Genomic DNA, 56,752 nt, shown 5'->3' on the forward strand with positions numbered 1-56,752 from the left:
CCGAGCAGGGTCACCGTCGGGTTGTGTTCCCAGGTGTGCGGGACCGGGAGGGCGAAGATCGGGCGGTCGACGTAGGGGCCGTCGTTTTCGGTGATCATCCGGCGCATGCGGGGCGACCAGTGGGCGTACTCGCCCAGGAGCAGGGCGCGGATGCCGTCGGTGTCCTCGATGGTCAGGCCGCTCGTGCTGATCCAGCCGACCGGGACGCGTTGGATGATGTAGACGCGGATGTGGTTTCCGCCGTTGCGCTGGGCGAACAGGCTGCGCTCGCCGTCGGCTGCGTGGGCGCTGCCCTGGCCGACCAGCTCGGCGATGTCCGGGTGCCGGTTCTCGACGTCTGAGAACCATGCTTCCAGGAAGCTCACCCCGGTGTACTCGGGGACGGCCCGGGACACGGCCGGGCGTACCCGGGAGGAGGCGCCGTCGGCGCCGATGACCAGATCGGTCTGGATGGTGGTGCCGTCGGTGAAGTGCAGTTGCCGCGGCCCGTCGTCGGGTCCGCTGATCGTGTCGAGGGCGCGGCCCCAGTGCACGGTTCCCGGTTGCAGGGAGTCGAGCAACAGGTTACGCAGCTGGCCACGGTCGATTTCCGGCTTGAAGAGTTCGTCGGCCGCCGGGACTTCATGGGACGTGATCGTGCCGGTCGGGTCCATCTGCCGCATTTCCTGCCCTTCGGGGCGGGCGAGCTTGAAGAACTCGTCGAGCAGACCGGCTGCGCGCAGGGCGATCTGGCCGTTGTCGGCGTGCAGGTCGAGGGTGCCGCCCTGGTTGCGCGCGTCGGGGCCCCGGTCGCGGTCGTAGACGGTGACCGCTATGCCGCGCTGCTGAAGGATGCGGGCGCAGGTCAGTCCGCCGGGGCCGGCACCGATGATGCTGATGCGCGCCCGGGCGGGTTCTGGGGAGTTCATGGTTGTCCCTTTCAGTCGGCGAAGAGGGGCGAGCAGGCGGGGCGTTGCCGACCTCGGCACTGGATGTGCCACGCAGAGGGGCCTCCCGGATGAACAGGTCGGCGCGGTGCAGACGATGACCAGGCCGACGAGGACGTGCCGCTCAGGTACTCGCAATACTCATAGAATCAGAGCGAGTAGAAAAGTGCAACGACTCTACTTAGCGACTGATTCGACTATCGGGTACGCTCTAGCCATGACCGTGCCCTCCGCCAGCCGCCGCGACCGCAAGAAGGCAGCCACCCGGCAGGCGATCGCCGACGCCGCACTGCAACTCTTCCTGGAGCGCGGCTACGATCAGGTGAGCATCCGTGACATCGCCGACGCCGCCGACGTGTCGACCGCTACGGTGTTCAAGCACTTCAGCGGCAAGGAAGCGCTGGTATTCGACCAGGACGAAGACCGAGAGTCACAACTGATCGCCGCGGTGCGGCAGCGACCGTCCGGTCAGAGCATCCCCGACGCCCTTCGACACCACATCCTGGACACCTGGCCGTCGATCGAGGCACATCCCCAGGCGGCCGAGTTCACCAACCTGGTGAACTCCACGCCGGTGCTGCGCGCCTACGCCGAACGCATGTGGACCCGGTACACCGACAGCCTCAGCGCAGTCATCGCCGACGAGTTCGGCGTGGACCACGACAACCTCGCATGCGTGGCTCTTGCCCGATTCGTACTCGAGATCCCGGTACTCGCTCGCGGCCGGCAGGACCGCCGGGCCGCCGTCGAGGCAATCTTCGACATCCTCACCCACGGCTGGGAGCCGCCAAGCAAGCCGCCCGCGCAGTAGCGCCTGGGCCGTTTCCTGGGCCCGACCTCGGCGGCATCGACTTGCCCCACTACGCGTTTCGGCAGCACCCGCCCCATGGCTGGCACCGAGAACTGACATCCCGTCATCCCGAAACGGCCCATGGCCTGCGCGAGGGCCCGCTGGGACATGCCGCGTACTTCCCGTCGGCGTGCCAGCTCGGCCGCGAAGTCCTCGGCCGCCTGCACGACCGTGATCTCCTCGTCCTGCGCGCCCATCGAAGCGCCGCCCCGCGTCATCGTCAGTGAGCATGAATGAACCATGAGTGATCACAGTTCATCATCCCGTCACGGCTCACGTCACCGGTTTCCTTCCCTCACCGACCCGGACCGACCCGTCCGGGCAGATGAGGGAGGCGACGCTCCATGCGCGTGCTGTACCTGCTGAACATCTCCAACCCCGACCGTCTGTCGGCGGATTCGGGGTGGATCTTCGCGGACCTGCTCGCTCCGGCGATGGCGGACTTGAGGGCGGAGGTGACCGTGGCTGCTCCGGCTCCGGCGGGGGACGACCGCTGCGGCTTTCACCAGACCCGGGTGCCGGGGACGAAGTACCGTGCCCGGTTCTCGGCGGCAATCGACGAGCTGGTGGCGCTGATCCGGAGCGAGCGACCGGATGTGGTGGTGGCCAACCAGATCGAGGAGGCCCCGGCCATCCGCACCGCCCTGCTGGAGGCCAGGTCCGATGCTCTGCTCGCCGGGTACTGCCACTATCTGCCGTTCGCCTTGAATGGTGGCGGTCAGCTGTTGCCGGATCCGTCCCTGAATGACGAGGGGCTGGGCCGACCGGTGCTGCTGGCGTTCGCCGCCGGCCTGGCCGCCTACGGCCGGGAGGGGGCTGACCTGGGGTTTCTATGTGAAATGTGCGTTGACCTGGGGAAACTCGTCTCGGGAGTTCTCGCGGGTCAACGCCGTTTCCCAGGCTCATGTGCCCTGGACGTGCCCCGCGCTCGCACGTGCCGTGAGTTTGCCGACGATGTGTCAGCTGTCTCGCGCGGCCGTGGTGAGGTCGGCGGCGGAGCGGTAAGCGGTTGGCGCGGTCGTCAGGGCTCGGGCCAGCGCGAGTGCTCGCCGCTCGGCTGCGGCGCGGTGGGCGGAGTCGGTGATGGTGGTGAAATCGGCGGGGCGGGCGAAACCGACGACGCGGCGGATGATCTCGGCGCCGCAGAATCCGAGGGTCTCGGTGAACAACTCATCGAGGTAGCGCTGTCGTTCGGCCTCCAACGCGGTGGTGGCGACCCCTGTGAAGAGGGCGGGCGGGTAGCCGTCACCGTCGGCGTGGTTGTGCCACAGCTCGGTGAAGTTTGTTCGGAAGTCATCCCAGACCTGTTCGACGGCGGACAGCAACCAGTCCTGCTGGGCGGCCCGGTCCGGTCCGCGCGCGCCGGCGGCGAAGTAGGCGATGAGCAGGTGGGCCAGGAGGGTTCCCAGGTCGAAGCCCATGGGGCCGTAGCAGGCGAATTCCTGGTCGATCACGCTGAGGGAATCCTCGGAGACCATGATCGAGCCGGTGTGCAGGTCTCCGTGCAGGAGCGCGTCGCGGGAGGTGAGATAACGCTGCTTCAGCCGGGACACGGCGAGTTTCAGCTCGGTGTCCTGCTGGAGACGCTGTACGTCCTCGTCGAGTTCCGGGCTTGTCCACCGGTTGCGCGGGTGGGGCAGGAAGATCTCGGTGAAGACCATGTCCTCCATGATCTGGCACATGGCTGTGTTGGTCTCGAAAAGTGACGCCAGTTCCCGTTTGCGCCCAGCGGGCAGGGCGAGGTCCGAGGTGAAGAAGAGGGTGTGCGCGAGATAGCGGGCGACCTGTGCGGCGAAGCGCGGGTAGCGGGCGCCGGCCGTCAGGTCGCCGCGCATGACCCTTTGCCCTTCGAGGTACTCCACGGTGAGCAGATGCTCCTCCGGGTCCACGTGCAGGGGCTCTGGCACGTACGGGCCGGCGTGACGCCGGTGCTCGACCAGGGCGCGGTGTTCGAACAGGACCCGCTCGGGTGTCAGGGGCCAGCTCGGTCCGGCCGCACGCACGTACGGCGGAGCCTGTTTGACGCACACGGCTCCAGCCGGGCCATGGACGGCGAAGACGAGGTTGACGTTGCCGTCGCCGATCTCCCGGGCGGACCACTGGTCCCGGGCCCCGCCCAGCCGGCGCGCGAGCGCGGGCTGCCGGGCGAGATGGTCGAGCAGCTTCGTGATGTCGGGTTCGACGACGGAGATTGACGCGGTCATGCTTCTTCCTCCTGGGCTGAGGACCTGAGCGGTGCTGAGGGCGGTGGGTGAGGCGCGGGGCTCACGAAGACCAGGGCGGCCGGGGCAGAGCAAGGTGCTCCCGCAGGACCTGTTCGGCGCAGCCGAGAGTGCCGGGTATCGAACCGGGGTCCAAGGTCCAGCAGTCGCTGACGACGTGCAGGGATCCTCCGGGCGCGGGGGCACGCATGCGGGCCGCGACCTCCTTTGTGGCGTGGCCGGTCCGCCATATGTGCCAGGCTGCCGAGTACGGCTGGCGCCCCCAGTCCTGCCAGCAGGCTGCCACCGGTGGGCGCGCCCGCACCCGGTGCATGCGGCACAGCAGCCCGTGGGCGTGGGCCACGGCCGCAGCCGGGGCCGGCGGGCCCGCGCCGAACGTGTCCGCGCTGCCGGGCACGTGATACGACGGGCCCGCGCTGAAGCGATCCCAGAACGCCGCGGACGGGCCGCTGGGATAGGCGGCCAACAGCAGCCGGGAAGCCCCTCCGGGCGCGTACCACAGCTGTCGCAGGGGAAGATCGGTGGTGCTGCGCCCGGTCTCCACGCCGCACGCGCGCCACCACGGCTCGTCGTAGGCCAGGAACAGCTTCGCGGCACGCACCGGCTCGACCGCTTCCAGGTCGTCCTGCCAGAAGGGGCCGAAGACTCCGGGTTCGGCTTGGATACGGCGCAGGGCGCCCTGGGGCAGCGCCAGGACCACTGTCTTGGCCTGTATGCGCTCCCGACGCCCGGTGTCTCGGCCCGTACGGTCCTCGAAAGCGAACGTCAGCTCGTAGGGCCCGCCGGCCCTGTCGGCGAAGGCGATCCGGCACAGCCGACGGCCCCAGCACGTTCGGCCGCCGGCCTCCTCGAACGCGCTGTGCAAGGCCCTGGGCAACGACTGCATCCCGCTGGAGAGCGTGACGTACTCGGTCTGTGGCGGGGTATGGAAGAGGACGTCGATCCACTCGGCCGCACCGCCCGCGTGTACGTCGTATCCACCGGTGTCCGCGACGAGCCGTAACGCTTCCCGATCCAGCGCCGCCGCGAGGACCTGCGGCCAGGAGACCTTCTCCAGCGGCTCACCCTGTACAACTGCCGTTCCCCGCGCTGTCCGGTACCGGGCCTGCACTGACGCGGCCTCGGCGGGCCGCCGCTCCCGCACCGCCCGGTGGTACTTCTCGCGGAGCCGTCCAAATCCCGGCACCGCCGACTCCATCGCCTCAAGCGTCAACCCGTCCGCATCCGTCTCGTGAATTCGCTTTCTCACCGCGTACGGAATGCGAACCGTGTTGGCGAAATCCCGCTGACGTAACAGATCTCCCCGCGCCAGTACGAAATTCTCCGGCCTGCCGAAATGGAACGGCGTCAGTGAGTCAGTCAGGCCCAGATGATGCAGCAGCGTCATCACCGGCACAGCTTCCCTGTTCAGTCGCATGGCACCCAGTTCCGCCCACCCTCCGCCGCGCACCGGCACGGACCAGATTCTGCCCCCGACCCGATATCCACTCTCGTACAGCGTCACGTTCTGCGAGCCCGTCACCAGCCGGAAAGCGGCATAACAGCCTCCCGCACCCGCGCCGATCACTACTACACCGACCATGCGTCACCCCACCCGGTTCGAGCCAATCCAACTTGTCACTCTTTACCGCTCTGCACAGGACATGGAACATCGGGTGAACAACCAAGCGGCCGCCGTGACAACGGGAGACGACGTGATCTTCAGGACCGGCGTACTCGCCCAAGCACCCTCCGCCTACGACGCGTTGTCCGAATACTTCAGGGACATCCGCGCCTTCTACGAGGTGATCAGCGTCCGCTTCGCAATCCCCGAATACGGTGTTCGCCTCACCCCCGTGGCCGGAAACGAACTGCACTCCAACGCCAACAGCTACCTGCTGTCCGACAACAGTTCCTACCCCTTCTACCTCTGGCTGCCCACCTGGCTCGGCCGCTTCTACATCGACCCCGAGCTCGTCCCCCCGGACTGTTCGGTGGATGACTGTCCCACCGACAAGGCCGGCCTCATCGCCTTCATCTGGCCCTGGCTGGGCTTCAACGACGCCTACGTCAAGGACGCCGACGGACCTGAGTGCTGGTTCGGCGTGGCCGACCCGCGTCCGGACGACCCGCACGAGACGGTCCGCACCACGGCCACCAGCCTGTTCAACTACTTCCGCGTCGAGCGCACCCGGGACGACGAGAAGGACGGCTGGGCAACCGGCACCTTCGCCGGCCGCGAGATCGGCTGCAATCTGACCGGCCGTTGGCACCTGCGCTGTGCCCCCATGACCGCGCTGACCAGCTACTACGAGGTCGAACGCAACATCATCAGGCCACTCGGGGAGAAGTTCGCCGCCCTGGCCACCGACGCGCACACCTGATGGCCGGACCCGCCGTCCCGAGCCGTGACGACACCGAGGTGCTCACCGAGACAACCCGCGTTGCCGACGAACTGCTGCGCCCCCGTGCCGACGAGACCGCACGCAAGGGCGTGCCGCGCGGCCATCTGGACGCACTCGCCGCAGCCGGCGCTCTCGGACTGGCGACCCGCGCCCCAGCCCTGCTCCGGCAGGCGACGGAGATCATCTCGGCAGCCGACGGCGCCACCTGGTTCGTCTACGCCCAACACCACCAGCCCGTACGGGCGGTCGCCGCCAGCGACAACCAGGCCCTGCGGGACCGGTGGCTCACCCCCCTGCTCACCGGCCGCACCCTCAGCGGCCACGCCATCTCCCACCTCGCCCGCCCCGGACCGCCCGCCATCACCGCCACACCCGGCACCGGAGGCGGCTGGGCGCTGAACGGCCGCATCGCCTGGCTCACCAGCTGGGGGCTGGCCGACGTCGTCCTGGTCGGCGCGATCGCGCCCGACGACCGTGTCCTGTTCGTCCTGCTCCCGGCCGAAGACCTCGACTCGCCCCAGGCCGTACACCGGCACGCCCTGTGGAGCATGCACGCCACCCACGCCGTCGCCATCGACCTGAACGACGTACCCGTCGGACGCGACCAGGTCGTGAGCATGCCCCAACACACCGACTGGCTGCGCACCTACCTGAACCACAACGCCAACACCCATCCGGCCGTCTTCGGATCCCTGCGGGCAACCACCCAGTTCCTCGGCCGGCACGAGACGTTCAAAGCCTGGGCCGACAGCGCAAAGCTCCGGGCCGACCAACTGCGTGCTCGCGCTTACACCTTGATCGATACACAACCACCCGGCGAAGCGGTCGACGAACGGCTCGCAACCCGCGCAGCCGCCGTCGACCTGGCCCTGCGCACCGCCGCCGCCTGTATCGCCGCAGCAGGTGCCCGTTCCATGTCCTCGGACACCACCGCGGCACGCTTGATGGCGGAAGCGTCGTTCCACCTGGTCCACGGCCAGACACCCCAGGCCAAGGACGCCTACGCGCAACTTGCGGGTGTGCGATGTCCGCTCACGCATTGCCCGCACACTCGCCCGGCCCCGACGTAGCCTGCTGGTCGCGTCGGAGCAACAACCGGAAGGGCGCTCACCCTACTGACGCCGACCGCGTCCCGCTCCACCCGGTCGCCGTACAACGGCGTAACCGGCGACGGCGATCACGCAAACGACGCCCACGATGAGCAGATCACGGGTGGACTGCTGGGTCAGCGCCACGGCCACACCCGCGACCACGACCAGCGGCGGCACCGGCCAGCCCCGAGCGGGGGAGCCTGGGTGACGGTGCACGGACGCATGGCGCAGCCGGCCTCGTGTAGCGGTCTCGCCGCTTACTGCACGTGGCGGCGCTGTGACCTGGGCTGTCTCACCACTGCACGTCTATTCGAGCCAGGGCCAGTCTCAGTGACGACTGCACTTCCTTGGAGAGCGACACCGAAACGGCACCCTGACCTCCGTGTCTCTCCAGAGGTCGATACGCACGTCGGCCTGAGGGCCCCTCTCCGCACATGACGAGGGCGGGGTCGTAAAACCCCGCCCGAAACCAGCGAAACCCCAGCTCAGGGCCACACCAGGCAGTACGGCTGATGCCCCGCCTCATGCAACCGATGGCTGAAGTCCTGCCACTCGTGCAGCGAATGGGAGTTACGGGGCACTGACCTGGGGTTTCTCCGTGAAACGTGCGTTGACCTGCGGAAACTCCTCTCGGTAGTTCTCACGGGTCAACGCCGTTTCCCGGGCTCATGTGCCCTGGATGTGCCCTGAAAGCGCTCCTGGTGGGGTTGTGCCCGAGCCGGAGCGGCCGAGGTTGCTTGCGCTGCCGAAGCGCCTACCCGACACCCGCTTTAGGAGTTTTCCCTGGGCAGGGCTGTGACCTGCGAAACATCGGGTAAAGGGCCTTGGCCTGGGGAAACAGCCCTCCGTAGCTCTCGCATGTTCACGAGGCTTCCCGGCTTCATGTGTGCTGCATCCGTTCTGCTCGGCGCCAGCTTTGTGCACGCTCAGTCGGCCGTGCGGTGGATCCACGCACTCTCGCGAGGTGAGGGTCTCAGCGTCCATGGCGCTGTTCCGCAATGTCGGCCTGATTCAGCCAATGGGCGATGTTGTCGGTGATGGTGGAGAGGATGGGATGAGCAGGGTCTACGAGGCGTCGTGTGCCGGTGAGCATCCGGATGAGGAGGTGGACTGCTTCCCTGGGGTGGCCCGCGCGTCCGCGCCACATGGCGAGCTTGTCGAGTACCGAGAGTGCGGCGAGGTGATCAGGGCCGAGGTGGCGCTCGATCTGGGTCAGCAGGACCTGGTAGGTGTCGCTTGCCGCCTGTGCGTCGCCCGTTGTGCCCTGCAGGCGGCCGAGGTCTTCTAAGGTCGCCAGGGCTTGGGGGTGGCCAGGGCCCAGGATGCGCTCCTGATCGGGGAGGAGCTCTTGGAGCTCGGCGATGGCTGCCTGGGGTGCTCCTGCAAAGCCACGCATGACGGCGAGGCTGTGACGGGTGCTGAGAGTGCCTGCGTCTTCCGGCGCGAGATGGTGTCGCTGGTCACGGAGGACGTCCTCCAGCGCTTGTACAGCTTTCTGTGGCTTTCCTGCCCAGCCCAGACACAAGGCATGGCACTGTCGAGAACTGAGTGTGTCGCGGTGGTGAGCGCCGAGGGCTCGGGTTCTGTCGGCAATGACGGCGGCGAGGTTTTCGGCCGCGGCGGCTGGATCGATTTTTGCCCGCAAATAGGCGAGGTTATGGCGGGATGTGAGCAGCTCGGGATGGTCTGGCCCCAGGACTTCATCCATGTCGGGGATCAGTGTTTGATACCCGGCGATGGCTTTGTCTGCGTCGCCCGCTGCGCCCTGCCAACGGGCAAGGCTTTGCCGGGTGATCAGGGTGCGCAGGTGCCGGGGCCCGAGCGCTCGTGTCTGGTCGGGTAGCAGCGCTTCGAGCAAGCTGATGGCCTTGGCGGGGTTGCCTGCCTCACCCAGCCACCGGGCCAGGTTGTGGCGGGCGGTCAGGGTGCCTTCGGCATCGGCACCGAACGCCTCTTCCATGACTGGAATCAGCTCGCGGTAAGCGGCAGCAGCTCCTGCAGCGTCACCCGCAACGCCCTTCCAGTAAGAAAGGTTGTGGAGGGTGGAGAGTATCGCCCCACGGTCCGCTCTGTTGCGTCGGCGCACGGCGAGAATCTCTGTGAGGGCGGCGATGGTGCCATGTGTGTCGCCCGTCTCACCCCGTTCGACTGCAAGGTTGTGACGAGTCACGAGTGTCTCGGGAGCCTCGTAGCCGAACAATCGGATGTGGTCTGCCTCAAGAATTTCCAGGGTCTGGACTGCTCTGGCATGATCTCCGGCTTGGCTTTGCCAACGGGACAACTCGCCTCGGGCGACAAGGGTGTGCGGGTGGTCGGCTCCAAGGTGCTGGTGGGCGAGGGAGCGGAGCGCGTCGAAATGGGCGCGTGCCCAGGAGATGTCGCCGGATTCACCTGCACTCGTGCCCAGCCGGAAGAGGAGGGTGTATGCGGTGTAGTCCTGCCACAGGGGGTGGCTCTCGCCGTCCTGATCGTGGGTGGCCAGCGAGCGGGCGCTGGCCCGCAGCCGCTGTGCGTGGTCCTGGTCGTGCGCAGTGTCGGGCCAGATGTCAAGCAAGGCGTGGGCAGCCGCCGGCAGGACGGTGTTCCTGCGCTGTCTCCGAATGTCGGGCGATGATCCAGGAGGTTGCTGCTCACGCACGGCACGCTGGATGAGCTGGTGCACGCGGACCAGCCATGCGTCGTCACCGCCCTCGCCCGGGGTGTGATCGATGAGGTGGAGTCGGTCCAGCGTTGCCAGGGTGTGCTCGGCCTCGAACTCGTCGACGGTTCGGTCTGCTCTGCTGCGCTCGGTCAGCCAATCACGGGCTGCGTCGCTGGTGAACAGAGGGGCGGGAATGCCGGTTGTCCCGTCGAGGACGGCGGCCAGTTCGAGCATTGGCCGGGCCAGCATGCCGGTGTGCTGGTCGGCCTGCTCGACAGAGATGTCCCACAGCGCTGCCAGTGAGCTTGTTGCAGCACTGCCGCGCACGGCAGGGATCAGTCGTTCGAGGGTGAGCCGACGGTCCGCGAGCAGGCGTCGGTAACGGGCGATGCTGCAAGAGGCGTTGTAGTCGAGATATGCGGCGGCCCGCGACAGCGCCAGGGGAAGATGGCCGAGATCGTCGGCGAGTCCCGCCAGCTCCGCGTCCGCACCGACGGACACGGCCCGTTGCAGTGTGTTGCGCAAGTGTGTGAGGGATTCCTCGCGGTTGAAGACGCCAACGGACAGGAAGGGATGGCCGCTTGCTGCGGCGAGGTCGCTTTCGCGGCTGCGGGTGGTGACGATGACCCTGCCGCGGCCGGCGGTGCGCCGAGGCGGCCATAGTCCCTCCAGCGCGCCGGGGGAGTGCACGTCGTCGAGGACGATGAGCCAGCTGCGATCGGTGATGCGGAGCCAGTTGAGGAACTGTTCTGCGGCAGATGCGCTGTTCTCGCTACTGGGTACCAGCTCAAGCTCGCGGGCTGCTTGGGCATAGGCACCGGTCACGGCTGGCGTGGTGTTCGCCGTCACCCATATCAGCACGTCCACTGCACCGCCTGCCCCGACGGCGGCACTGCGGCAGTAGTCGGCGGCCAGGCAGGTTTTGCCGACGCCCCCGGTTCCTGTGATCACGTGGCCCCTAACGGCTGCGCCGGCTGCGTCCCCGACGTCACTGTCCTCGAGGCTGTCCAGAGCGCGCGTCAGGGCCTCGCGATGTGCCCGCTCGACGAGCACATCGGCTGTGTCGGGGACCAGACCAATGCGCAGCGGCCGTGCGCTGCGGGGTTTATCGCCATGCTGCCTCTGCGTGCGGGGCCCGGTCGCCGCACTGTCGCGGCGAACTGTGGTCCTGCTTCGCTCGGCCGCTCGGCGCAGATTCTCCCACCGAGCACGGGATCGTGGCCCGGGCCTCGAACCGGCGCGGGTTTCGAGGAGTTCGGTCAGGAAGATGAATGGGTGTCCGGCCCGCGGAACACTCTGAGCGTTGAACCACGCGCTGAGAGTGCTCTTGGTCAGGGCGACGGGAGGCGACTGCCGCTTGCCCTGCTGGATGATCTGACCGAACGAGAGTCCGGATGCTTGCCGACTTGCCCTCAGTTCCTCCGCCAGGCGCGAGGCTTCCGCCGGGACGTCCACCATGCCGTTCCCCGTTCGTTCCGAACCTTCTACGAACCCTATTCCTTGCCTGTCCGACCAGCACATACCTGTAGTCCGGCATGAGTTGCTTCTCACCGAACCCCGATCCGAACAGGTCAGGTGGCGTCTGGCCGATCGCTTGGTTGGTCAAGTCCACGGATGGGACAGGTAATGCGCAATCTCTGTCGTAAGGCGCGGTACGTGTGGCGCACGCCAAGGCTTCGGCGGCGGATGGCCGCGCTCGTTGTGCGGTGGGTGGCCAGCGTCGTGCTGAGGGAACTGGTGGGTCTCTTGTGGCGGTGGTGGACCAGCCCGTGACACACCTCGGGGCCGGGTTGATCGTCGCCATCACAGACGGCACGGGAGGGGGTCTGATCCAGCCGTGGCTCCGGTGTCCGCCGAATCGCTGTGAAGAAAGCTGCCGGGTTACGTCCCGCGAAGTGGTGTAGCGACGCGGAGTGGGCGACTCCGCAGTTCCCTGCCCGCGCTGACCCCAGCGCGGGCAGGGCGCCGCTGCGAGCGACGACCTCATGGCGATCCGCAGTGATTCCGCCGCTCAGGTCGTGCGTTCCGGTCAATTCCCCAGACAAAGTGGTTGGTTGCTGAAGACCACCGGCGCTTGATCTCTGTTACGAGGGACTATCTATCGGTCACGGACGCGCGTAGCGCCGTGCTCCGCATCTACCTCGGGGGTCTTCCACGTGCTTGATGCAGCAGCCCTAGCCGTAGCCACCGGCGCCGCTGGCAACGTTCTGGCCTACCTGCTTCAGGGTCAGACCGACACCCTACGCACCCGGATCTCTGCGATCTTCCAGCGCGGGACTGCGAGGGAAGAGTCGATTGCGTTGCGCGCGCTTGAAGAGCACGCCGAGGCTCTGGAACAGCGGCGGGTTACCCAGGCCGAGGTCACTGCCCAGTGGAGCAGCCTGCTGGCCGCGTTCCTCACCGCCTACCCCGAAGCCCGAGCTGATATCGAGGCGCTGCGCTCGTCGGTGCCCTCCGGTATGAAGACGGTCCACATCGGATCTCAGCACAACCACGGGCGCGGCACCTTCATCGGTGGCGACAACCACGGCACCGTCCGTGTTGATGGGCAGGAGGAACGGTGACGGACATTGATCCGGAGCCGCAGCGGCATATCACCGAGCAGCACAATCACGGGGACGGTGCCTTCGTCGGTGGTGACAACCACGGCGAGATCCGCATCGAGGCGGTCGACGCGAAGACCAAAGCGGTGCTCAGGAAGATTTGCGAAGGTTCCCCCGCCCTGGCCCAGCTGCTTGAAGAGGCTTTGGATGATGGGGTCATTTCCCCCGATACCGCGAGGCTGCTCGCGCTGGCGGCGCGCAGCATCAACGAAGATGTCGCTCATACTCTCTGGCAGGCTGCCCAGCGCATCAATGAAGACGTCGCCGGGTTGCTCACGCGCGCGAGCTACAGCATCAACGAGGACGTCGCAGGCCAGGTGTCCCACGCGGCAGAGACCTTCGACAAGGCGTCCAAGCAGCTCGACCTCCACGAGTTCAACAGGATTGTCAGTCGTTTCGAGGAGACCGTCAGCTCGCGCAGCCACGAAGGCCTCAGCAGCTTGGTTATGCGTCTTGAGGGCAGTCTGAGTTCCCTGGACCAACTGGTCAGGGACATGGACAGATTACAAGACAGAGACAAGCCTATCGGTCGAATCGAGGAGATAGGGATCGCACTCAATGGCGTGGCTGAGCGGATCGAGGCCACGGTGACCCCACCTCCACCGGTGATCCTTCCTGACCACCGGGCGCGAGCTGTCGCTTTCTTCTGGGGCCTCGGTATCGGCGCAGCCTTCATCTTCTACCTGGTGAACCGTTGAGCTGTTCGCCTGCAGCCCGGAAGTGAACTCTGGGCACACCGTCTTTCGTGGTGAAGCACAGGGCGGGGCCCTTCTTTCGACGGTCGCATCACCTGCTCCCTACGTAAAGGCGAGTTCGCGGAAGGTGTTTCGGACATCGGCCAGCGGCTCGCGGTCGCGGGTGTAGTAGAGCTTGTTGGTCAGGAGCGCCGCCCAGCGGTCCTTGGTGGGGGAGATCCACATGCCTGTGCCGGTGAAGCCGTAGTGGACCCAGGCGTCCTCGTCGGCGGTGGTGCTAGGAGCGGGGTGCCAGAACAGGCCACGAGCGGGCTGGAGCTGTCCCGTCTGGATCGTCAGGGAGCGGGTGATCCACTCGCTCCCGAAACCAGCCCGGAACTGGGAAGCGGCAGGGGCGAGCATGTACCGGAGGAAGGCGGCGAGATCGTCGAGGACAGTGAAGGCGCCGGCGATGCCGCAGACACCGCCCAGGAGACGGGCCGAGAAGTCGTGGGCGACTCCCTTGAGGTGGGTGTCGGTGTCCTGGTCGAGTTCGGTGGGCGCGCAGCGGGCGGCGAGGTCGGCGGGCAGGGGGCCGAAGCGGGTGGAGGTCATGCCCAGTGGGAGCCATGTGCGGGCGGTGGCCAGTCGGTCCAACGGTTGGCCGGAGAGGTGTTCGGCGAGGTAGCCCAGGATGAGGGCAGCCCGGTCGGTGTACTCGACTGCCTCACCCGGAGGTCGGTGGAGCTGCTCGCGGAGGACGCCTCGGCGGATCTCCTCGGGGTTGGTGCTGTAGAGGTTCTTCAGTTGGGCTCGTAGCGGGACACCGGCAGTGTGGGTCAGCAATTGTTGGGTGGTGACGGTGCCGAGTGGGTGGTCGGCGACCTCGGGCCAGAACGTGCCGAGCGGCTGGTCGAGGTCGAGGGTTCCGTCCTCCCACAGGGCGCCGATGGAGGACCAGACGGCCAGGATTTTGGTGAGGCTGGCGGCGTCGAAGACGGTGTCGGCGCGCATCGGCACGTCCGGCTCGTCGGGGTCGAGGACGCCGGTGGCGCCCTGGGCGAGGATGCCGGTGGCGTCGCCGACGGCCCACACGGCGCCCGGGTACACCTTGTCGCGGACTCCCTCGTCGAGCAGGGCTTCGATGCGGTCGCGGTCGTACGTCATGGTCTCCCTCTTCGCCGGGGGTATCCCGTCGGTCAGCGTAGTGACGTTCACGGAGCGGTTCGGTTAGTGACGTGTCGGGTCGTCCGGCGGTCGGTTCAAGTGAGCTGTCGGCCGAGGTCGCTCAGAGATCGTGCGGTCGCCGAGAGGGGATAGCGCGCCGCATTGGCATAGCTCGCCTGGCGCAGGGCGGGCAGCAACCCGGAGGTCTTCCTCAGCCGGTCGAGGTCGCGTGTGAGTGCGGCGGAGTTGCTGAAGTCGGTGGCCATCCCGGAAGCGGCGAGCGCCTCGCTGAGACCAGGGACGGGCTGGTACAGGACGGGGAGCCCGCACGCTTGGGCTTCCAGTGCGACCAGTCCCATGGCTTCCAGGGTGGTGGACGGCACGACCAGTACGTCGTGGTCGGTGAAGGCTTTCCACAGCTGTGGGCGACGGAGCCAGCCGAGGTAGCGGACTCGTACGCCGACTCGTTGCAGCAGCGGGGCCAGTGCGTGGAACTGGGCTCTGGGCGCTGCGACGCTCAGCTCGACACCGGGCACGGGAGCCAGGCTTTTGATCAGGGCCTCGACACCCTTTTCTGCGGTCAGGCGTCCTGCGTACAGGAGCCGCAGGTGGCTGGTGGAGGTGCGTGCCGGCCGGGAGGGCGGGGCGGTGAGCAGGTGGTCGGGGATGCCCCAGGGGATATGGGTGATCTTGCGGCGTTCGGTCTGCGGGGTGAGCTTGAGGAGGCGGTCGGCCATTGCGGTGGTCGGGACCACGATGGCGTCGGTGGCCCTGGCTGTTTCGCGTAGCACCTGGAGCTGGTCTCGGTGGGTCTCGGCGAAGAGCAGGTCCGTGCCGTGGACGAGGGCGATCCGGGGATGCGAGGGCAGAGCCCGGATGAGGGCAGGAGTGGCGCCGAATGCGAGGTGCTGCAAGTGGAGGACGCCGATCTGTGTGGGATCGAGCGTGGCTGTAAGCGCTCTGCGCAGGGTGGCGACGTAGCGGCTGAAGGCCGTTCCTTCCAGGCATTTGCCTGCTACGGGGAGCACGTTGAGTCCGGCGGGTGGACGGGGAGCGTGACCAGGTGGTGCGAGCATGAAGGCGCGGGCCGGGATGAGGGGTTGTTGGCCGGTGTAGAGGTCGAGGAAGAGTTCGACGCTGCCGCCGGGGCTTCCGACGGGGAGATCCAGGAAGGTGGCGGCCATCGGGCCGGTGGTCGAGGCAGTGTTCACCGCACTCCTCCGCCGATCTCCTCGCAGAGGCGCGAGATGTCGATGCCTTCCGTGGACGCGTACTTGGCAGGCTGCTGCTGGTAGCTGGCCGGGGCGCCGAAGGTGGTGAGGAAGACGAGCTTGCCGAAGGTCATGCCCGGATACACGCGCACCGGTCGGGCGGCGCGGATCTCCAGCGTCCAACGGATCGCATGGCCCTGGTGTCCGAGCGGAGCCGACACGTGAACCCAGATGCCCAGGGAGCCGGTGGTGCGGTCGCCGTTCAGCAGCTGCGCGTACGTTTCCGAACCGGTCCGCTCCAGCGTGATGCCGAGGTAGAGCAGGTCAGGGCGCAGAACCATGCCAGTGTCAGGGATGGGCTGCTCGGTGAAGGCGGTGGGGGTTGCGGCGTCGAGGTTGCCGTCGCAGACGCGGATCGTGTCGGCGAGCCGCCAGTCGTAGGCGTTGGCAGAGACGCGGCTGGGCTCGTACGGGTCGATGGTGATCTCGCCGGCCTGGACGGCGGCGGCGATGGCGGGGCCGGTGAGGATCACGATGCCACCACCCGGAGTCGGGCGAGGTCTCGCCAGTAGGCGGAGGGCTGCGGTCCTGTGGCGGCCTGGTATTTGCCGCGGTAGAGGTCGACGGCGCCAGTGGAGACGAAGAACATGATCTGCCCGATCGCCATGCCGGCGTACACGCGCAGCGGTCGGATCGGGGTGAGCATGAGCGTCCACTGGCCATGGAAGCCGATGTCGCCGATGGGGGCGGTGATCTCGACGAACAGGCCGAGGCGGCCGACGGAGGAGCGGCCGAACAGCAGCGGCACGAAGGTGTCGGAGCCGACCTCTTCGAGGGTGTGGCCGAGGTAGAGCTCGCCTGGCTGGAGGACGTGCCCGTCCGGGCCGATGGCGGTTTCGCGCGTGGGGTTGGGCCGGTGGGCGTCCAGGACCGTGCTCGTGTACGTGATCAGGGTGGGGCCCAGACGCACGTTGTAGCTGTTGGGGTTGACCTGGCCGGCGGCGAATGGGGTGATGCGGAGGCGGCCGTCGTGAGCGGCAGCGGTGATCTCCGGGCCGGTGAGGATCATTGCCTGCCTCCTTCCGCGGTGTCGGGAGCGGTGAGGATGTGCTGGACGGCCTGGTCCAGACGCAGCCCGGCCTCGTGGGTGCGCTCGCCGACGTAGGTCTCGGCGAGGTAGTCGGTGGTCAGCACGGTAGTGATGGCGTCAGGCAAGGGATCGGGTGCGATGACGAGCGGGCCGGTCTGGGCGGTCAGATGTGACAGCCAGCCAGTGAGGTCCCTGCGTGCCGGCTCAGGTACGTGGGTGTGCACCAGCTGGTTGGCGAACGGCTCGATGGAGAGCAGGTCGCCCTGGGTGAGGGTATCGCCGAGTGGTACGGCGCGTAGTGCCGTCTCGTTGAGGATGACCGCGTCTGCGCCGAGTGCCGTATGCAGGCGGGCGGTGAGGTCCACGAGCAGGCTGCGCCGGTCGAGGGACTGGTGGCGGTAGGCCGGTTTGATCGGGCCGAGGACGCCGGCCAGCTGTTGCTTGACGTCCTCGATGCGTGAGCGCAGGTCCGCAAGCTCCGTGGGAACGACGCTCGGGGTCCGATCGGGGAAGGACGTGGTGCCCGCACCCCATCCCGTGCCCACGGGCGTGGCGATGGCATAGCCGTTGGCGAGTTCCCGGCCCTTGACGACCAGGGTGTCGTCGACCCGGACCGGCCCGTACTGATCGCTGTGGCAGTGCCCGGCGAAGACCACGTCGAGGAACGGACATGCTGCCGCGAGTTTCCGGTCCTCGTCGAAGCCGGAGTGGCTGAGCAGGACCCAGCTGTCCACCTCGTGGTGGTGAGCGAGCATCAGCTCGCGTAGGGCTTGGACGGGATCAGTGACGCAGTGTCCAGCTCGCTGGGCGGCCGGGATCGAGTGGAAGGCTTGCCGACCGATCACAGCGGTTACGCCGATGCGACGTCCAGCGATGTCCGCGATGTACAAGCGGCGGAAGAGTGCGTCGCCGGTGTTGGCGTCGACGGCGTTGGCGCAGACAGTGCGCCGGTGAAGGTCCGGCTCGAAGTGGTGACCCCAGCCGTGGTTGCCGGGGGCCAGCACGTCGTACAGCCTGAGCAGGATCCCCCTCTCGATGGTGCCGCGGGCAAGGCGGTAATAGCCGCTGCCTTCGAAGAAGTCGCCGCAGTCCACGATGAGCGAGGTCGGGCGCAGCGCGTGGAGGTGGGTCAGGAACGGCGCGGCGTTGTCGAAGGCGGAGTGGACGTCCGTCGTGGCAACGATCTGGCGCAGGTTCCGGCCGTCGGTGGTCATGGGGTGACCTCGCAGATGTCGGCGCCCAGGGTGCGCAGCTTGCCGGACAGGTCGGCGTGGCCGCGGCGCAGCTGGTCGAGGCCGCCGATAGTGGTGACGCCTCGGGCGGTGAGGCCGGTGATCATGAGGGCGGACCCGGTGCGGATGTCAGTGGCTTCGACGCCCGCGCCCGTCAGCTGCTGGGGCCCGGTCAGGCGGCATTCGGTGGGGGAGATCTCCTCGATCTCGGCGCCCAGGCGGGACAGCTGCGGCAGCAGGTTGTCGTGGCGGCCGGGATTGATGGCGTCGGCGAACAGATGCGTGCCGGGCAGTCCGAGGGCGAGTGCCATGAGCGGTGGTTCGAAGTCGGCGTCCAGGCCGGCCAGGCTCAGGGAGGCGATGGCCCGCAGGGGACGACCAGCGGGGGCTGTCTCCTGGGCCCGGACGGTAAGGCCATTCGGCTCCGCGTCTGCGGGGATGCCGAGTTGATGAAGGGCAGCCACGAACGGGCCTACGTCCTTGCCCTGCACGCCGTCGATACGGGCAGTACCGCGCGTCGCGGCGATCGCGCAGGCCAACGTGGCTGCCTCGATCTTGTCTCCGGGCACTGTCCAGGCAGCGGGGGCAGCCGGCGCCGAGGAGGGCGGTGAGAGTGTGAGTACATGCTCGCCGGCGCGCGTCTCCCAGCCCACCGAACTCAGGGCTTCGAGCACACTCAGGACTTCGGGCGAGAGGTTGGGTTGACCCAGCCGTAAGGGTCGGCCGGTCGTGAGAGCACGCAGTGTCGCGGCCACGGTCGCACCGCGAGATCGGAAGGGCAGTGCGATGGAGACGGTGCCCGTGTGAGAGGTGAGGGCCTCGATGCCATATCCGGAGCCGTCCTGCCGGCTCCGGTCGCCGAACGCCTCGTACACCTTGAAGTGCAGGTCCATCCCTCGCGCACCGATGCGGCAGCCGCCCGGCCAGGGCAGCCGCGCCTGGCCGTAACGCGCGAGCAGGGCGGGGACGAGGTAGTACGAGGCGCGGATGTGGGCTGCCTGCGCCAGATCGGGCAATCCCCGAGATGCCTCCGTCGGCAGGATCACATAGGTGGTCGGTTCGCCGACGGGCTGCGTGACATGCCAGCCCGCCTGTTGCAGCAGAACGAGCATGATCTGGACGTCCGTGCTGTCCGGAACGTTGCTCAGCCGAACCGGGCGGCCGAGGGCAGCCGTGGCGGCCAGGAGCGGCAGAGCGGCGTTCTTGGACCCGTCGACGCTCACAGTGCCGGCGAGTGGCGGCCCAGGGCGTACGGCGATCACCTCGGCGGCCACGCCGGGGGCGTGGATGGTCGTCATCATCAACTCCTCTGCAGAGGAAGGAAACAGGCGATGTCCTGGCTGGGTTTGGTGATCAGGTCGATCTCGGCCCAGCAGCGCTTGCCGTTCTCCGTCGGCTCGGCGCGGTACCGGTCAGCGAGAGCGGCGACGAGGAACAGGCCCCGGCCGCCCTCGCTATCCGCATCGGGCAGAGCCGGCTGGGGCAGCACCGGGCTTGTATCGCAGACCTCGATCCGCAGGACGACCTCGTCGAGACAGACCGCGAGCGAGACCGATCCGGTCTCGGCGTACTGGACCGCGTTGGTGACGAGCTCGCTGACCAGCAGTTCGGCCGTGCGCACCACCTCGGTGCCCAGTCCCGCGTCCCAGCCCACTATCGCGCTCACGGCCTGGTGCCGGGCCGCGGCCGCTGCGGCGGGCGTCGCGGGTAGGGAAAGAGCGAGCTGGTGCGTTTCCATGAGCGGCCTCCCGGTGTAGGTGGGGCCACACCAAGCAACCAGCCCGTCGCCGTGAGTGGTTAGCTCATGCGCGGGCGCTGCATGACTTATGCAGGAGCTGCATCACCGCCAACTACGGCTGATCTATGCTCGATTGAGCAGGCAGGATCAGCGACGGCGGAGGGAGCCGTGGCAGATGGCCGAGGCATATGGGGAAGCGAGACGGATCGGAGAACGAATCCGTCGGGCACGGGTGTTACAGCGGCGTTCACAGCACGACGTGGCTGCAGCGCTTGGGTATCACCAGTCCAAGGTGAGCCGTCTGGAGAGCGGTCGCGGCACGGAGGACATCCGCGTACTACGCGCCGTCGCGCAGGAACTAGACATCCCGCCCCACGAGTTGGGCCTCGCCCCCGCTCAGGACGCCTCTGTCGCCGACCCAGAAGCTGATGACATGCACCGCCGCACCTTCCTCGCCGCGAGCATCGCAGCGCTCGCGACCCCGGCCGGCTCTTCGGCCTCGCACACCGCCCTCGTCCAGGCACTCCTGCCTGGCCCCGGCCACGCGGGCACCGGTGACCCACAGGACACGGCTGTCCTGTACGAACGAGTCGGATCGGCGCTCAGGCTCTTCCACACCTGCCACTACACAGAGCTGGAGCGCACCCTCCCGGATCTGATCGGTGACCTGCGACTGGCCGCCAGCGAGGCGACGGACAGGGATACGGTGTCCGGGCTCCTGGCCACGGCGTACCAGACCGCGACCAGCCTGCTGCTCAAACAGCACGACCAGGGCAACGCATGGCTCGCCGTCGGCCGGGCGATGGCCGAAGCAGAACGCTCGGGCGACCCGGTGGTCCTCGCCTCCAGCGTCCGTGTCCAGGCCCACGTCCTCGTGCGCGAGAAGCACGCCACCGAAGCTGTCACTCTGGTCAGGCACACCGCCGACCAGCTCACCGGTTCCTACGACCGGCGCTCTCCGAAGTACCTCGCTGCTGTAGGACTGCTGCTCCTGCGCGGTGTGACCGCGGCCAGCAGCCGCGGTGATCGCGCGGCCACGAAGGAGTTCCTCATCGAGGCCAAGGAAGTCTCCCGGTATGTGACCCTGGACCGGCCTGACGCTTGGGCCACCTTCAGCCCGACCAATGTCGCCCTGCACGAGTTGAGCGCCCTGGTGGCCTTCGGTGACGCCGGCCTCGCCCTCCAGGCGGCCCGACCCCTCATGCGCCGACACATCCCGGTCCCCGAGCGCCGCGCCGCCCTATGGGTGGAGGCGGCTCGTGCCTACAGCCAGCAGGGCCGCCTCGCCGACGGCTACCAGGCCCTGCGCATCGCCGAGACCTGCGCCGCCCAGGACATCCGCCGTCCCGACGTCCGCAACCTGGTCGCCGACATGGCAGCCCGCGACCGCCGTCGTACCCTGCCGGAACTGCACCACTTCAGCCGCCAACTGGGAGTCCCCGCGTGACCGAACCGACCGCCCCGGACAAGAAGCCCTTCCTGTACGTCGTCGTGTGCGCGGCTGGCGTTGCCCGAGACGTCGGCAAGCTGATCACCGCTGCGCAGGAGGCGAACTGGGACGTCGGTGTCATCGCCACGCCGCAGGGCCTTGGCTTCATCGACGCGAAGGCGGTCGAGGCACAGACCGGCTACCCGATTCGCTCCGCCTGGCGCTCGCCGGGGGACCCTCGCCCACTGCCGCCCGCAGACGCCATCGCGGTCGCCCCGGCCACCTTTAACACGATCAACAAATGGGCCACCGGGATATCCGACACCCTTGCCCTGGGCATCCTGTGCGAGGCGTACGGCATGGGCATCCCAACCGTGGCACTGCCCTACCTGAACTCAGCCCAGGCCGCTCACCCGGCCTACGAGCAGAGCCTGGAGCGGTTGCGGGGGATGGGCGTCATGATCGGCTCGTGTGAACCGCACAAGCCGAGGGTCGGCGGCGGGGCGGACCGGTTCCGCTGGGAGGAAGCTTTGGATCTGCTGGAGTCCAGGCCCGCTGGCTGATTCCGAGGCGGCGGGCTGGTCAGGAGCCGGGCAGTAGCGCCAGGACCGTGGACTGGACGAGCTGGGCGGCGGCGACGAGGTTGGGGAAGCCGCCGCAGCGTTCGACGAGGTTCTGGATCATGTAGCGCAGCGTGCCGGGATCGCGTTCGGGTTCATCGAGGCGCGGGGTGATCATGTCCAGGTCGCGCAGGGCGGCGTCCGCTTCGGGGGACTGGCCGCGCAGTCCTTCCAAGCGCCGCCGGAGGTCCTCGATGCTTTCGCGGGCTTTGTCGACGGCTTCGTTGGTGATGCTGTTGGTCTGGGTGGCGTTCTGGGAGAACGGCGCGGCCTGGGCCGGCCCTGTCATGTGACCGGTGTTGATGATGCCGAAGTTGGGACCGTTCGGGACCGGGTCGGACTGGCGTCGGATGGCCATGCGGGCTCCTGGCGGGCTTGTGGGTCAGTTCGTCATGGAGGGGTTGGCGGAGAACGGCGTGGCCTGTACGGGGCCGGTCATGGTGCCGCCGTTCATGACGCCGAAGTTGTAGATCGCGGTGGCCTGTTGCTGGTAGGCGGCGATGTCGACGTTGTGGTCGCGCAGGAAGATCTCGGTGGAGTCGAAGACACGGCGCTGCATCATCTGCACGTAGTAGCGGGCGTCGTCGTTCGTGTGCATGTCCTCGATCCATCTGACGCTGTAGATCTCGCGAAGACTGACCGGACCGCTGCCAGGATCGAGTTCGGGGCGCTTGCGCGGCTTGCGGCGTATGAGCCGGTCGAGTCCGGCGTAGACATCACCGAGGGCGTTGAACGCCGTGCGGCCCAGCCACCTGATGCTGCGCAGGTCGGCCGGCTTGAGTCCGGCCACCTTCGGGTTGAGCGGCCCCATGATGTGCGGGCGGATGGTGACGCGCAGGAAGCCGCCCTCGTAGGCGAAGTGGACGAGTATGGCCGTGATGAGGTCGCCGTTCCAAGCGGTGACCCTGGCCCAGATGTAGCGGCGGGCGATGTCCTCGGCGGGCTTGTCGCCGAAGCTGTCCACGGCGAGGGTCTGCAGGCTGCGCCATGTGTCGTGGTCGATCTGGTCCCACCGTTTGCAATGGATGCCGGCGATCCCGATGACCTCCATGCGCGGAACGGGGTGATCACGGTGATGAGCGGGCGCCGGGTCGTCCAGGCGGCGCGCGACGTAGGCATGCAACTGGGCGACGGTGAAGTGCTTCAGCGGCTTGCGGGCCACCGGCTTGTTGTGCTTGGCCAGCGCCTCCAGGACGGCCTTGGCTACCTCGGCCATGTCCGGGTTGCCTGGGCTTTGCGTCGGTGAGCCGACTCCTGGTGGCGGCATGGTGGTGTCGTCTTCCTGGTCCTGACCCTCAGGGGCGGGCTCGACGTCGATGCCGATGACGGCCTCGTGCCACGCCTGAAGACCTGCCCCGAGGAACCGGTGCCGGTCACCGCTCGGGCGACGCTCGTAGAGGTACGGCAGGGCGTGAGCCTGCACGGCCGGTGCGGGCGCGTGCAGTTCTCCGGCCAGTAGGGCGTTGAACCGCACCTGCGCCAGGTAGCGCTCGACCAGATAGACGCCCCACACGCCCGCCAACAGGGCCACTGCCGCCCAGCCCGCAGTCAGAGCGCCGGCGATCGTCGGCCAGACGACGAGCGTGGTCACCGCGGCGATGGCAATTCGGCGTCTTCGCATGTGGCGGATGGCACGATCACTGGCGTGAATGACGGGTTCCTGGTGGAACCCGTAGACCGGCACCGGCCGCGCCGACTTCTTGATGCGGCGCCGGACCCAGACCGCGTAGTCCTCGCCCAGCACGACCGACGGAGGCGTCGGCTCGGACGTGTCGGAGGGCTTCTCTTCCTCCTTCACGGGGAACAGCCACCGCAGGCGTTTCTGCACGGCTGCCTTCAGCCTCTTCCACAGCTCCGCCAGTTGGGCGCGCAGCACGGCCAGCCAGTCCGTGCGGGCGAAGGCGGCGGCACTCAACCGGCGGGTGACCCCCTCGGTGTATGCCCCGTGCCGGACCACTTCACCGGCAACGTCAGCAGTCCCCAGCGGTACCGCAGGCGCCGAAAAGACCGACTGGTGCTCCGTGAATGCCAACACCCCACCCCCGTGTCTACCGGGCCCGCCGCGATGACCCCCGGCAGGCACAGAGGGGCATCGTCCACGGGCGCGGCGAGTGTCGCCATACCGCAAACCCGCACAAGCTGCGCACGGAGGCACCCAGGTTGAACAATGACCGAAAGGTGCCTCTCGTCCGAAGTCAATCAGCGCGTGGTTCGGATACTCGGAGGCTTGGACAGGCACCAAACAGGAGGCGGCTCGATGAGGGCCTGGTCAGCGCTGCCGAGTCCGGGGTTGCTGCAAGGGCGGAGCGGCGGGGCGCTCTGCAGCGTGGCGAGCGCTGGCTGCCTGCGCCCGCGGGCCGGGGGCGTGGCGTTCGCCGAGGCGGCGGATGCGCCAGGTCAGCGCGCGGGCGGGGCTGCGGGCGTCGTCCAGCGTGCGCTGGCTGAGGGCCCGGTCGAGGATCGCGGTCGCGTTGTGCCCAGCCGCTTCCGCCTCGGCGAGCACCGTGGCCAGGGCATCCCAGGCGGAGTCAGCCAGGATGCGCTCGGCGTGCTCGGGGGCGGCCTGCTGAAGGTGGTGGGCGTATCGGTCTTTGGTCTGCGGGCTGGGCGCCCGGCTGGCGAGGTCGACCAGGACCGGTCCGGAGATCTGCGCGTATGCGGCCTGCAGGTGGATGAGGGTCTGCTCGGCTGCCGCCTGTTGTTGGGCGTGCTGGCGGGTGCGATGCCAGTGCATCGCGCAGGCGACCGCGGTGAGCGCGGCGTCGATCAGCATTGCCAGGCCGGATCCGTCGCCTCCTGGGGAGGGGATGCGCCAGATCGCCTGGATGCTGCGGCGCAGGACACGGGCGCTGTCGTGGTCGGGGCGATGCGGGAGCGGGTGGCGCGCTCGAAAGCTGCGGCGGCTCGTTCCAGTTCGACCCTCACCGCGGTCGGTGCGGTGAGCGGCAGCAGGTCCAGGGTGGCACCGAGCGTAACGAGCCGACCTTCGGCGGCGTGCTCGTCGCCGTGGGTGAGGTGGTGAGGGATGCGTTCGGTGGCGGCGGTGGCTTGGTGCCACGGATTGCCTGACGGGACGGCGACGGGCTCGGGACTGGTGTCGGCAAGACGCTGGCGGATCTTGGGCAGTGAGAGGTCGCCTGCGAGGGTGGAGCCCGCGAACCAGACGGGTTCGCCCTGCTTATTGATGTCGCCGGGCAGGGCAACGCTGTAGCCGGTCACGTCACCGGACGGCTCGGCCTTGGGCCGCACATCCACTCCGGTCGCCTCCAGGAAAGCGAAGAACTCGGCTTCGCTGGAGGCAGCGGCCACAGCGCGGCGCACCCGCATGCGGAGGATCTCGCGGGAGGTGGCGTCCTGGCCCAGACGCTTGGCCTTGAAGTGCTCCTTGCTGGTGGGGCGCTTGGCGGCGGTGCCGTCGCCCGGCTTCAACCGCCTGAGCCCGTAGTCGGCTTCGATCTTGCGGGCCTCGCGCTGGACGGCGCGCTGGTCGTAGTCGCGTTTGGGCCGACGGCCGTCCTGGCGCACGAGGGTGGCGGCGATGTGGATGTGGTCGTCGGCGTGGCGGACGGCCACCCAGCGGCAGGCTTCCTCGTCCCCGTCGGGGGCGATGCCGGCGGCGGCCACGATGCGGCGGGCGATGTCCGCCCACTGGGCGTCGGTGAGGATCGGGTCTTCGGGTGCCGCGCGGACGGGGCAGTGCCACACGGTGTACCGGGGTGCCTTGTCGCCCAGCATCTTCACCGGCTGGTCGAGCTGTGCGGCGAGCTGGTCCTCCACGTCTTTTCGGTTGCGGTGGGGGCTGCGGCCGGGGTCGGGGGCGAAGCCGTTCCAGGACGCCACCAGGTGCGGGTCGATGTGCTCGTTGGCGCGGCCTATGCCGAAGAGGTAGCCGATGGTGCGGCGTGTGGCCTCTGGGCCCTTGCTGAGAATGATCTTGGGTATCACCGGCTCACCGCCCCTCGGTCACTTGGGCGACAGCGGCGTCCACTTCGGCCACCGACGCCTCGACGCGGTCCAGGAGCCGTTGGACGGTGTCGTGGTGGGGCCAGGCACCGTCCTTGTTGAGGTGGTGGGTGAGCTGGTTGAGGTTGCTGCCGATCTTGCCGAGCTGTCCGTTGGTGGTTATCAGCGTCTTCACCATGGCGCGGTAGTCGGCGACGGCAGCGGTCGGGTCGTCCGCGCGGGCGGCGGCGAGGGAGCATTCGGCAACGTAGCCGCCGAGTGCCAGAAGATCATTCCTTGGTCGCTGGAGCGCGTGCGCGCTGTCATCGCCGGCCTGCCGAAGCGCTTCCAGGTTGGCGGCAAGCTCGCCTTCGGCTGCGGCCTGCGCCAGGGCGAGGTGTTCGGCTTCGCCGTCGAGGACATCGACTTCAAGGGCGGCTGGATCCACATCAACCGCCAGGTGCGGCTCGTCGGCACGAAGCCCGTCTTCGCCCTGCCCAAGGGCAACAAGATCCGGTCGGTGCCTCTACCGGCGCAGCTTGCCGCCGCCCTCAAGGTCCACATGAAGGAGTTCCCGCCCGCCGAGGTCAGCCTGCCCTGGGTCAAGCCGGACGGTGAGCCGAAGACCTTCCGTCTTCTCTTCGTCGACGCGAAAGGGAGGGCCTACAACCGCAGCGTCTTCAACATGGGCGACTGGAAGCGCGCCCTGGCCGCCGCCGGCGTGATCCCTCCCCGCGAGCGCGGCGCGCGCTACCTCCAGGCGGCGCGGGAAGACGGCATGCACGCCCTCCGGCACGCCTACGCCTCCGTCCTCCTGGACGCGGGGGAGAGCATCAAGGCGCTCTCCGAATACCTCGGTCACTCGGACCCCGGCTTCACGCTGCGGACGTACACGCACCTGCTGCCGTCCAGCGAGACCCGCACCCGCAAGGCGATCGACGACGCCTTCACGGAAACGGAGACGGAAGCCGAGGTGGAAAACGACGGCGACCCACCTGCCGCCCAGGGCACATCAGCACCCCCAGCAAAACCAATGTGCCCTCAATGTGCCCTGGCCGCCTGACGCCCCCTCCCCGGCACCAAAAGGGCGAGGCCCGAAGACCCCGCCCGATCCGCAAGAAACCCCAGGTCACGGCCACACCAGGCAATAAGGCTGATGCCCCGCCTCATGCAACCGATGGCTGAAGTCCTGCCACTCGTGCAGCAACTGGTACACATTGAACGCATCCCGCGGCCCACCCCGGTCCGGCACCGTCGACCAGATGAAGGCTGCTGCGCCCACCGCTTCCTCGCCGATGCCGCGGAGGGGGTCGACGACCGTCATGGGGAGCTTGACGACGGCGTAGTCGGGGTGCAGGACGACCAGTTCCAGGGGTGGCACCTTGTGCAGGGGGACGCCCTCGATGCCGGTCAGCACCATCGCGGCCATCGTCTCCGGCTTGATCTTGGTGAACATGCCGTTCATGCCCAGCTCGTCGCCGCCGAGTTCCTCGGGGCGCATCGAGATGGGGACGCGGGCCGCGGTCGCGCCGTCCGGCGCGCCGAAGTATTTGTACGTCACCCCCACCCGACCACCATTTCTGCTCCCCGCCCGCGGACGCTCTGCCCGGTGGTCGAGCCGGCGGTCGCCAGGCAGGTCCAGATGCTGGTCCAGCTGCCGGTCGATCTGCCGGTCGTACCGCTCGGGATCACTCGGTACACCCTGTGCCTGACGTGCGTCAGTCTGACGTGCTTCGGTCGGTTCCTCCGCCTCGCGCCGGTGCCTTCCCCGCCGGGCACGTCGAGGACCCAGGTCATCAGTCCCCTCGCCCAGTCCGCCACCGCGATGCATATCTCCACCCGACTGCTTTTCTAGGACGCGTGGCCCCCGCCGCGCAACCCGATCATCGTGTCAGTGACCTCCCCCACGGCCGCCCGCCGAAACGTGCGGTGAAACACCAGTCCGCAGGATCTTCGAAGCCCCTGACACAGCCCCTGACTACTACGTGCCGATGAGCCGTGTGTATCAGGTCTCAGTCTCGCAGATGTCACGGCCGCGATCTTGAGGTCGGCCACCTGCGGGGCAAGCCGCGGCCTACCCTGAGGAGGTCACCACGCAACCGGAGTCCGAGAAGTCGGAGAAGTCGCACGTCATGAGTGCCATGAGCGAACTGCCCTATCCCTATGAAGCGCCCGTCTCACAGGCGCTCTTCGACCGTGCGTCCGCCGTCACACCCGGCGGCGTGAACTCCCCGGTGCGCGCCTTCCGCGCCGTGGGCGGCACGCCCCGGTTCATGGTGTCGGGGAAGGGGGCGTACCTCACCGACGCCGACGGGCGCGAGTACGTCGACCTGGTCTGCTCCTGGGGGCCGATGATTCTGGGGCATTCCCACCCCGAGGTCATCGGCGCCGTCCAGGAGGCGGTCGCGCGCGGTACGTCCTTCGGTACGCCCGGTGAGGGCGAGGTCGCGCTCGCCGAGGAGATCGTCGCCCGGGTGGAGCCCGTCGAGCAGGTGCGGCTCGTCAGCAGCGGGACCGAGGCCACCATGTCGGCCATCCGGCTCGCCCGTGGGTTCACCCAGCGGTCCAAGGTGATCAAGTTCGCCGGGTGTTACCACGGGCATGTGGACTCGCTGCTCGCCGCGGCGGGGAGCGGGGTCGCGACCTTCGCGCTGCCCGACACCCCCGGCGTCACCGGCGCCCAGGCCGGCGACACGATCGTGCTGCCGTACAACGATCTCGAAGCCGTGCACGAGGCCTTCCACCGGCACCCGGGCGAGATCGCCTGTGTGATCACCGAGGCCTCGCCCGGCAACATGGGCGTCGTCCCGCCGGAGCCCGGGTTCAACCAGGGGCTCAAGGACGCCTGCCAGAAGAACGGTGCCCTCTTCGTCTCCGACGAGGTCATGACGGGCTTCAGGACCAGCCGGGCCGGGTGGTACGGGATCGACGGGGTCAGGCCCGATCTCATGACCTTCGGGAAGGTCATGGGCGGTGGGTTCCCCGCCGCCGCCTTCGGTGGACGGGCCGATGTGATGGCTCACCTCGCGCCCGCCGGGCCGGTGTACCAGGCCGGCACCCTCTCCGGGAACCCGGTCGCCACCGCCGCCGGGCTCGCCCAGCTGCGGCTCCTCGACGATGCGGCGTACGACAAGGTCGACGCCGTCTCCGGGCAGATCCAGTCGCTCGTCGGCGAGGCGCTGAGCAAGGAAGGTGTCGCGCACCGGCTGCAGACCGCCTCCAACATGTTCTCCGTGTTCTTCACCGACCGGAAGGTGCGGGACTACGAGGACGCCAAGCGGCAGGAGTCGTTCCGCTTCACCGCGTTCTTCCACTCGCTGCTGTCGAACGGCGTCTATCTGCCGCCGTCCTCCTTCGAGTCCTGGTTCGTGTCCACGGCCCACGACGAGCGGGCCATCCAGAAGATCGCCGACGCCCTTCCGGCGGCGGCCCGAGCCGCCGCGGAGGCCACCGCGTGAGCAACAGCAAGGACATCACCGTCGTCCACCTCATGCGGCACGGCGAGGTCGCCAACCCGGACGGGATCCTGTACGGGCGGCTGTCCGGCTATCACCTGTCCGAGCTGGGCCGGCAGATGGCCGACCGGGTCGCCGAGCACCTCGCCCCGCGGGACGTCACCTACGTGGTCGCCTCGCCGCTGGAGCGTGCGCAGGAGACCGCCACCCCGATCGCCAAGACGCACGGGCTCGACCTCGCCACCGACGAGCGGCTCATCGAGGCGGACAACGTCTTCCAGGGGAAGACGTTCGGGGTCGGGGACGGCGCACTGCGTAAACCCGAGAACTGGAAGCACCTGGTCAACCCGTTCAAGCCGTCCTGGGGCGAGCCGTACATCGACCAGGTCGTCCGGATGATGGGCGCGCTGAACGCGGCCAAGGACCAGGCCCGCGGGCACGAGGCGGTGCTGGTCAGCCACCAGCTGCCGATCTGGATCGTGCGGTCGTACGTCGAGAAGCGGCGGCTGTGGCACGACCCGCGCAAGCGGCAGTGCACGCTCGCCTCCCTGACGACTTTCACCTACCAGGGTGACAGCATCGTCTCGGTCGGCTACGCCGAGCCCGTCATCGATCTCGTTCCGGCCCATCTCCGCGCCGGCGTCAAGCCGGTGAAGGGGAAGAGCAAGGCATTCGGGGCATAACTGCCACTCCTGGCAGTCCGTTTGACATGCCTTAGGGCGCTTTTGCCGGAGCTATTGCTAAAAACATAAGAATCGAAGGAACCTCCCCGATCGTCGCGCCCTCTGACTGAGTGACCACCAGCAGGCGTGATGATCGGGGTTTTCCATGCGCACCATCTCCCGGACCCTTTCCCGGAGGGGAATACTCGGCCTCGGCGCGGGCGCGGCGGCCGCCGCCGGACTCGCCGGCTGTGGGTCCCTCAAGTCCTCGGACGGCGGCGGACACGGCTCCGGTTCCGGGAATTCGGACGGAGCGAGCGGCGGGACGAACGGCGGCACCAAGGGGCGTCCCATCGGCGACGGCTCCACCTCGTTCACCGGCAAGCAGCCGCACCAGCCCGCCAAGCCCGAGCCGCTGCAGCCGGGCCAGACCCCGCCGCAGTTCGTGATCTTCTCCTGGGACGGTGCCGGCGAGGTCGGCAACGGTCTCTTCCCGCGCTTCCTGGACCTGGCCAAGGAGCACGGCGCGAGCATGACCTTCTTCCTCTCGGGGCTGTATCTGCTGCCCGAGTCGAAGAAGCGGCTGTACGAGCCGCCGAACAACCCGCGCGGCGCCTCCGACATCGGCTACCTCAGCGACCCGCACATCAAGGCGACGCTGGCCAACGTGCACCGGGCCTGGCTCGAGGGGCACGAGATCGGCACCCACTTCAACGGGCACTTCTGCTCCGGGCACGGCACGGTCGGCAACTGGACCGCGCAGCAGTGGGCGAGCGAGATCCGCCAGGCCAAGGCGTTCGTGAAGGAGTGGCGGACCAACACCGGCTGGACGGATCTGCCCTCCCTGCCGTTCGACTACGACAAGGAACTGGTCGGCGGCCGTACGCCCTGCCTGCTCGGCCAGAACAACCTGCTGCCCACTGCCAAGGAGCTGGGCTGGCGCTACGACGCCTCCTCGCCGGGCGGGCGTCAGGTGTGGCCGCTGAAGCGGCTGGGGATCTGGGACCTGCCGTTGCAGCAGATACCTTTCCCGGGGCGCTCCTTCGAGGTCCTGTCCATGGACTACAACATGCTCGCCAACCAGTCGGTCAACTCGACCAAGGCGCCCGCCTACAACTACCCGGGCTGGCGCAAGCAGTCCGCGGGGGCGTACATCGCGGGATTCGAGCGGGCGTACAAGTCGAACCGGGCGCCGTTCTTCATAGGCAACCACTTCGAGCACTGGAACGGCGGCATCTACATGGATTCCGTCGAGGAGGCCTTCAAGCACATCGCGCGGGAGAAGGAGAAGGGCGCGGACGTGCGCATGGTCTCCTTCCGGCAGTTCGTGGACTGGATGGACGTCCAGAAGCCGGAGGTGCTCGCCAAGCTGCGCACGCTGGAGGTCGGGCAGCAGCCGGCCGGGGGCTGGAAGGAATTCCTGCGGGACACCAAGTCGGCCTCCTCGAACGCCGCCTGAGCGGCGCCGGGGGAGCTGTCTGAAATGTCCGGAGTAAATACCTCCTGAAATGCGAATTTCCGCCCGGCAGGGGGGCGCGCAAGATCCCCGGAACAGGCATGCGAAACTTTTCACATGAGTACCCGTAGCCGCGCCGCCCTGCTTGGCGCCGTGGCCGCCGCGGCGGCCCTGACCCTGTCCGCGTGCGGCAACGGTGGCACCTCCGGCGGTGGCGGAAACACCAACTTCGTCACCGGCGACAACGGCATCAGCACGGCCCCGCAGGGCAAGCGGGCCACGGCCCCCGACCTGTCCGGCAAGACCATCGACGGCAAGAGCCTCGACGTCGCCGACTACAAGGGCAAGGTCGTCGTGATCAACGTCTGGGGCTCGTGGTGCGGGCCGTGCCGGGAGGAGGCCCAGTACTTCTCCAAGGTCTCCCAGGCGTACGAGGGCAAGGGCGTCCAGTTCGTCGGCATCAACACCCGGGACACCAGCACCACTCCCGCGGTCGCCTTCGAGAAGGAGCACGGGATCAGCTACCCGAGCCTGTACGACCCGACGGGCAGGCTGATGCTCCGCTTCAAGAGGGGCACGCTCAACCCGCAGCTGATCCCCTCCACGCTCATCATCGACAAGCACGGGAAGGTCGCCGCGCGGGCGCTGGAGGCGCTCGACGACACCAGCCTGGTGAAGATGCTCAAGCCCGTCCTCGCGGAGAAGTGACGTGAGCGCACTCGTCACGCTGGCCGCCGAGAACGAGACGGTGAAGCACGGCGCCCTGGTCGTCGCCCTGCCCATCGCTCTGCTCGGCGGGCTCGTCTCCTTCTTCTCACCCTGCGTACTCCCGCTGGTCCCCGGTTACCTCTCCTACGTCACCGGGGTCGCCGGCACCGACCTGGCCGACGCCAGACGCGGGCGCATGGCCACCGGAGCCGCCCTGTTCGTGCTCGGCTTCAGCGCCGTGTTCATCTCCGGCGGGGCGCTGTTCGGCTCCTTCGGCTGGACCCTGCAGGAGCACAAGGACGTTCTGACCAAGGTGCTCGGCGTAGTCATGATCGCCATGGGTGTGTTCTTCATGGGGCTGATGCCCTGGCTCACCCAGCGCGAGTTCCGCTTCCACAAGCGACCGACGACCGGCCTGGTGGGCGCGCCGATAGTCGGAGCCCTGTTCGGCATCGGCTGGACGCCCTGCATCGGCCCCACGCTCGCGTCCGTGAACCTCCTCGCCATGGATCAGTCGAGCGCCGGGCGCGGGGCGGTGCTGATGGTCGCCTACTGCCTGGGCCTCGGCGTGCCCTTCGTGCTCGCGGCCGTGGCCTTCCGCAAGGCGCTCGGCGCCTTCGGCTGGGTCAAGCGCCACTATCTCTGGGTGATGCGCATCGGCGGCACGATGATGATCCTGACCGGTGTGCTGCTGCTGACCGGGGCGTGGGACAGTCTCATGCAGGAGATGCAGGGCTGGTCCAGCGGCTTCAATGTGGGGATCTGATCGATGAGCAAGACCGAAACCGACAAGAGCCAGGACCAGGAGGACCTGGGAGCGGCCGGCTCCCAGCTGTCCACCGCCCCGCAGGAGGAGATCTCCGGCCTGCCCGGCCTCGGCGTCATCGGCTGGGTCCGCTGGTTCTGGCGGCAGCTGACCTCCATGCGGGTCGCGCTGCTGCTGCTCCTGCTGCTCTCGCTCGGCGCGATCCCCGGCTCGCTGATCCCGCAGACCGGCGCCGACGCCTCCAAGGTCGACGCGTTCCGGCAGGCGCACAAGACGCTCGCGCCGGTCTACGACAAGCTCGGCCTCTTCCACGTCTACAGCTCGGTGTGGTTCTCCGCGATCTACATCCTGCTGTTCGTCTCCCTCATCGGCTGCATCGTCCCGCGCACCTGGCAGTTCGTCGGCCAGCTGCGCGGCCGCCCGCCGGGCGCGCCCAAGCGGCTGACCCGGCTGCCCGCCTACACCACCTGGCGCACCACCGCGGAGCCGGAGCAGGTCCGCGAGGCCGCGCTCGCGCTGCTGAAGAAGCGCCGCTTCCGCGCCCACATCGCCGGTGACGCGGTCGCCGCCGAGAAGGGCTATGTGCGCGAGCTGGGCAACCTGGTCTTCCACATCGCGCTGATCGTGCTGCTGGTCGCCTTCGCCTCGGGCCAGATGTTCAAGTCGGACGGCACCAAGCTGATGGTGGAGGGCGACGGCTTCTCCAACGCGCTGCCGATGTACGACGACTTCAAGTCCGGCAGCATGTTCAGCACCGACGATCTGGTGCCCTTCAGCTTCGACCTGAAGGACTTCGAGGGCACCTACGAGCTGACCGGCCCCAACCGCGGCACCCCGCGCACCTTCCAGGCGAAGATCAGCTACAGCGAGGGTGCGTACGGCAAGGAGAAGCCGGCCACCATCAAGGTCAACCAGCCGCTGGAGATCGGCGACTCCAAGGTCTACCTGGTCAGCCACGGCTACGCGCCCGTCATCACCGTCCGCGACGGCAAGGGCAAGAAGGTCTACCAGGACGCCGTACCGCTGCTGCCGCTCGACGGGAACGTCACCTCGCAGGGCGTCATCAAGGTCTTCGACGGCTACCGGAACGGCAAGGGGCAGAAGGAGCAGCTCGGCGTCCGGGCCTTCTTCCTGCCGACCTACGGCGGGGGCGCCTCGGTGCTCTCGCAGTTCCCTGCGCTGCTGAACCCGGTGCTGAACCTGGAGCCGTACCACGGCGATCTCGGCGGGGTGAACGCGGGCTTCGCGCAGAGCGTGTACCAGCTCGACAAGACCCACATGAAGATGTTCAAGGACGCCAAGGGCCAGCAGCTGCGCGGGAACCTCAAGCCCGGGCAGACCCTGAAGCTCCCGAACGGCGCCGGCTCGATCACCCTCGAGAAGGACATCAAGGAGTGGGCCGGCTTCGAGATCGTCCAGGAGCCGGGCAGCGGCTGGGCGCTCGGCGGTGCCCTCGCCGCGATCTTCGGTCTGGCCGCCTCCCTGTTCATCCAGCGCCGCCGTGTGTGGGTGCGGGCGGTGCGCGGCGCCGACGGTGTCACGGTCGTCGAGATGGCCGGGCTCGGCCGCAGCGAGTCGGCCAAGGTGCCCGAGGAACTGGGCGACCTCGCCGGAACCCTCTACGACCAGGCGCCGGGGGCACCCGACCCCCACGGCTCTTCAGCATCCAACGAAGCAACCCCCGACCCCCAAGTCGTACCTGCCGAAGGGGCTGAGAAGTGACTCTCGCCGCCGCAACCGAGCTCGCCACCGCGACCAACGAACATCTCGCGAGCATCAGCAACACCCTGATCTACTCCTCGATGGCCGTCTACACGCTGGCCTTCTTCGCGTACATCGCCGAATGGCTCTTCGGCAGCCGCAGCAAGGTCGCCCGTACGGCCGCCGCGCTCACCGCCGACGGCGCGCAGCAGGCGGGGGCGCCCGCCGTGACCGTGAAGCAGGCCGGAGGGACCGCCGTACTGGAGCGGCCGCAGGTCGTGGTGCGCTCCGCGTCCGGCGCCCGGGACGTGCCGGATGGGCCCGGGGCGCACGGCGGTGACGCGCAGGGCGACCTCTACGGGCGGATCGCCGTCTCCCTCACCGTGCTCGCCTTCCTGGTGGAGCTGGCCGGGGTCGTCGCCCGCGCGGCCTCCGTGGGTCGGGCGCCGTGGGGCAACATGTACGAGTTCAACATCACCTTCTCCACGGTCGCCGTCGGCGTGTACCTGGGGCTGCTGGCGCTGAAGAAGAACGTGCGCTGGCTCGGCCTGTTCCTGATCACCACGGTCCTGCTCGACCTCGGCCTCGCGGTCACCGTCCTGTACACCGCGAGCGACCAGCTGGTTCCCGCCCTGCACTCGTACTGGCTGTACATCCACGTCTCCACCGCGATCTTCTGCGGCGCGGTGTTCTACGTCGGCGCGGTCGCTACGATCCTGTACCTCTTCAAGGACTCGTACGAGAACAAGCTGCAGACCGGCGGCAAGCCCGGCACCTTCGCGACCTCGGTGCTGGAGCGGCTGCCCGCCTCGGCGTCCCTGGACAAGTTCGCCTACCGGGTCAACGCGGCCGTCTTCCCGCTGTGGACGTTCACGATCATCGCGGGCGCGATCTGGGCGGGCGACGCCTGGGGCCGCTACTGGAACTGGGACCCGAAGGAGACCTGGTCGTTCATCACCTGGGTCGCCTACGCCTGCTACCTGCACGCCCGGGCCACGGCGGGCTGGAAGGGCCGCAAGGCCGCCTACCTGGCGATGATCGCCTTCGGCTGCTGGCTGTTCAACTACTACGGCGTCAACATCTTCGTCTCCGGCAAGCACTCCTACGCGGGCGTCTGAGCGCCCTGTCGGAGACACTGGTGTCATGAGCGGTTCCATCGAACAGGGCACCAGTCAGACCCACGGGAACACGCACATACTCCACCTCCTGGTGCGGCTCCCGCGGCCCATGGAGCAGGTCTGGCCGGCGGTGGCCACGGTCGAGGGGCTCGGGTCCTGGTTCACCGCCGTTGACGTCCTGGAGCCCCGGCTCGACGGCATCGTCGCGCTGCGTGACCTGGGCACGGGGCGGGTCACGGCGTGGGACGTGGACCGCGTCGCCGAGTACACCGTGGGAGGCGGCGGCCGGATCCGGTTCCATCTGGAGCGGGACGGGGGCGGGGCATGCGTGCTGCGCTTCACCCATGAGTTCCAGGGCGAGGGGGAGTCGGAAACCGGCTGGCGGACGCGCTTCGAACGCCTGATCGAAACCCTGGGGTCCGTCCAGGCCTAGGACGGCGGCAGGCACTCCTTCGCCGGCGGCTTCCCCTCCGGCCAGGCGATCCGCACGAACCGCGAGCCGCCCTCGGGGGTCAGCTCCACGATCGGCACGGCCTTGTCGTACGGGTTGCCGTGCAGGTCCAGGCAGATCCAGCCGCTCGCCCCGCTCACCCGCAGCGAGCCCTTGACCTGCGGCCACTGGAGACCGACGTCCGCGAGCGCCGGGAAGTTCCGCCCGTCCGGCACCGCCTCGCGGATCCCGTGCACCGCCAGCTGCAGCGCGTCATAGCCGATGATCAGCTGGCCGTCGTCCAGGGCGACCGGACCGATCGGCCCGGCCGGCTCCCGCTCGGCGGTCGTCAGCAGCTTGCGCAGCACCCCGAAGTCGGCCGCCGAGCCGCCTGTCTTCGCCGGGTCCTTCGTCCAGGCGTCCGGGTGGGCGAGGGAGGTGTAGCGCACGGAGAGGCGGTGGCGCAGGGCGTCGCGGTCCAGGTCGTTCTCGTGGGTCAGATACGAGGCCTCGTCGCCGGTCAGCACGGTGAACGTCCGGTCCTGGCAGCCGCGCCCGCCCAGCGCGTTGATGAACTGCCGCAGCTGCGTGTGCCGCCCCGCGAACAGGATCGTGTCCGTCTCCCGGGACGTGTCGCACACCAGGTGGGTGATCTGTCGGAAGGTGTTCGCGGTGGTCCCCTCCTGGCTGCGGTCCGCGGGCGGCGTGAACGGCTGCGGCTCGTACGGCGAGCCCTTGATCAGCGCCGCGAACGACTCCTGCAGCGTCCGCGTGTACGGGTCGCCCGGCTTGTCGTACACCAGCAGCGCCTTGCCCGCGCTCACCTTGGCGAACGAGGCCAGCGCGCGGGCCTCGTCGGTGTTGGTCGGCGAGACCCGGGCCAGACCCGGATAAGGGTCCTTGCCGCCCTGTCCGTTGGCCAGGTCGTCGGCGGTGATCGAGGAGCCGACCACCGGGATCCCGTGCCGGGTCAGCGCCTGGACGGCCTTCTTGTTGTTGTCGGTGCTCTGCCCGATGCCCGCCACGGCCCGCAGCCGGTCCCGGCTCGTCGTCATCCGCGCCAGCTGGTCCACGGTCTGCTGCCAGTGGGCCCCGGTCGCACCCGGGTTGGCGAGCACCAGCCGGATCGCGGGCTCCTGCCCGTTGGAGTCGTGGTTGGCCTGGTACTGCGCCAGGTAGGCGCCCTGCAGCTGGTGCTGGATGTCGTTCAGGTTGGTCGCGGCGGTGGAGCTGTACGGGAGCATCAGCGCCACCGTCACGTAACCACCGGGCTTGAGCCGGTCGTTCTCCCGCGCGATCGCCCGTACGACGTCCCGCAGCTGGGCATGCCCGAAGTCGTACGCCCCCGTCGCCACGCCCACACACTCGTCGCTGTCCGCAGGCCGGGCCACCCCGGGCGCACAGGACCGGTCCTCGTGCGCGAGCGCCCGCACCCCGAACACCAGCCCCGTCACCAGCGCCGCCGTGACCAGCAGGGCCAGATACCGGCGCAGCGGGATCTCCCACACGCTCTCGCGCACCCATGTGCCCACGCCTCTGCGCGTCATCACGCCTCCCCGCTCCGGTCGTCCGGGCCGTCGTCCGTGCTGTCGGGGTCATCGGGGCCGTCCAGGGGGCGCCCCGCGAGCGCTGCCGCCGGCCAGTCCCTCGACGCCCGCCACAGCAGCGCGTTGCCCGCAGGCCGCAGGTTGGACAGCTGCTCCAGCTCGAAGCGGAGCCGCTGGCACACCGTCGGGTCGGGCAGCACCAGCGGATCGGTCAGCTGCCACACCGCCTGCAGCAGCCGCCGTACGCGCAGGTGCAGTACGGCGTCCACGCCCTCCGGTACCTGATGGCCGGCGTCCGTGCGGCCGAGCGCGACCGCGGCCCGCCGGTCACCGCGGCCGGTGAAGTCGCGGCCCTCGGCGTCGTGCGCGTGGAAGTACGGCGCGGACGCCACGAAGCGCAGGGTGCGCAGCCAGGTCCGGGTGTCCAGGGTGGGGAAGGTGTCGCGCAGATGGGCGACGGCCGACTCCGTGACGCCGAGGGCGAGTTCGTGATGGAGCCGGTAGCGGGCGTGCTCGGGGTCCGGATAGTGCGCGATCAGTGTCTCGTGCGCGGTACGCCAGAACGCGTGGTCGGCGTCCAGCAGGTGCAGCCTCAGCAGCAGCAGGGTGCGTACGAAGGGGTCGCCGACGAACTGGCCCGGCACGGTCGGCAGCCCCTCCTCGGCCAGCCGGGTCTGCAGGGCCCGTACGTCCGCCGGGCCGAAGGTGTCCGGCAGCAGCGCCGCGGCCAGCGCGCAGGCCGAGTCGTGGTCGTGGGCGGCGGCCAGCACGGTCAGCTCGTCCAGGTGCTCGGCGGGCACCAGCCGGTCCAGCAGCGCCTGGTAGGCGGGCACCGCGGGCCCGTCCTCACCGGGCTGTATGTCCGCGGTGAGCAGGTCGCCCAGCGAGGCGGACCCGGGCAGGTTCTGCGCGGCGGACTCGGCGAGCAGGACGATGCCCAGCGGATTGCCCGCCGTCAGCCGGTGGGTGGCGTGCGGCAGCTGGGGCGGCACCGGGGTGCCGTCGCAGACCGCGCCGACGATGTGCAGGGTGTCGTCCGGGCTCAGCGCGGGCAGCGCGACGAGCAGCGCCCGCGAGGAGGCGGCCGCGTCCGGTGCCCAGTCGCTGCGCCGGGCCACCTCGGGCAGCTCCCGCCGGACCGCGCTCAGCAGCTCCTCGCGGGCCTCGCCACGCCGGGCCGCGATGAACGCCACCTGGTCCGCGACGCCCTCGGCACGGTCGCGCAGCACGGCCTCCACGAGCCCGGGACCGGGCGCGGACTGCGTGTTGTCGATCAGCACCAGCGGCCGGCCGAGGCGCTGCATGCGCGGCAGCACCCCCGTGTACGCCTCCGTCAGGTCGGCCAGCAGCGCCCGCACCAGATACCGCTCCGCGTGCTCGCGGGAGGTGCCGCCCGCCCGGAAGTGCCCGGACAGCAGGATGAGCCCGCGCTGGGCGTGCCCGCCCGCGTTCGGGTACGTCCGGTACCACACCGACGCCTTCTGGTGCCGGCGGCTGGTGAAGCCCTCGGCGACGGACTCCAGTGTCGCCTCGATGGCGCCCGACACCAGCGGCCCGGTGCCGGTGGCCGCGGCCACCACCTTCGCCGCCACCCTTCCGGCCCAGCGCCCGGCGAACCCGCTGATCCACGAGCCGCTCTCGTTCAGCAACAGGATCCGCTCGACCTCCCGGCGGATCCGCTCCGAGTCGGCATCGCCCCAGCCGCCCGCGGCCACCGCCACCAGGCCCGACATCAGCCGGGGAAAGGTGATCCGCCCGGCGCCCGTCACCGGCTCCGCCAACTGCTCGGCGATGACCAGCAGCGCCTGGGCCACCGGCGACCACGACTCGGCGGGCCGGCCGTCGGGCGGCCGCGCGAACTGGTCCTCCGCGCAGTCGATCAGCGCGAGGGGCGTGTGCCCCTTGTAGGCGTCCCGTAACTCGGCGAGCACCGCGCTCTTGCCCAGACCGCGGGCGCCCGTGAGCACCACGAAGGGCAGCTCGCCCGGATGCTCCAACGGATGACCGCGGTGCTGGTGGGGGCGCAGGCCCACGAGCCGCGGCACAAGACCGGCCGGATCGACGTCAAACAGCGCTGCGCGCCCGTGCAACCCTCTGTGCACCGCATCTCCCCCTCAACAGCAGTGTAGGAAGGGGAAGTTGCTCCGGACCAGAGTCAGTGATGTCCGTTGGGTTACGAAAGTGACCGGCTCAGGCGAGCGGCGCCGTGACAAGATCCCGCAGCCGCTCGACGTACAGCCGCATGTTCTTCGCCGCCACGTCGGTGTCCGGGTAGCGGCTCGCCAGCCACAGGCCGTCGTGCGACCGGTTGACCCACACGCACACCTGGTCGCCGTACGACACCCGCAACAGGGCGTACGCCTTCTGCCCGGCCCACTGTCCGGCGCCGGGGATGCCGCGGGTGTCCACGAACGAGACGATGGAGTACAGGTCGGGGGAGGTCGGCCGGAAGTCCGTGCCGAGCAGGCTCAGCACCCGGGCGAGCGGCATCCGGGCGAGGGCCCGGCCGGCCTGGAGTTCCGCGCGCACGGCCCGCAGGGCGCCGGGCAGGCCGGGGGCGCTCGCCACCGGCACCTCGATGGGGGCACCGCCCACGAACCAGCCCACGGAGTCGGACCACCGGGACTTCACCCGGGTGTGGAACGGCACCACCGTCCGGTACACGGACTGCCCACCGAGTTCGTGGACGATCAGGCCGGTGGCCGCCAGCAGACCGACCAGGCTGCCGCCGTAGGGCCGGCAGTACGCCTCGAACGCGGCGGCCGCCGCCGCGTCCGCGAGCGGCTCGCAGAGCATCTTCTGCGGCGGCAGCGGGCCGCCGGGTTCGAGGCCGAGGTCGATGGGGAACCCGGGCAGTGTTCCGTCGCCCCGCCGGATGAACTCCCGCCAGCGGGCCACGATGTCGTGACGGTCGTCGATGCGGTCCGCGTCCGCCCGCTCCAGCTCGCAGAAGTCGACGTAACTGGCCGCCGGCGTGCGCACCACGGGTGCGCGCCCCTGAAGGCCCGCCGTGTACAGCTCGTGGATCTCGGCGGGGATCCCGTGCAGGGAGTAGGCGTCCACGTTGCTGTGGTCGAAGGCCATGTACACGCTGGTCGAGTCGGCCCGGACGACCGCCGTGTAGATGAGGTTCGGCCAGCGCAGGGCGTCCGCGACGGCGTCGAAGCGGTCCTGGAGGTGCCCGGCCAGGGCAGCCGCGTCGGAGAAGTCGCCGACCGTCTCCCGGTGCAGGGACACGTCACCGGCGTCGAGCGTGAACCGGTGCAGCTCGTCTCCCGGGCCGCCCGCCCAGCGGAAGCCGCTGCGCAGCGTCTCGTGCCGCACCGTCCAGGTGCGCAGGGCCTCCTGGAGCACGCCGAGGTCGGCGGGGCCCGGGAGGTCGAAGGCGGTACCGAGCCAGGTCGGCACGAACAGCCCGCCATCCCGTACGCACTTGGCGGTCCTGATGTGCGACTCCTGGATGTAGGCCGGCGGCCGGGAGTCCTCCGGCTGTGCCGCCGCCGCCGCGACGGTCGCCGGACTCAGTGTCCACTCGACGAGCCGTCCCGGCCGGACCTCGCAGCGCTGGATGTCGGTGATTCGCACGCGTCTCCGATCGCAGAAAAGGGGGCCCCTGATTTCGGGCCCCCTTCCAAGGGCAATCCCGTGGGACGCGGTCGGGACATGCCCGCCCGGGGCAATTCAACGGAACGGGTGGCGCGACGAACGCGGAGTTGATTTAACCGACGGTGATCGAATCGAGCTTCTCGCGCAGGTAGACGTGCGAGTCGACCGGCGGGTACGCCACCCGGCCCACCGGCGCCGGCACGGACTCCACCAGCGTGCCCGGGGTGCACTCGCCGAAGTAGACGAGGGACATCAGCTCCTCGGCGGGCGCGTCGGAGGGCGGCGGCAGCACCCGGTGCCGCCCCGACCGCCACCGGTCGCCCGTCCAACGGGCCATCAGATCACCGATGTTGACGGTGAAGGCGGCCGGGTCGCAGGGCGCGTCCTCCCAGCCGCCCTCATCCGTGTACACCTGCAGGCCGCCCTTTCCGGCCTGCCGGTCGAGGATGGTGACGGTCCCGAAGTCGGTGTGCGGGCCGATCCGGAACTGCCCGGGCTCGGGCTCGCCGACGAGCTCCGTCCCCGGATACCAGTTGATGTTGAAGCCGTACGTCGGGTGGTCCATGTGCCGGGAGAAGAAGTCGGGTTCCAGCCCGAGGGCGTACCCCAGCAGCGTCAGCAGCTCCTTCTCCAGACCGGCCATCTGCGCGAGGTACTCCTCGCACAGCGACCGCAGTCCGGGGACCTCCGCCGGCCACACGTTCGGCGCGTACCACTCGGCGTTGACGACCGGATCCTCGAAGGGCTCGTGCGTGGCGAAGGTCAGCGACTCCTTCAGGTCGGGCGGCGTCTCGGTCCCCTCCGCATACGCGTTGGCCTCGGCCCCCGGACCCAGCCAGCCGCGCCCGCCGACCTTGGCCTCGTAGCGCCGCTTGACCTCTTCCGGCAGCAGGAAGAAGTCCCGGGCGGCCGCACGGATCCGCGCGCGCAGGCCGGGGGCGGTGCCGTGCCCGGTGACGAGCAGGAAGCCGGCGGCCTGGAGGGCCTGGTCGACGGTGCGGGCGAGGGCGGTGCGGGCCTCGGTGCCGCCCTCCAGCCAAGGCCGCAGATCGACGGTCGGAATGCTCGTACTACTCACCGATGTCCTCGTTCCACAGAGCCGGGTTGTCGTGGATGAAGGTGCGCATCAGGTCGACGCACTCGGGATCGTCCAGGAGCACGATCTCCACGCCGTGCTCGGCGAGCCAGTCCTGCCCGCCGTAGAAGGTGGTCGCCTCGCCGATCACCACCCGTGAGATCCCGAACTGACGGACCAGGCCGCTGCAGTACCAGCAGGGCGAGAGGGTGGTCACCATGGTCGTGCCGCGATAGGTGCGCTGCCGTCCCGCCGCGCGGAACGCGGCGGTCTCCGCGTGCATGGAGGGGTCGCCGTCCTGGACGCGGCGGTTGCGGCCGCGGCCCAGCAGGGTGCCGTCGGCGCCGTACAGGGCGGCGCCGATCGGGATGCCGCCCTCGGCGAGCCCGGTGCGGGCCTCGGCGACGGCGGTGGCGAGCCGGGCCCTGGCCTGGTCCTGGTCCATGCGTTCACTCTCCAGCACCGGGGATACCGCGGCAACGTCGCGAAGGAGTGACGCCCGGCGACGTCACGCCTCCTCGGCCTCCTGTACCTCCTGAGCCTTGGCCCGGCGGCGCCTGAGGTGCCTGCACAGGGCCGCCGAGCCGGCCATGACGGCGGCGGTGGCGAGCTGGGCGGGCAGCTCTGTGAGCATTCCGTGTGCGACGACGGTCAGCACGTGGTTGAGTTGATCGGGCATGGGGGCTCCTCGGGAAGCGGTCCGTCGCCGTGTGAACCCTCGGGAGCGCCACGGCGGATGGGTGATGCCGTCAGCGTGCTGACACGGCCGGCAGTGACTCCACTAGTCCAGGCCTCCCTGCGTACAAGTTCGGACAAGTCCCGGGCCGCCCACGTGTGCGGGGGCGACCGGGAGTGCAGGAGGGGGCCTGGTGGCGGGCAACGGACGCCGGACTCGCCCGTGGGCGCGGTTGCGCGGGCCCACCGAGGAGGCCAACCGCCTCGCGCAGACGCTCCGGGGCTGGCTGGACGAAGCGGGCCTGCGCCTGGACGACCTGGTGCGGGAACTGAAGCCCGAGCACTTCGAGAGCCAGACCGTGCCGAGCAGGAGCACGGTGGCGGACCGGCTGGCCGGGGTGAATCTGCGCTGGGACTTCGTCGAGGCGGTCGCCGATGTCTGCTCGCCCAGCACGGCGGCGCGCGAGCGGTTACGGGAACAGGCGCGGCCGCTGCACGACGCCTCCGTGCGTGCCCTGCGGTCCGGCGACCGGACCCCGCGCTCCCCCGCCCCGGCCGTCGGCCCCCGGCGGGATCCGGCCCCTCCGGTCACGGGCCCCGGCGCCCCCGATCCGGCCCATGAACTCGTCGTCGTCCAGCGGTACTCGCTGGAACTCTCGGATCAGCTCCTGCGGGCCCAGCAGCGCTCGGCGGAACTGGAGAAGGCGCGCAACGACGCCCACCACATGGTGATGATCCTGCTGACGCTCGTCGACAAACTCCACCGCGACATCGCGACGCTGACCGCGGAACGGAACCGCGGTGCCGCCCGTGCTCCCGCTCCCGAAGCCTTCGCCGAGGTCCAGGAACGGCTGCACCACAGTGAGGCCCAGCGCACCCAGGCCGAATCCGAACTGACCCGTGCCCGGGCCGAACGGGAGAAGGCCGACCGGCTGGCCGAGCAGTCGGCCGAACAGGTACGCAGACTCACCGCGGAACTCGCGCGGCTGCGGCGCGAGCAGGACACCGCGCACCCCGGGAGCGATGCCGTACCGCAGGACCCCGATCCCGCGCCGGTGCTGCCGACGCACCAGATCGCCCCCGACGACATCGACATCGCGCTGATCAAGGCGGCGCACATCCTGGACTCGGGAGCCGAGCGGCTCGACCAACTCGCCGAGGAACTCCGGGAGGAGCCCGACGGACTCCCGGACAACCTCACGGGCCGTACTCCGGACAACACCTCCGACCCTGCCGAGGGGACCCCGGCGACCAGCGGCGGGGCTGCGGACAAGGCTCCGGACAACCGGCCGGACAACCAGCCCGGCGACCAGGCGGACAACCGGCCGGACGACGTGGACGTCGATCTGCTCCTCAGGTGGCTCCTCACCTTGCGGGACCCCGCGCTGGAACATGTCTTCCCTCATCTGGTCACCGTGGGCCGGGACTGGCCGACGGAACAGCTCGTCCTCGCGGTGCGGAGGCTGCGCGCGTCGAAGGCGCCGAACCTGGCCGATGCCCTGCTCGTCGCGATCGGCTCGGCACGGCCCGCACCGGGTCTCGTCGCCGTGCTCGGTGTCCTGTTCGCGGCGGACGCCGACGTGGTGGTGATGGGCATGGCGGTCGAACGGCCCGCCCGGCACTTCCAGCAGGCCCTCGGCCACCTGCGCAGAGCCGGTCTCGACGGGCTCGCCGGCCAGGCGTTGATCACTGCCGGTCACCAGCGTTCGGCGAAGGGCCTTCCGCTCTTCCTGTCCTGCCTGGACCATGAGCGGTTCGCGGACAGGGTGCTCGTGCTGAACGGGGTGCGCGCCCGGAGCGCGCACCGAGTCGCGCAGATCGTCCAGCGGCTGCGGGACGTCGGGATGGGCCAGGACGCCGACCTGCTGATGGTCGCCTCCCTGGCGAACCCCGGCGTCACCCTCACGCCACAGGACTCCCTGCCGTGGGGACCGAAGGCCTGGTTCGGCAAGCCACCGGTCAGGCGACCGGCCGGGCCACTGACCAGACCGCCTCGCAGCCCGGTGCGACCCCCCGAGCCGCCCAGCACCACCCTGACCACCCGTATCCGCATCAACATTCCCGGGAGCCGTCCCATCCCGCCGATCGTGGTCCGCGAGCCCCCCGGCACCGCACCGGAGCCGCCCTCCACCACCGGGTGAGCGAGGGACGCGGTGACCGTCTCTGTACCCTGGCCCGATCACATCGCGCGGGAGGGAAACGCCCATGGTCGCTGCCCCGGTTCTGGAGGAGCTGCGGGAGGTCTGCCAGCCGTACGCCAAGCTGGCGAGCCGCAACGGGGAGCACTGGGCGGGGCGGCTGTACATGCGCAGGATCTCCCTGCGCCTCACCCGTCAGCTGGTGCGTACGCCGGTCACGCCGGACCAGCTGACCTGGACCATGGTCGGGTGCGGGATCGCCTCCGGCGCGGCGCTGCTGGTCCCCGGGCTCACGGGTGCCGTGTCGGCCGTCGTCCTCATGCAGTTGTTCCTGCTCTTCGACTGCGTGGACGGCGAAGTCGCCCGCTGGAAGGGGCAGAACAGCGCGACGGGCATCTACGTGGACCGGCTCGGGGCGTATCTGGCGGACGCGGCGCTGATGGTGGGGATCGGGTTCCGGGCGGCGGAGAACGGCCTCGGCGGCTGGCTCTCCCTCGGTATCGCCACCGCGCTCGGGGTCGTCCTGCTGAAGGCCTCGACCGACCTGGTGGACGTGGCCCGGGCCCGGCGCGGGCTCGGGGTGGCCGACGACGAGTCGACCCGGCCGCGGTCGCAGGGCGTGGCCACGGTGCGGCGGCTGGCGGCAGCCTTCAGGATCCACCGGGTGACCAACGGCATCGAGGCGTCCCTGGTGCTGCTCGCGGCGGCCGTCGGGGACACGGTCACCGGCGGGGTGGACGTCACGCGCTGGGCGCTGATCGCACTGGCCGCGATCACCTGGCTGATGGTCCCGGCCCACCTGCTGTCGATCCTGGCGTCGTCGCGACTGCGCTAGCCGAAACGGCATTGCAGGGGTGATCACGCGGGGGTAGCGTGACGCCGACCCAGATGCTCAATTCGGCATGTTGAGACCACTGTTCACGGGGGAACTCCATGAAGAAGCGCATGACAGGCAAGCTCGCCGCCGTGGCGGTCATCGCCCCGGTGCTGGCCCTTGCGGGTACGGGGCAGGCATTCGCCGCCAGCCGTACCGTCACCTGGCAGAACTACAGCAACGCCAAGTACCTGGCGTACTTCAACGGCAAGGTCCGTACGACTTCTGCCTCCGGGCCGAGCATGAAGTGGGACGAGAGCAAGCAGTCCGACGGCACCTTCACCATGAAGCACCACCTCACCGGGAAGTGCCTCGACAGCAACGGCAACGGTGCCGTTTACGTGGGTTCGTGCAACGGTGGCAACTACCAGAGGTGGTACGAGATCAACACCTCCTCGGGCTGGCGGCTGAAGAACAAGGCCACCGGGCGCACCCTCCAGCTGGCGGTCAGCGGGGCCGTCAACACCGCTTCCGACTCGGGCACCGCGCGTCAGCGCTGGAAGTGATCCATCGGGCAGGCCGGGCCGGTACTGCATCCGTTCGAGACGGATGCAGTACCGGCCCGGCCTTGTCATGTGCGGCAGCTACTTCGGATCTGCGCCGACCGACCGCCAGATCCGGTCCGGCAGGATCAGTGCCGCCTCGTCGAGGTCGACGTCGTTGATGCCGGACAGCCAGCGGCGGGCGACCCCGACGACCGGACCGAGGATCAGGGACTCGATCAGCGGCATCGGCAGCGGCGCCAGTTCGCCGGAGTCGACGTACGCCTGGGCCCACTGTGCGAGGGGCGACAGGCGGGCCTCCTGGGCGTCGCGCAGCTGCTTGCCGTCGGCCATGCCCTGGCGGTCGGCGTAGGCGGAGTGCAGGAGCCGGGCGGCGTCCCGGTGTTCCTGGACGAAGGCCAGGTAGGCGCCGACCAGGGCCCGGATGCCGGTGTGGGCGGTCCGGGTGCCCTGCACGGCCGTCACCAGCTCGCCCAGCAGCCGCTCCAGCCAGCGCATCAGCAGCGCGTTCATCAGGCCGTCGATGCTGCCGAAGTGGTGGTAGAGGCTGCCCAGGCTCACCCCGCTCGCCTTCGTGACGGCGCTGACCGTCAGCCCCTGGTCGCCCGTCTGCGCGTACACGCGCAGCGCGGCGTCCAGGAGGTGCTCGACGGTGGCTTCGCCCCGCTGTTGTTTGCGACTCATTCTGGAATACTTTTCTAGAAAGATCTTTTAGAACAGTGGTCTGCTGCACCACACTGGTGCACATCCTCACACCAAGGAGCCGCCGGTGTCGTCGTCCGAGTCGTCCGAGATCCCCATCTCCCTCACTGCGCAGCAGGCGGCCTCCGGGACGGTCCTGCGGCTGCCGCCGGAGACGGGGGTGCCACCGGTCCGCATCCCGCCCGTCCGCGACGGCGATCTCGTACGGCTGCGGGCGGGCGAGCGCGAGCTGCTGTTAAGGATCCGCGTCACCGCGCCGGGCACGACCGCTCCGGCCCAGGGCGGCACGAAGGGAGGAGTCGCCTGCCTGGGCGTGCTCGGCGCCGTCGCCGTGATCGTGCTCCTGCTGGTCCTGGTCAACAGGGGCGGAGGGGGCGACAGTTCGTCCGACGACTCCGCCGACGGCTCCTCGTACTCCCCCTCCGCACCCGCCACCACCTACGACCCGTACACACGGGACCCGGCCACCGGTGCCCCGTACGAGAGCAGTGACCCCTACGGCGGCGCCACCGAGGAGCCGAGCCCGTTCACGTCCGGCACCTGCCTGAACGGAACCCTGCCCAACTCCACGACCGCCCAGGAGGTCAGCGGCGTCGAGGAGGTGTCCTGCTCGGCGTCCGACGCGCACTACAAGGTGATCGAGACCATCCCGTTCAGCTCGGACATGAGCCGCTGCAACAGCAACCCCCGTACGCAGTACGCCTTTTCGTACCGCTATACGCTCAACGGGGCGGCCGTGAACGAGTACGTGTACTGCCTGGTGGGCCTCGGCTCGTACGCGCGCTGACAACAGGGGGAGAGAGTTGAACGGGGAACACAACGGGGTCGAGCCGCTGGAGGACGACGACCCGCGCCGGATCGGTCCGATCCCGCTGGTCGGACGGCTCGGCGCCGGCGGCATGGGGCGGGTCTACCTCGGCGTGCACGAGGGCCGGTACGCGGCCGTCAAACAGGTGCTGCCCTCCGTCGTCGGCGAGGACAAGGACTTCGTCCGCCGCTTCGGACACGAGCTGGACAACCTCGCCCGGCTGCCCGCCGGGGCCACCGCACCCCTGCTCGCCGGCGACCGCGATGCCCGGCCGCCGTGGTTCGCCACCGCCTACGTGCCGGGGCTGACCCTGCGCGAGGCCGTCGAACTGCACGGCCGGCCGCTGCCGCCCGAGGCGCTGTGGCTGCTGCTGCGGGACGCCGCGGCCGGACTGGCGGCGGTGCACGAGCTGGACATGGTGCACCGGGACGTCAAGCCGTCCAACGTGATGCTGACCCTCGACGGGCTCACCCTCATCGACTTCGGCGTCGCCCGGGCCGCCGAGCAGAGCCAGCTGACCCGGACCGGCATGGTGGTGGGCACGCCCGCCTACATGTCTCCCGAACAGGCCTCGGGAGCACGGCGGTTGACCGGGGCCGTGGACGTCTTCGCCCTGGGGTCCGTCGTGGCGTACGCGGGGTCGGGGCGGCCGCCCTTCGGTGACGAGTCCGGGCACGGCGTGCTCTACCGGATCGTGCACGAGCAGCCCGACCTGGAGGAGCTGCGCGAGGCCGACGCGGAACTGGCCGCCGTCGTCGCCTCCTGCCTCGACAAGGACCCCGAGGGCCGGCCCACCGCCGCCGAACTCCTCGAACTGGCCACGGACCGCGGGCCGTCCGAGCCCCCGCTGTGGCCCGAGGCGATCACGGAACGCCTGGCGGAGCGGGCGGCTTTCGCTGCGGTGGTGCCCGAAGTGACCGCGGTGGAGCCGGAGCCGGAGCCGGAATCGAAGCCGGAGGCCGCAGGTGAGGGTGGTGCGGAGCCCGAGGTGGTCGTACGGCCCCCTGGGGCACAGCGCGAACAGCCCCGCGAACAGCGCCGCAAACGCGCCTTGCCGGCCGTCGTACCGGTCGTGGTGATCGCCGGTGCAACGACCCTGGCCTTCCAGCTCCTGCCGTACGCCACCGACACCGGACGGAACGGCGCCGCCGGCACCCCGGGAGCCTCCGTCGCCGCGTCGGCCGACCCCACCCCCGGCTCGTCCTCCGCGAACCCCTCCGGCACACCGAAGCCGGACAAGAAGAAGTCGGCCTCTCCCTCGGACGGCAAGAAGTCCGACAAGGCAGGCTCGAAGGGCGGCACGGAGGGTGGCAAGGCGGGATCGAGCGGCTCGGGTTCGTCGGCCGGGGGAGGAGCCGGAGGCGGCAGCGACTCGGGCTCCGGATCGGGCTCCGGCGGTTCCGGCGGGTCAGGCAGCTCGGGCGGCTCCTCCGGCGGTTCCACCAGTTCGGGCGGCTCCTCGGGCGGCTCCACCAGTTCGGGCGGCTCCTCCGGAGGCTCCACCAGTTCGGGCGGCAGTTCGGGCGGTTCTTCCGGAGGAACCTCCACGACCAGCCCCGGCTCGGGCACCTTCCACCTCAAGAACGGCGAGAACGGCAAGTGCCTGACCCAGGTCTACGGCTCCACGGGCCTCGGCGACTGCTCGTCCTCGACCGCCCGGTGGACCTTCCGCAGCGCGTCCGGCGGCGTCAAGGTCGTCAACGTGTCGACCGGCGCCTGCCTGAGCGCCAACGGCAACGGCCAGGCCGTCTTCGTCGGCGACTGCGCCCAGGGCAGCAGCACCCTCGTGTGGAAGACGGGCGCGGGCAACTCCCTGCACACCGTCTACGACGGCGGCTGTCTCGACCTCGCCTTCGGCGGCGGAGTGGCCGAGGCGACCTGCCAGTCGGGGGCCGCCGCCTCCCAGAACTGGGCGAGGACCTGAGGCGCACACCGGACCAGGGCTCATCGGCGCCGCCGATGGGCCCATCGGCAGGACGCCCCACCGGCTCGTGGACCGGCACCGACGACCGTCCGTAGCTTCGACGGCATGACCCCACAGAACAAGGGCACGGCCCAGCTGACCACCGCGATGATGCTGTCCGGCACCCTCGGCGTCTTCGTCGTGGAGTCCGGCGCCCCGCCCTTCGACGTCGTCTTCTTCCGCGTCCTGTTCGGCGCCCTCGCTCTCGGCGGCTACGTCGCTGCCCGAGGCTGGTTCCGCAACCACGGCTTCACCCGCCGCACCCTCGGGCTGGCCGTGCTGGGCGGGGTGTTCATCGTCTTCAACTGGGTGCTGCTGTTCCAGTCGTACGAGAACACGTCCATCTCGGTCGCCACGGTGGTCTACCACACGCAGCCCTTCTACGTGGTCCTCCTCGGCGCCCTGCTGTTCCGCGAACGGCTCACTGCGGCCCGGGTCGGCTGGATCGCTCTCGCCTTCGCGGGCCTGATCCTCGTCTCCGGCGTGACCCCCGCCGACTTCACCGGCGGCGGCGCCTACCTCACCGGCATCGGCCAGGCCCTGCTCGCCGCGCTCCTCTACGGCCTGTCCACGCTGGTCACCAAGCGGATCACCGGCGTGCGCCCGCACCTGATCGCGCTCGTCCAGGTGCTGGTCGGCATCCCGCTGCTGCTGCCCTTCGCCGACTTCGGCGCCATGCGGGGCACCGGCTGGGACTGGGGCTGGCTGGCCGGCCTCGGCCTGCTGCACACCGGCGTGATGTACGTCCTCATGTACGCCGCCTACGCCCAGCTGCCCACCTCGAAGATCGCCGTCCTCGCCTTCGTCTACCCGGCCGTCGCCATGGTCATGGACTGGGCGGTGTACGGCCACCACATCGGGCTCGTCCAGGCGCTGGGCGTCCCGCTGATCGTGACGGCGAGCCTGAAGGTCACGCTTGCTCGGCCACGAGCCGCCGCGCCTGCTCCACGAACAGCCGGGCATGGGCAGGAAGCCGCTTCCCGGCCCGCCACGCCAGCTGCGTGCGAAGCGTGAACGGAGGCTCCCAGGCGAGTCGTACCAGGGAGCCCGCCATGAGTTCGGCGGCGACCGTCACCTCGGGCAGCAGTGCGATCCCGAGGCCGGCCGCCGCCGCGCGCTTGGTCGCCTCGATCGTGCCGAACTCCATGAACTCCACCGGCTCCAGCGCCGTCAGCTCCCGCTCGAACAGATCCCGGTAGGCGCAGCCCGGCTCGGTGGCCAGCAGGGACTGCCCCGTCAGGTCGGCCGTCGCGACCGGCCGTCCGGCCAGCGCGTGTCCGGGCGCCGCGACCAGCGCCAGCGGCTCCACCGCGAGCACCGTGCTCTCCAGGCCCGGGTGCCCGGTCTCCTCCTCCATCAGGAAACCGACGTCGTACGTCCCCTGCCGCAGCGCCTGCCGGGTCTCGTCGCCGATGGTGGTGCGCAGGGCGAGCCGTACCTTCGGGTGGCGGTGGTGGAAGTACTCCAGCAGCGGGGGCAGCCGGTAGGAGGTCAGGGACTCCATCGTGCCGACGGTGAGCGTGCCGGAGGGCTCCTCGGGGCCGGTGACCGCCGCCCGGGCCTCCTCGGTCAGCTCGATGATCTGCCGGGCGTAGGGCAGCAGCCGCTCGCCCGCCTCGGTGAGCCGGATGCGGCTGCCGAGCCGGTCGAACAGCTCGGCGCCCAGGGTGGACTCCAGGGTGCGGATCTGGCTCGTCACGCTGGACTGTGCGTACGACAGTTCGGCCGCCGCCTGGGTGAAGCTCAGGACGGTGGCGACCTTCTCGAAGGTGACGAGCAGCCGGAGTTCCATCACTCGCCCCGCGGGTCGTCCTTCTCGAGGGACTTCAGGAACTCGGGGTTGTCGTCGGGCGCGACCCACCGGGCCTGTGCCTCCCGGCCCACCGCAGCGCCGCGCACCTTGCCGGTGACCAGCCAGGCGACCGGGCCGACCAGCACCTCGCCGAAGAGCAGGATGATGACCACCCACACCACCTTCGGCAGGTGGCGCACCTCTTCCTCGGGGGTGTTCAGACAGTCCACGAAGGCATAGATCCACAACGCCAGGACCAGCAGGAACGGCAGGTACCTGAGCATGGCGTGCGATCTCCCGACGAGAGTGAGACGACTCCGGCGACCGAGCCAGACTAGTGGGTGGACAGTTCCCTGGGGGCGCGGGGCGCGGCCCCCGGTGCCCGGGCCGGAGGCACCCGTGGCCGATACTGGGACACATGGCTTACGACGATCTTCGCTCCCTGCTGCGGGCACTGGAGCGCGAGGGAGACCTCAAGCGCATCAAGGCCGAGGTGGACCCCTATCTGGAGGTCGGGGAGATCGTCGACCGGGTCCAGAAGTCCGGCGGCCCGGCACTGCTCTTCGAGAACGTGAAGGGCTCCGCGATGCCCCTCGCCATGAACGTCTTCGGGACCGACCGGCGGCTGCTGAAGTCGCTGGGCCTGAAGTCGTACGGCGAGATCTCCGAGAAGATCGGCGGGCTGCTGCGGCCCGAGCTGCCGCACGGCTTCGTGGGCGTGCGCGAGGCGTTCGGGAAGCTCGGCGCGATGACCCACGTGCCGCCGAAGAAGGTGAAGGAGGCCCCCGCGCAGGAGGTCGTCCTCACCGGCGACGACGTCGACCTCGACCAGCTCCCCGCCCTGTTCACCTGGCCCAAGGACGGCGGCTCCTTCTTCAACCTGGGGCTCACCCACACCAAGGACCCCGAGACCGGCATCCGCAACCTCGGCCTGTACCGCCTGCAGCGGCACGACAGGCGCACCATCGGCATGCACTGGCAGATCCACAAGGACAGCCGGAACCACTACCAGGTGGCGGCCCGGCGCGGCGAACGCCTCCCGGTCGCCATCGCCTTCGGCTGCCCGCCCGCCGTGACCTACGCCTCCACCGCGCCCCTCCCCGGGGACATCGACGAGTACCTCTTCGCCGGTTTCATCGCGGGCAAGCGCATCGAGATGGTCGACTGCAAGACGGTCCCGCTCCAGGTCCCCGCGAACGCCGAGGTCGTCCTGGAGGGCTGGCTGGAGCCGGGCGAGATGCTCCCGGAGGGCCCCTTCGGCGACCACACCGGCTTCTACACCCCGCAGGAGCCGTTCCCGGCCCTGAAGATCGACTGCGTGACCATGCGGAAGCGCCCGCTGCTCCAGTCGATCGTGGTCGGCAGGCCGCCCACCGAGGACGGCCCGCTCGGCCGGGCCACGGAACGCTTCTTCCTCCCCCTGCTGAAGATCATCGTCCCGGACATCGTGGACTACCACCTCCCCGAGGCCGGCGGCTTCCACAACTGCGCGATCGTCTCGATCGACAAGAAGTACCCGAAGCACGCGCAGAAGGTCATGCACGCGATCTGGGGGGCCCACATGATGTCCCTCACCAAGCTGATCGTGGTGGTCGACTCCGACTGCGATGTCCACGACCTGCACGAGGTCGCCTGGCGGGCCCTCGGCAACACGGACTACGCCCGCGACCTGACCGTCGTGGAAGGCCCCGTCGACCACCTGGACCACGCCTCCTACCAGCAGTTCTGGGGCGGCAAGGCGGGCATCGACGCCACGAAGAAGTGGCCGGAGGAGGGCTACGCCCGCGACGGCGGGTGGCCGGACATGGTCGAGTCGGACCCGGATACGGCGGTCCTGGTGGACCGCCGCTGGAAGGAGTACGGCCTGTGAGCAGCGCCTCCGCGGCACTCCCGCAGCCAGGACGCACCAAGGCGTTTTTGCGCCTGGTGATGATCGAGCACTCGGTCTTCGCGCTCCCCTTCGCCTACATCGCCGCCCTGACCGCGATGTACCAGGGGGACAAGAACATCCACTGGAGCCGGCTGCTCCTGGTCACCGTCTGCATGGTGGGCCTGCGGACGTTCGCCATGGCGGTCAACCGGATCATCGACCGCGAGATCGACGCCCGTAACCCGCGCACGGCCCACCGCGAACTGGTGACCGGCGCGATGTCGGTGAAGCACGCCTGGACGGGCGCCCTGATCGCCCTGGTGATCTTCCTGGGCGCGGCGGCCCTGCTGAACCCCCTCTGCCTGGCCCTGGCCCCCATCGCCGTGATCCCGATGGTGGTCTACCCGTACGGCAAGCGGTTCACGAACTTCCCCCAGGCCATCCTGGGCCTGGCCCAGGCGATGGGCCCGGTCGGCGGCTGGCTGGCCATCTCGGGCTCGTGGTCCTGGGACGCGGTGATCCTGGGCCTCGCCGTCGGCATCTGGATCGGCGGCTTCGACCTGATCTACGCCTGCCAGGACGTCGAGACCGACCGCGAGATCGGCGTCATGTCGGTCCCGGCGCGCTTCGGCATCCCGGCGGCGATCTGGGGCGCCCGCGTGTGCCACGCCCTCACGACGGCCCTGTTCGTCTGGTACGCCCTGGCCACCCATGCCGGCGCGTTCTTCTGGCTGGGTCTGGTGATCGTCGCGGGCGCGTTCGTCTATGAGCACCGGATCGTGCGACCGCATGACCTGTCCCGCTTGAACAGGGCGTTCTTCAGCACGAACGGCTTCATCGGCATCAGTCTCTTCGTGTGCGCGCTCATCGACCTCCTGGTGCGGGGTCTCACGCTTTAGTCCGTTCGGGTGAGGGCGATTCCCCATGAATCCGTTCACGGTCACGTGCTCCCCGCTCTCGCGGGGGTTCCGGTCAGGCGGTCGTGGTCCGGCCGCCTGGCCACCCCTTGGCACCCACCCGGCCTGAGCACGCCCCGACCCGCCGGTACGCTCAAGGTGTGAACGCAGGAGAAACGCAGCGCGCGCCTTGGATCGTGGGGGTGTCCGGAGCTTCCGGGACGCCGTATGCGGCTGCCGTGCTGCGGGCGCTGGTGGACGCGGGGGAGGCGGTCGACCTGGTGGTCAGCCGGGCCTCGCGGCTGACGCTGCTGGACGAGACGGGGATCTCGTTCCGGGACGCGCACTGGCAGGAGGACCTGCGGGAATGGCTCGCCCGGGGCGCCGACGGAAAGCCCGGGACCTTCGACGCGGACGTCAGCGGAGTGCGGTACTGGAGCGCGGGGGATCTCGCCGCGGGGCCGTCCTCGGGGTCGTACCCGGCGAAGGGGATGCTCATCGTCCCGGCCTCCACGGCCTGTGTCGCGGGTGTCGCCCTCGGCCTGTCCAAGGATCTGCTCCAGCGTGCGGCGAGCGTCACACTGAAGGAGCGCCGGCCGCTGGTCGTGGCCGTACGGGAGACCCCCTTGAACGGGCAGACCCTGCGGCACCTCGTCGCGCTGGACGACGCGGGGGCGAGCGTGGTGCCGGCCTCGCCCGCCTTCTACGCGGGCGCGACCCACATTCAGGATCTGGTGGACTTCGTCGCCGGGCGGGTGCTGGACGCGGCGGGCGTCGGGCACGGGCTGTACCGGCGCTGGAAGGGCGAACTGGGCGGCGGCTCAGCGGCCCGGTAGTCGAGCACGTCGCAGTACCTCTCATCACTTCAGGAACTTTCAGAACTTTCCAGGGGAAGGCTTCGATCGCATGGACGCGGTGGACAGGCAGCTCATCCAGGCCCTGAGGGAGAACGGCCGGGCCTCCTACGCGGAGCTGGGGCGCCTCGTCGGCCTGTCGGGACCCAGTGTCACCGACCGCATCAACCGGCTGGAGGCGGCCGGTGTCATCACCGGCTACCGCGCCACCGTGAACGCGGCCTCCCTCGGCCTCGGCGTGACCGCGCTGATCGGTATCTCGCTGTCCGACGCCGCCGACCACGAGGACGTGGCCCAGCGGCTGAAGGAGCTCCCCGAGATCGAGGACTGCTGGTTCATCGCCGGCGACGACTCCTACATGCTCAAGGTGCGGGCGGCGGACGTGGACGGGCTGGAGAGGATCATCCGGCGGCTCAGCGGGACCAAGGGCGTGTCCCGGACCCGTACCACGATCGTGCTGTCCACGAAGTGGGAGAACCGGGTCGGGGAACTGCCCGAAGAGGTGTAGGGATACCGTTGGTCAGGCTGTCGTAGAAAGGTGTTGGCATGGACGTCGGGCTCAAGCGCGAGCTGGAGGAGAAGGTCCGCTCCGGTGAGCGGCTGACTCGCGAGGACGGCATCGCGCTGTACGAGTCGGACGACCTGGCCTGGCTGGGCGGCCTCGCGCACGAGGTGCGGATGCGCAAGAACGGTGACGTCGTGCACTTCAACGTCAACCGGCACCTCAACATGACCAACGTGTGCACGGCCTCCTGCGCCTACTGCTCGTTCCAGCGCAAGCCGGGCGAGAAGGACGCGTACACGATGCGCATCGAGGAGGCCGTCAAGCTCGCCAAGGCGATGGAGTCGGAGAACCTCACCGAGCTGCACATCGTCAACGGCCTGCACCCGAACCTGCCGTGGCGCTACTACCCGCGCTCCCTGCGCGAGCTGAAGGCCGCCCTCCCGAACGTCTCCTTGAAGGCCTTCACGGCCACGGAGATCCACCACTTCGAGACGATCAGCGGTCTGTCGGCCTCCGAGATCCTCGACGAGCTGATCGACGCGGGCCTGGAGTCGCTGACCGGCGGCGGTGCGGAGATCTTCGACTGGGAGGTCCGCCAGCACATCGTGGATCACCGGACCCACTGGGAGGACTGGTCCCGCATCCACCGCCTGGCGCACGAGAAGGGTCTGAAGACCCCGTGCACCATGCTGTACGGCCACATCGAGGAGCCCCGACACCGGGTCGACCACGTGCTGCGCCTGCGCGAGCTCCAGGACGAGACGAACGGCTTCCAGGTCTTCATCCCGCTGCGCTACCAGCACGACTTCGTGGACATGCAGGACGGCA

The 56,752-nt window shown here is 69.4% G+C and carries 49 protein-coding genes and 3 pseudogenes (2 of these 52 cut by a window edge); 27 read left to right on the forward strand and 25 right to left on the reverse strand.

The genetic code is table 11. From position 1 onward, the window contains the following. On the reverse strand, positions 1-908 hold the 5' portion of the coding sequence (locus tag AQI88_RS09775) for an FAD-dependent oxidoreductase (protein ID WP_066995241.1). The gene continues 238 nt to the left of window position 1, outside the view; the window shows 908 of its 1,146 coding nt (coding positions 1-908); the start codon lies at positions 906-908; the stop codon falls past the left edge of the window. A 235-nt stretch (positions 909-1,143) separates the two neighbouring features. On the opposite strand from AQI88_RS09775, the gene AQI88_RS09780 reads away from it, so the two are divergent. Continuing rightward, positions 1,144-1,737 (forward strand): TetR/AcrR family transcriptional regulator, encoded by a 594-nt coding sequence (locus AQI88_RS09780; RefSeq protein ID WP_066995244.1) that lies wholly within the window; start codon positions 1,144-1,146, stop codon positions 1,735-1,737. Positions 1,738-2,735: 998 nt separating this feature from the next. Here AQI88_RS09780 and mtnK read toward each other — a convergent pair. Beyond that, complete coding sequence (gene mtnK / locus AQI88_RS09785) at positions 2,736-3,980, reverse strand: S-methyl-5-thioribose kinase (protein WP_066995246.1); 1,245 nt, start codon at positions 3,978-3,980, stop codon at positions 2,736-2,738. Between the two features lie 61 nt (positions 3,981-4,041). After that, the gene (locus AQI88_RS09790; RefSeq protein WP_079057496.1) at positions 4,042-5,580 is read right to left on the reverse strand and encodes a flavin monoamine oxidase family protein; all 1,539 of its coding nucleotides are present in this window, start codon (positions 5,578-5,580) and stop codon (positions 4,042-4,044) included. A 112-nt stretch (positions 5,581-5,692) separates the two neighbouring features. Between AQI88_RS09790 and AQI88_RS09795 the strand changes: the two genes are divergently transcribed. Together AQI88_RS09795 and AQI88_RS09800 are read left to right on the forward strand one after the other, a co-directional pair. Next, on the forward strand, positions 5,693-6,361 hold the full coding sequence (locus AQI88_RS09795; protein WP_159050326.1) for a hypothetical protein: 669 nt from the start codon (positions 5,693-5,695) through the stop codon (positions 6,359-6,361). Next, on the forward strand, positions 6,361-7,452 hold the full coding sequence (locus tag AQI88_RS09800) for an acyl-CoA dehydrogenase family protein (RefSeq protein WP_066995251.1): 1,092 nt from the start codon (positions 6,361-6,363) through the stop codon (positions 7,450-7,452). The genes AQI88_RS09795 and AQI88_RS09800 overlap by 1 nt, the downstream gene beginning before the upstream one ends. Positions 7,453-8,446: 994 nt before the next feature. On the opposite strand, the gene AQI88_RS09805 is transcribed toward AQI88_RS09800, so the two are convergent. Next, positions 8,447-11,572: a tetratricopeptide repeat protein gene (locus AQI88_RS09805; protein WP_159050327.1), complete on the reverse strand. Its 3,126-nt coding sequence runs from the start codon at positions 11,570-11,572 to the stop codon at positions 8,447-8,449. Between the two features lie 698 nt (positions 11,573-12,270). Between AQI88_RS09805 and AQI88_RS09810 the strand changes: the two genes are divergently transcribed. Together AQI88_RS09810 and AQI88_RS09815 are read left to right on the forward strand one after the other, a co-directional pair. Then, complete coding sequence (locus AQI88_RS09810) at positions 12,271-12,678, forward strand: hypothetical protein (RefSeq protein ID WP_066995256.1); 408 nt, start codon at positions 12,271-12,273, stop codon at positions 12,676-12,678. After that, complete coding sequence (locus AQI88_RS09815; protein WP_066995259.1) at positions 12,675-13,415, forward strand: hypothetical protein; 741 nt, start codon at positions 12,675-12,677, stop codon at positions 13,413-13,415. Before AQI88_RS09810 ends, AQI88_RS09815 begins: the two co-directional genes overlap by 4 nt. Positions 13,416-13,514: 99 nt before the next feature. Here the strand turns inward: AQI88_RS09815 and AQI88_RS09820 are convergent, their stop codons facing one another. The 7 genes from AQI88_RS09820 to AQI88_RS09850 all read right to left on the reverse strand — a co-directional run bounded on the left by AQI88_RS09820 (position 13,515) and on the right by AQI88_RS09850 (position 19,829). After that, positions 13,515-14,558: a serine hydrolase domain-containing protein gene (locus tag AQI88_RS09820; RefSeq protein ID WP_066995262.1), complete on the reverse strand. Its 1,044-nt coding sequence runs from the start codon at positions 14,556-14,558 to the stop codon at positions 13,515-13,517. 95 nt (positions 14,559-14,653) lie between these two features. Then, positions 14,654-15,742 (reverse strand): glycosyltransferase family 4 protein, encoded by a 1,089-nt coding sequence (locus tag AQI88_RS09825; RefSeq protein ID WP_066996059.1) that lies wholly within the window; start codon positions 15,740-15,742, stop codon positions 14,654-14,656. Between the two features lie 23 nt (positions 15,743-15,765). After that, positions 15,766-16,302 (reverse strand): dCTP deaminase, encoded by a 537-nt coding sequence (locus AQI88_RS09830; RefSeq protein ID WP_066995265.1) that lies wholly within the window; start codon positions 16,300-16,302, stop codon positions 15,766-15,768. Continuing rightward, positions 16,299-16,838, reverse strand: coding sequence for a dCTP deaminase (gene dcd, locus AQI88_RS09835; protein WP_066995268.1), 540 nt, complete (start codon positions 16,836-16,838; stop codon positions 16,299-16,301). Before dcd ends, AQI88_RS09830 begins: the two co-directional genes overlap by 4 nt. Then, positions 16,835-18,073, reverse strand: a complete 1,239-nt coding sequence (locus AQI88_RS09840) for a metallophosphoesterase (protein ID WP_066995272.1) — start codon at positions 18,071-18,073, stop codon at positions 16,835-16,837. The genes dcd and AQI88_RS09840 overlap by 4 nt, the downstream gene beginning before the upstream one ends. Further along, complete coding sequence (locus AQI88_RS09845; RefSeq protein ID WP_208615750.1) at positions 18,070-19,389, reverse strand: UDP-N-acetylglucosamine 1-carboxyvinyltransferase; 1,320 nt, start codon at positions 19,387-19,389, stop codon at positions 18,070-18,072. Before AQI88_RS09845 ends, AQI88_RS09840 begins: the two co-directional genes overlap by 4 nt. 2 nt (positions 19,390-19,391) lie before the next feature. After that, positions 19,392-19,829, reverse strand: a complete 438-nt coding sequence (locus AQI88_RS09850; RefSeq protein ID WP_066995275.1) for an ATP-binding protein — start codon at positions 19,827-19,829, stop codon at positions 19,392-19,394. A 175-nt stretch (positions 19,830-20,004) separates the two neighbouring features. Between AQI88_RS09850 and AQI88_RS09855 the strand changes: the two genes are divergently transcribed. Both AQI88_RS09855 and AQI88_RS09860 read left to right on the forward strand, forming a co-directional pair. Further along, the gene (locus AQI88_RS09855; protein ID WP_208615751.1) at positions 20,005-21,276 is read left to right on the forward strand and encodes a helix-turn-helix domain-containing protein; all 1,272 of its coding nucleotides are present in this window, start codon (positions 20,005-20,007) and stop codon (positions 21,274-21,276) included. Next, entirely contained in the window at positions 21,273-21,821 is a 549-nt protein-coding gene (locus AQI88_RS09860) for a flavoprotein (RefSeq protein ID WP_066995281.1), read from the forward strand. Before AQI88_RS09855 ends, AQI88_RS09860 begins: the two co-directional genes overlap by 4 nt. 19 nt (positions 21,822-21,840) lie before the next feature. Here AQI88_RS09860 and AQI88_RS09865 read toward each other — a convergent pair whose 3' ends face one another. From AQI88_RS09865 to mobC, 4 genes and pseudogenes are all read right to left on the reverse strand, one after another. Next, entirely contained in the window at positions 21,841-22,236 is a 396-nt protein-coding gene (locus AQI88_RS09865) for a hypothetical protein (RefSeq protein WP_066995284.1), read from the reverse strand. A 24-nt stretch (positions 22,237-22,260) separates the two neighbouring features. After that, the gene (locus tag AQI88_RS09870; protein WP_244184096.1) at positions 22,261-23,793 is read right to left on the reverse strand and encodes a hypothetical protein; all 1,533 of its coding nucleotides are present in this window, start codon (positions 23,791-23,793) and stop codon (positions 22,261-22,263) included. Between the two features lie 354 nt (positions 23,794-24,147). Further along, positions 24,148-25,823 (reverse strand): annotated as a pseudogene (locus AQI88_RS09875) (relaxase family protein). Positions 25,824-25,827: 4 nt separating this feature from the next. After that, positions 25,828-26,097 (reverse strand): annotated as a pseudogene (gene mobC / locus AQI88_RS09880) (plasmid mobilization relaxosome protein MobC); the annotation flags it as partial. A gap of 6 nt (positions 26,098-26,103) precedes the next feature. Between mobC and AQI88_RS09885 the strand changes: the two are divergent. Next, positions 26,104-26,883, forward strand: a pseudogene (locus tag AQI88_RS09885) (tyrosine-type recombinase/integrase); the annotation flags it as partial. A gap of 66 nt (positions 26,884-26,949) precedes the next feature. Here the strand turns inward: AQI88_RS09885 and AQI88_RS09890 are convergent. Then, on the reverse strand, positions 26,950-27,651 hold the full coding sequence (locus AQI88_RS09890) for a hypothetical protein (protein WP_208615752.1): 702 nt from the start codon (positions 27,649-27,651) through the stop codon (positions 26,950-26,952). Between the two features lie 310 nt (positions 27,652-27,961). Here AQI88_RS09890 and hemL point away from each other — a divergent pair, with 310 nt between their 5' ends. From hemL to AQI88_RS09935, 8 genes are all read left to right on the forward strand, one after another. Beyond that, positions 27,962-29,278: a glutamate-1-semialdehyde 2,1-aminomutase gene (hemL, locus tag AQI88_RS09900; RefSeq protein WP_066995287.1), complete on the forward strand. Its 1,317-nt coding sequence runs from the start codon at positions 27,962-27,964 to the stop codon at positions 29,276-29,278. A gap of 32 nt (positions 29,279-29,310) precedes the next feature. Further along, on the forward strand, positions 29,311-29,958 hold the full coding sequence (locus AQI88_RS09905; RefSeq protein ID WP_066996075.1) for a histidine phosphatase family protein: 648 nt from the start codon (positions 29,311-29,313) through the stop codon (positions 29,956-29,958). Between the two features lie 145 nt (positions 29,959-30,103). Next, complete coding sequence (locus AQI88_RS09910) at positions 30,104-31,396, forward strand: polysaccharide deacetylase family protein (RefSeq protein WP_066995290.1); 1,293 nt, start codon at positions 30,104-30,106, stop codon at positions 31,394-31,396. A gap of 114 nt (positions 31,397-31,510) precedes the next feature. Continuing rightward, positions 31,511-32,101, forward strand: a complete 591-nt coding sequence (locus tag AQI88_RS09915; protein ID WP_208615753.1) for a TlpA family protein disulfide reductase — start codon at positions 31,511-31,513, stop codon at positions 32,099-32,101. Position 32,102: 1 nt separating this feature from the next. After that, positions 32,103-32,867 carry a cytochrome c biogenesis CcdA family protein gene (locus tag AQI88_RS09920; protein ID WP_066995295.1) on the forward strand — a complete coding sequence of 255 codons (765 nt, stop codon included), beginning with the start codon at positions 32,103-32,105 and terminating at the stop codon, positions 32,865-32,867. Between the two features lie 3 nt (positions 32,868-32,870). Then, positions 32,871-34,589 carry a cytochrome c biogenesis protein ResB gene (gene resB / locus AQI88_RS09925; RefSeq protein WP_066995298.1) on the forward strand — a complete coding sequence of 573 codons (1,719 nt, stop codon included), beginning with the start codon at positions 32,871-32,873 and terminating at the stop codon, positions 34,587-34,589. Further along, on the forward strand, positions 34,586-35,686 hold the full coding sequence (gene ccsB / locus AQI88_RS09930) for a c-type cytochrome biogenesis protein CcsB (RefSeq protein ID WP_066995301.1): 1,101 nt from the start codon (positions 34,586-34,588) through the stop codon (positions 35,684-35,686). Before resB ends, ccsB begins: the two co-directional genes overlap by 4 nt. Before the next feature lie 25 nt (positions 35,687-35,711). After that, positions 35,712-36,119: an SRPBCC family protein gene (locus AQI88_RS09935; protein ID WP_066995304.1), complete on the forward strand. Its 408-nt coding sequence runs from the start codon at positions 35,712-35,714 to the stop codon at positions 36,117-36,119. Here the strand turns inward: AQI88_RS09935 and AQI88_RS09940 are convergent. The 6 genes from AQI88_RS09940 to AQI88_RS45865 all read right to left on the reverse strand — a co-directional run bounded on the left by AQI88_RS09940 (position 36,116) and on the right by AQI88_RS45865 (position 43,023). Further along, entirely contained in the window at positions 36,116-37,663 is a 1,548-nt protein-coding gene (locus tag AQI88_RS09940) for a type 1 periplasmic-binding domain-containing protein (RefSeq protein WP_066995307.1), read from the reverse strand. The two genes, AQI88_RS09935 and AQI88_RS09940, sit on opposite strands and share 4 nt — an antisense overlap. After that, entirely contained in the window at positions 37,663-39,765 is a 2,103-nt protein-coding gene (locus AQI88_RS09945; protein WP_066995310.1) for a hypothetical protein, read from the reverse strand. Before AQI88_RS09945 ends, AQI88_RS09940 begins: the two co-directional genes overlap by 1 nt. Positions 39,766-39,853: 88 nt before the next feature. Next, positions 39,854-41,248, reverse strand: coding sequence for a condensation domain-containing protein (locus AQI88_RS09950; RefSeq protein ID WP_066995313.1), 1,395 nt, complete (start codon positions 41,246-41,248; stop codon positions 39,854-39,856). A 133-nt stretch (positions 41,249-41,381) separates the two neighbouring features. Beyond that, positions 41,382-42,347 carry an isopenicillin N synthase family dioxygenase gene (locus AQI88_RS09955; RefSeq protein WP_066995316.1) on the reverse strand — a complete coding sequence of 322 codons (966 nt, stop codon included), beginning with the start codon at positions 42,345-42,347 and terminating at the stop codon, positions 41,382-41,384. After that, complete coding sequence (locus tag AQI88_RS09960; protein WP_066995320.1) at positions 42,340-42,789, reverse strand: nucleoside deaminase; 450 nt, start codon at positions 42,787-42,789, stop codon at positions 42,340-42,342. Before AQI88_RS09960 ends, AQI88_RS09955 begins: the two co-directional genes overlap by 8 nt. A gap of 63 nt (positions 42,790-42,852) precedes the next feature. Further along, positions 42,853-43,023: a hypothetical protein gene (locus tag AQI88_RS45865; RefSeq protein WP_159050328.1), complete on the reverse strand. Its 171-nt coding sequence runs from the start codon at positions 43,021-43,023 to the stop codon at positions 42,853-42,855. A gap of 190 nt (positions 43,024-43,213) precedes the next feature. Here AQI88_RS45865 and AQI88_RS09965 point away from each other — a divergent pair, with 190 nt between their 5' ends. From AQI88_RS09965 to AQI88_RS09975, 3 genes are all read left to right on the forward strand, one after another. Beyond that, on the forward strand, positions 43,214-45,160 hold the full coding sequence (locus tag AQI88_RS09965; protein WP_159050329.1) for a hypothetical protein: 1,947 nt from the start codon (positions 43,214-43,216) through the stop codon (positions 45,158-45,160). Between the two features lie 64 nt (positions 45,161-45,224). Next, positions 45,225-45,992: a CDP-alcohol phosphatidyltransferase family protein gene (locus AQI88_RS09970; RefSeq protein WP_066995325.1), complete on the forward strand. Its 768-nt coding sequence runs from the start codon at positions 45,225-45,227 to the stop codon at positions 45,990-45,992. Positions 45,993-46,102: 110 nt separating this feature from the next. After that, positions 46,103-46,537, forward strand: a complete 435-nt coding sequence (locus tag AQI88_RS09975; protein ID WP_208615754.1) for an RICIN domain-containing protein — start codon at positions 46,103-46,105, stop codon at positions 46,535-46,537. A gap of 78 nt (positions 46,538-46,615) precedes the next feature. On the opposite strand, the gene AQI88_RS09980 is transcribed toward AQI88_RS09975, so the two are convergent. Continuing rightward, a complete protein-coding gene (locus AQI88_RS09980; protein ID WP_066995330.1) occupies positions 46,616-47,218 on the reverse strand; it encodes a TetR/AcrR family transcriptional regulator in 603 nt (200 codons plus the stop codon). Positions 47,219-47,303: 85 nt separating this feature from the next. Here AQI88_RS09980 and AQI88_RS09985 point away from each other — a divergent pair, with 85 nt between their 5' ends. The 3 genes from AQI88_RS09985 (at position 47,304) to AQI88_RS09995 (ending at position 51,021) form a co-directional block, all read left to right on the forward strand. Then, positions 47,304-48,023, forward strand: a complete 720-nt coding sequence (locus AQI88_RS09985; RefSeq protein ID WP_066995335.1) for an LppU/SCO3897 family protein — start codon at positions 47,304-47,306, stop codon at positions 48,021-48,023. 16 nt (positions 48,024-48,039) lie between these two features. Then, positions 48,040-49,968 (forward strand): serine/threonine-protein kinase, encoded by a 1,929-nt coding sequence (locus tag AQI88_RS09990; RefSeq protein WP_066995339.1) that lies wholly within the window; start codon positions 48,040-48,042, stop codon positions 49,966-49,968. 105 nt (positions 49,969-50,073) lie between these two features. Then, positions 50,074-51,021 carry a DMT family transporter gene (locus tag AQI88_RS09995; protein WP_066995341.1) on the forward strand — a complete coding sequence of 316 codons (948 nt, stop codon included), beginning with the start codon at positions 50,074-50,076 and terminating at the stop codon, positions 51,019-51,021. On the opposite strand, the gene AQI88_RS10000 is transcribed toward AQI88_RS09995, so the two are convergent. After that, positions 50,918-51,799, reverse strand: coding sequence for a LysR family transcriptional regulator (locus AQI88_RS10000; protein ID WP_066995342.1), 882 nt, complete (start codon positions 51,797-51,799; stop codon positions 50,918-50,920). The two genes, AQI88_RS09995 and AQI88_RS10000, sit on opposite strands and share 104 nt — an antisense overlap. Continuing rightward, on the reverse strand, positions 51,799-52,083 hold the full coding sequence (locus tag AQI88_RS10005; RefSeq protein ID WP_066995349.1) for a PLD nuclease N-terminal domain-containing protein: 285 nt from the start codon (positions 52,081-52,083) through the stop codon (positions 51,799-51,801). Before AQI88_RS10005 ends, AQI88_RS10000 begins: the two co-directional genes overlap by 1 nt. 134 nt (positions 52,084-52,217) lie before the next feature. Between AQI88_RS10005 and AQI88_RS10010 the strand changes: the two genes are divergently transcribed. The 5 genes from AQI88_RS10010 to mqnE all read left to right on the forward strand — a co-directional run. Next, complete coding sequence (locus AQI88_RS10010) at positions 52,218-53,669, forward strand: menaquinone biosynthesis decarboxylase (protein ID WP_066995351.1); 1,452 nt, start codon at positions 52,218-52,220, stop codon at positions 53,667-53,669. Further along, complete coding sequence (mqnP, locus tag AQI88_RS10015; protein ID WP_066995354.1) at positions 53,666-54,568, forward strand: menaquinone biosynthesis prenyltransferase MqnP; 903 nt, start codon at positions 53,666-53,668, stop codon at positions 54,566-54,568. Before AQI88_RS10010 ends, mqnP begins: the two co-directional genes overlap by 4 nt. A gap of 158 nt (positions 54,569-54,726) precedes the next feature. After that, a complete protein-coding gene (locus AQI88_RS10020; RefSeq protein WP_066995363.1) occupies positions 54,727-55,401 on the forward strand; it encodes a UbiX family flavin prenyltransferase in 675 nt (224 codons plus the stop codon). 70 nt (positions 55,402-55,471) lie between these two features. Further along, positions 55,472-55,927: an Lrp/AsnC family transcriptional regulator gene (locus AQI88_RS10025; RefSeq protein WP_066995366.1), complete on the forward strand. Its 456-nt coding sequence runs from the start codon at positions 55,472-55,474 to the stop codon at positions 55,925-55,927. Positions 55,928-55,965: 38 nt separating this feature from the next. Beyond that, on the forward strand, positions 55,966-56,752 hold the 5' portion of the coding sequence (gene mqnE / locus AQI88_RS10030; protein WP_066995368.1) for an aminofutalosine synthase MqnE. 377 nt of this gene lie beyond the right edge of the window; 787 of the gene's 1,164 nt are visible here — the first part of the coding sequence; its start codon is at positions 55,966-55,968; the stop codon falls past the right edge of the window.

The organism is Streptomyces cellostaticus, from assembly GCF_001513965.1.
GTDB classification, from domain to species: domain Bacteria; phylum Actinomycetota; class Actinomycetes; order Streptomycetales; family Streptomycetaceae; genus Streptomyces; species Streptomyces cellostaticus.

What these genes read in the sequence shown, in the direction of transcription:
- AQI88_RS45865 (WP_159050328.1), bottom strand. Translation starts at nt 43,023, where the DNA reads ATGCCCGATCAACTCAACCACGTGCTGACCGTCGTCGCACACGGAATG.
- hemL (WP_066995287.1), top strand. Translation starts at nt 27,962, where the DNA reads ATGAGCGAACTGCCCTATCCCTATGAAGCGCCCGTCTCACAGGCGCTC.
- AQI88_RS09915 (WP_208615753.1), top strand. Translation starts at nt 31,511, where the DNA reads ATGAGTACCCGTAGCCGCGCCGCCCTGCTTGGCGCCGTGGCCGCCGCG.
- AQI88_RS09825 (WP_066996059.1), bottom strand. Translation starts at nt 15,742, where the DNA reads ATGGCCGCCACCTTCCTGGATCTCCCCGTCGGAAGCCCCGGCGGCAGC.
- mtnK (WP_066995246.1), bottom strand. Translation starts at nt 3,980, where the DNA reads ATGACCGCGTCAATCTCCGTCGTCGAACCCGACATCACGAAGCTGCTC.
- AQI88_RS09865 (WP_066995284.1), bottom strand. Translation starts at nt 22,236, where the DNA reads ATGGCCATCCGACGCCAGTCCGACCCGGTCCCGAACGGTCCCAACTTC.
- AQI88_RS09845 (WP_208615750.1), bottom strand. Translation starts at nt 19,389, where the DNA reads ATGACGACCATCCACGCCCCCGGCGTGGCCGCCGAGGTGATCGCCGTA.
- AQI88_RS09805 (WP_159050327.1), bottom strand. Translation starts at nt 11,572, where the DNA reads ATGGTGGACGTCCCGGCGGAAGCCTCGCGCCTGGCGGAGGAACTGAGG.
- resB (WP_066995298.1), top strand. Translation starts at nt 32,871, where the DNA reads ATGAGCAAGACCGAAACCGACAAGAGCCAGGACCAGGAGGACCTGGGA.
- AQI88_RS09935 (WP_066995304.1), top strand. Translation starts at nt 35,712, where the DNA reads ATGAGCGGTTCCATCGAACAGGGCACCAGTCAGACCCACGGGAACACG.
- AQI88_RS09975 (WP_208615754.1), top strand. Translation starts at nt 46,103, where the DNA reads ATGACAGGCAAGCTCGCCGCCGTGGCGGTCATCGCCCCGGTGCTGGCC.
- AQI88_RS09840 (WP_066995272.1), bottom strand. Translation starts at nt 18,073, where the DNA reads ATGACCACCGACGGCCGGAACCTGCGCCAGATCGTTGCCACGACGGAC.
- AQI88_RS09800 (WP_066995251.1), top strand. Translation starts at nt 6,361, where the DNA reads ATGGCCGGACCCGCCGTCCCGAGCCGTGACGACACCGAGGTGCTCACC.
- AQI88_RS09940 (WP_066995307.1), bottom strand. Translation starts at nt 37,663, where the DNA reads ATGACGCGCAGAGGCGTGGGCACATGGGTGCGCGAGAGCGTGTGGGAG.
- AQI88_RS09850 (WP_066995275.1), bottom strand. Translation starts at nt 19,829, where the DNA reads ATGGAAACGCACCAGCTCGCTCTTTCCCTACCCGCGACGCCCGCCGCA.
- AQI88_RS10005 (WP_066995349.1), bottom strand. Translation starts at nt 52,083, where the DNA reads ATGCTCAGGTACCTGCCGTTCCTGCTGGTCCTGGCGTTGTGGATCTAT.
- AQI88_RS09980 (WP_066995330.1), bottom strand. Translation starts at nt 47,218, where the DNA reads ATGAGTCGCAAACAACAGCGGGGCGAAGCCACCGTCGAGCACCTCCTG.
- AQI88_RS09890 (WP_208615752.1), bottom strand. Translation starts at nt 27,651, where the DNA reads ATGCATCGCGGTGGCGGACTGGGCGAGGGGACTGATGACCTGGGTCCT.
- AQI88_RS10010 (WP_066995351.1), top strand. Translation starts at nt 52,218, where the DNA reads ATGGCTTACGACGATCTTCGCTCCCTGCTGCGGGCACTGGAGCGCGAG.
- AQI88_RS10000 (WP_066995342.1), bottom strand. Translation starts at nt 51,799, where the DNA reads ATGGAACTCCGGCTGCTCGTCACCTTCGAGAAGGTCGCCACCGTCCTG.
- AQI88_RS10025 (WP_066995366.1), top strand. Translation starts at nt 55,472, where the DNA reads ATGGACGCGGTGGACAGGCAGCTCATCCAGGCCCTGAGGGAGAACGGC.
- AQI88_RS09820 (WP_066995262.1), bottom strand. Translation starts at nt 14,558, where the DNA reads ATGACGTACGACCGCGACCGCATCGAAGCCCTGCTCGACGAGGGAGTC.
- dcd (WP_066995268.1), bottom strand. Translation starts at nt 16,838, where the DNA reads ATGATCCTCACCGGCCCGGAGATCACCGCTGCCGCTCACGACGGCCGC.
- AQI88_RS09995 (WP_066995341.1), top strand. Translation starts at nt 50,074, where the DNA reads ATGACCCCACAGAACAAGGGCACGGCCCAGCTGACCACCGCGATGATG.
- AQI88_RS09790 (WP_079057496.1), bottom strand. Translation starts at nt 5,580, where the DNA reads ATGGTCGGTGTAGTAGTGATCGGCGCGGGTGCGGGAGGCTGTTATGCC.
- AQI88_RS09910 (WP_066995290.1), top strand. Translation starts at nt 30,104, where the DNA reads ATGCGCACCATCTCCCGGACCCTTTCCCGGAGGGGAATACTCGGCCTC.
- AQI88_RS09960 (WP_066995320.1), bottom strand. Translation starts at nt 42,789, where the DNA reads ATGGACCAGGACCAGGCCAGGGCCCGGCTCGCCACCGCCGTCGCCGAG.
- AQI88_RS09780 (WP_066995244.1), top strand. Translation starts at nt 1,144, where the DNA reads ATGACCGTGCCCTCCGCCAGCCGCCGCGACCGCAAGAAGGCAGCCACC.
- AQI88_RS09970 (WP_066995325.1), top strand. Translation starts at nt 45,225, where the DNA reads ATGGTCGCTGCCCCGGTTCTGGAGGAGCTGCGGGAGGTCTGCCAGCCG.
- AQI88_RS09855 (WP_208615751.1), top strand. Translation starts at nt 20,005, where the DNA reads ATGGCCGAGGCATATGGGGAAGCGAGACGGATCGGAGAACGAATCCGT.
- AQI88_RS09905 (WP_066996075.1), top strand. Translation starts at nt 29,311, where the DNA reads ATGCGGCACGGCGAGGTCGCCAACCCGGACGGGATCCTGTACGGGCGG.